This is a genomic window from Mesorhizobium sp. CA5 (assembly GCF_020165105.1).
Classification (GTDB): Bacteria; Pseudomonadota; Alphaproteobacteria; order Rhizobiales; family Rhizobiaceae; genus Mesorhizobium.
On the sequence record NZ_JAIUHJ010000030.1, the window covers coordinates 1 to 54966 of the forward strand.

At 64.5% G+C, this 54966-nt stretch carries 57 protein-coding genes (1 of these 57 only partly in view); 15 read left to right on the forward strand and 42 right to left on the reverse strand.

All coding sequences use genetic code 11. From position 1 onward, the window contains the following. Positions 1-73: 73 nt before the first annotated feature. On the reverse strand, positions 74-670 hold the full coding sequence (locus LB529_RS26970) for a L,D-transpeptidase (protein WP_224601926.1): 597 nt from the start codon (positions 668-670) through the stop codon (positions 74-76). 84 nt (positions 671-754) lie between these two features. Here LB529_RS26970 and LB529_RS26975 point away from each other — a divergent pair, with 84 nt between their 5' ends. Together LB529_RS26975 and LB529_RS26980 are read left to right on the forward strand one after the other, a co-directional pair. Beyond that, a complete protein-coding gene (locus LB529_RS26975) occupies positions 755-1438 on the forward strand; it encodes a response regulator transcription factor (protein WP_095769573.1) in 684 nt (227 codons plus the stop codon). Positions 1439-1704: 266 nt separating this feature from the next. Further along, positions 1705-2160: a Crp/Fnr family transcriptional regulator gene (locus tag LB529_RS26980; RefSeq protein ID WP_224601924.1), complete on the forward strand. Its 456-nt coding sequence runs from the start codon at positions 1705-1707 to the stop codon at positions 2158-2160. Between the two features lie 275 nt (positions 2161-2435). Here LB529_RS26980 and xth read toward each other — a convergent pair whose 3' ends face one another. From xth to tesB, 7 genes are all read right to left on the reverse strand, one after another. Further along, positions 2436-3242, reverse strand: a complete 807-nt coding sequence (gene xth / locus LB529_RS26985) for an exodeoxyribonuclease III (protein WP_224601922.1) — start codon at positions 3240-3242, stop codon at positions 2436-2438. A gap of 225 nt (positions 3243-3467) precedes the next feature. Continuing rightward, positions 3468-4136, reverse strand: coding sequence for an outer-membrane lipoprotein carrier protein LolA (locus tag LB529_RS26990; protein ID WP_140846382.1), 669 nt, complete (start codon positions 4134-4136; stop codon positions 3468-3470). A 285-nt stretch (positions 4137-4421) separates the two neighbouring features. Continuing rightward, positions 4422-7100 carry a DNA translocase FtsK gene (locus LB529_RS26995; RefSeq protein WP_224601920.1) on the reverse strand — a complete coding sequence of 893 codons (2679 nt, stop codon included), beginning with the start codon at positions 7098-7100 and terminating at the stop codon, positions 4422-4424. Between the two features lie 224 nt (positions 7101-7324). Next, entirely contained in the window at positions 7325-7603 is a 279-nt protein-coding gene (locus LB529_RS27000) for a hypothetical protein (RefSeq protein ID WP_140698272.1), read from the reverse strand. A 265-nt stretch (positions 7604-7868) separates the two neighbouring features. Beyond that, positions 7869-9152, reverse strand: coding sequence for an ammonium transporter (locus LB529_RS27005; RefSeq protein WP_318011953.1), 1284 nt, complete (start codon positions 9150-9152; stop codon positions 7869-7871). A 94-nt stretch (positions 9153-9246) separates the two neighbouring features. Continuing rightward, complete coding sequence (locus tag LB529_RS27010) at positions 9247-9585, reverse strand: P-II family nitrogen regulator (protein ID WP_006327120.1); 339 nt, start codon at positions 9583-9585, stop codon at positions 9247-9249. 247 nt (positions 9586-9832) lie between these two features. Continuing rightward, positions 9833-10696: an acyl-CoA thioesterase II gene (gene tesB, locus LB529_RS27015; protein WP_095769566.1), complete on the reverse strand. Its 864-nt coding sequence runs from the start codon at positions 10694-10696 to the stop codon at positions 9833-9835. A gap of 103 nt (positions 10697-10799) precedes the next feature. Between tesB and LB529_RS27020 the strand changes: the two genes are divergently transcribed. After that, positions 10800-12077: a ubiquinone biosynthesis hydroxylase gene (locus LB529_RS27020; protein WP_224602389.1), complete on the forward strand. Its 1278-nt coding sequence runs from the start codon at positions 10800-10802 to the stop codon at positions 12075-12077. Between the two features lie 395 nt (positions 12078-12472). Here LB529_RS27020 and LB529_RS27025 read toward each other — a convergent pair whose 3' ends face one another. From LB529_RS27025 to LB529_RS27035, 3 genes are all read right to left on the reverse strand, one after another. Next, on the reverse strand, positions 12473-13003 hold the full coding sequence (locus tag LB529_RS27025; protein ID WP_224547093.1) for a hypothetical protein: 531 nt from the start codon (positions 13001-13003) through the stop codon (positions 12473-12475). A gap of 141 nt (positions 13004-13144) precedes the next feature. Then, entirely contained in the window at positions 13145-13501 is a 357-nt protein-coding gene (locus tag LB529_RS27030; RefSeq protein ID WP_095769565.1) for a YciI family protein, read from the reverse strand. Next, a complete protein-coding gene (locus tag LB529_RS27035; protein WP_224712791.1) occupies positions 13498-13824 on the reverse strand; it encodes a hypothetical protein in 327 nt (108 codons plus the stop codon). Before LB529_RS27035 ends, LB529_RS27030 begins: the two co-directional genes overlap by 4 nt. Before the next feature lie 105 nt (positions 13825-13929). Between LB529_RS27035 and LB529_RS27040 the strand changes: the two genes are divergently transcribed. Beyond that, positions 13930-14355, forward strand: coding sequence for an OsmC family protein (locus LB529_RS27040; protein WP_224532148.1), 426 nt, complete (start codon positions 13930-13932; stop codon positions 14353-14355). A gap of 216 nt (positions 14356-14571) precedes the next feature. On the opposite strand, the gene LB529_RS27045 is transcribed toward LB529_RS27040, so the two are convergent. The 7 genes from LB529_RS27045 to LB529_RS27075 form a co-directional block, all read right to left on the reverse strand. Continuing rightward, the gene (locus tag LB529_RS27045) at positions 14572-15204 is read right to left on the reverse strand and encodes a YceH family protein (protein WP_224532147.1); all 633 of its coding nucleotides are present in this window, start codon (positions 15202-15204) and stop codon (positions 14572-14574) included. A gap of 228 nt (positions 15205-15432) precedes the next feature. After that, a complete protein-coding gene (locus LB529_RS27050; protein WP_224532146.1) occupies positions 15433-16212 on the reverse strand; it encodes a succinate dehydrogenase iron-sulfur subunit in 780 nt (259 codons plus the stop codon). Further along, on the reverse strand, positions 16212-16646 hold the full coding sequence (locus LB529_RS27055) for a DUF3052 family protein (RefSeq protein WP_095769560.1): 435 nt from the start codon (positions 16644-16646) through the stop codon (positions 16212-16214). The genes LB529_RS27050 and LB529_RS27055 overlap by 1 nt, the downstream gene beginning before the upstream one ends. Before the next feature lie 2 nt (positions 16647-16648). Then, positions 16649-18484: a succinate dehydrogenase flavoprotein subunit gene (sdhA, locus tag LB529_RS27060; RefSeq protein ID WP_224601905.1), complete on the reverse strand. Its 1836-nt coding sequence runs from the start codon at positions 18482-18484 to the stop codon at positions 16649-16651. Between the two features lie 4 nt (positions 18485-18488). Next, positions 18489-18884, reverse strand: a complete 396-nt coding sequence (sdhD, locus tag LB529_RS27065) for a succinate dehydrogenase, hydrophobic membrane anchor protein (protein ID WP_224712792.1) — start codon at positions 18882-18884, stop codon at positions 18489-18491. Beyond that, complete coding sequence (sdhC, locus tag LB529_RS27070; RefSeq protein WP_140545485.1) at positions 18884-19306, reverse strand: succinate dehydrogenase, cytochrome b556 subunit; 423 nt, start codon at positions 19304-19306, stop codon at positions 18884-18886. Before sdhC ends, sdhD begins: the two co-directional genes overlap by 1 nt. A 292-nt stretch (positions 19307-19598) precedes the next feature. Beyond that, positions 19599-20126 (reverse strand): hypothetical protein, encoded by a 528-nt coding sequence (locus LB529_RS27075; RefSeq protein ID WP_224712793.1) that lies wholly within the window; start codon positions 20124-20126, stop codon positions 19599-19601. A gap of 360 nt (positions 20127-20486) precedes the next feature. On the opposite strand from LB529_RS27075, the gene LB529_RS27080 reads away from it, so the two are divergent. Continuing rightward, a complete protein-coding gene (locus tag LB529_RS27080) occupies positions 20487-20840 on the forward strand; it encodes a hypothetical protein (RefSeq protein ID WP_224712794.1) in 354 nt (117 codons plus the stop codon). 306 nt (positions 20841-21146) lie between these two features. Here the strand turns inward: LB529_RS27080 and LB529_RS27085 are convergent, their stop codons facing one another. Next, on the reverse strand, positions 21147-22343 hold the full coding sequence (locus LB529_RS27085; RefSeq protein ID WP_224712795.1) for a sensor domain-containing diguanylate cyclase: 1197 nt from the start codon (positions 22341-22343) through the stop codon (positions 21147-21149). 160 nt (positions 22344-22503) lie between these two features. Here LB529_RS27085 and LB529_RS27090 point away from each other — a divergent pair, with 160 nt between their 5' ends. Beyond that, positions 22504-22809 (forward strand): hypothetical protein, encoded by a 306-nt coding sequence (locus LB529_RS27090; RefSeq protein WP_095769553.1) that lies wholly within the window; start codon positions 22504-22506, stop codon positions 22807-22809. 63 nt (positions 22810-22872) lie between these two features. On the opposite strand, the gene leuC is transcribed toward LB529_RS27090, so the two are convergent. The 5 genes from leuC to rplS all read right to left on the reverse strand — a co-directional run bounded on the left by leuC (position 22873) and on the right by rplS (position 28085). Beyond that, a complete protein-coding gene (gene leuC / locus LB529_RS27095) occupies positions 22873-24282 on the reverse strand; it encodes a 3-isopropylmalate dehydratase large subunit (protein ID WP_224601896.1) in 1410 nt (469 codons plus the stop codon). Between the two features lie 395 nt (positions 24283-24677). Further along, positions 24678-25328: a class I SAM-dependent DNA methyltransferase gene (locus LB529_RS27100; RefSeq protein WP_224712796.1), complete on the reverse strand. Its 651-nt coding sequence runs from the start codon at positions 25326-25328 to the stop codon at positions 24678-24680. 116 nt (positions 25329-25444) lie between these two features. After that, complete coding sequence (locus tag LB529_RS27105) at positions 25445-26254, reverse strand: amino acid ABC transporter permease (RefSeq protein WP_224712797.1); 810 nt, start codon at positions 26252-26254, stop codon at positions 25445-25447. 261 nt (positions 26255-26515) lie between these two features. After that, the gene (locus LB529_RS27110; protein ID WP_224712798.1) at positions 26516-27313 is read right to left on the reverse strand and encodes a transporter substrate-binding domain-containing protein; all 798 of its coding nucleotides are present in this window, start codon (positions 27311-27313) and stop codon (positions 26516-26518) included. Between the two features lie 250 nt (positions 27314-27563). After that, complete coding sequence (rplS, locus tag LB529_RS27115) at positions 27564-28085, reverse strand: 50S ribosomal protein L19 (RefSeq protein WP_095769549.1); 522 nt, start codon at positions 28083-28085, stop codon at positions 27564-27566. 344 nt (positions 28086-28429) lie between these two features. On the opposite strand from rplS, the gene LB529_RS27120 reads away from it, so the two are divergent. Beyond that, the gene (locus LB529_RS27120; RefSeq protein ID WP_224712799.1) at positions 28430-29182 is read left to right on the forward strand and encodes a sulfite exporter TauE/SafE family protein; all 753 of its coding nucleotides are present in this window, start codon (positions 28430-28432) and stop codon (positions 29180-29182) included. Here the strand turns inward: LB529_RS27120 and trmD are convergent. Next, entirely contained in the window at positions 29164-29862 is a 699-nt protein-coding gene (gene trmD / locus LB529_RS27125) for a tRNA (guanosine(37)-N1)-methyltransferase TrmD (protein WP_224712800.1), read from the reverse strand. The two genes, LB529_RS27120 and trmD, sit on opposite strands and share 19 nt — an antisense overlap. Further along, positions 29859-30458: a ribosome maturation factor RimM gene (gene rimM / locus LB529_RS27130; RefSeq protein WP_224712801.1), complete on the reverse strand. Its 600-nt coding sequence runs from the start codon at positions 30456-30458 to the stop codon at positions 29859-29861. Before rimM ends, trmD begins: the two co-directional genes overlap by 4 nt. 112 nt (positions 30459-30570) lie before the next feature. On the opposite strand from rimM, the gene LB529_RS27135 reads away from it, so the two are divergent. Then, the gene (locus LB529_RS27135; RefSeq protein WP_095769545.1) at positions 30571-31509 is read left to right on the forward strand and encodes a tyrosine recombinase XerC; all 939 of its coding nucleotides are present in this window, start codon (positions 30571-30573) and stop codon (positions 31507-31509) included. Between the two features lie 370 nt (positions 31510-31879). After that, entirely contained in the window at positions 31880-32944 is a 1065-nt protein-coding gene (locus tag LB529_RS27140; protein WP_224633942.1) for a TraB/GumN family protein, read from the forward strand. 694 nt (positions 32945-33638) lie between these two features. Here LB529_RS27140 and lpdA read toward each other — a convergent pair. The 16 genes from lpdA to LB529_RS27220 all read right to left on the reverse strand — a co-directional run bounded on the left by lpdA (position 33639) and on the right by LB529_RS27220 (position 49157). Further along, positions 33639-35045, reverse strand: a complete 1407-nt coding sequence (gene lpdA, locus LB529_RS27145; RefSeq protein WP_224712802.1) for a dihydrolipoyl dehydrogenase — start codon at positions 35043-35045, stop codon at positions 33639-33641. A gap of 23 nt (positions 35046-35068) precedes the next feature. Beyond that, entirely contained in the window at positions 35069-35824 is a 756-nt protein-coding gene (locus LB529_RS27150) for an SDR family oxidoreductase (RefSeq protein WP_224712803.1), read from the reverse strand. Then, positions 35821-36297, reverse strand: a complete 477-nt coding sequence (locus LB529_RS27155) for a hypothetical protein (protein WP_411962588.1) — start codon at positions 36295-36297, stop codon at positions 35821-35823. Before LB529_RS27155 ends, LB529_RS27150 begins: the two co-directional genes overlap by 4 nt. Positions 36298-36326: 29 nt before the next feature. Then, the gene (locus LB529_RS27160) at positions 36327-37031 is read right to left on the reverse strand and encodes a DUF4241 domain-containing protein (protein WP_224630544.1); all 705 of its coding nucleotides are present in this window, start codon (positions 37029-37031) and stop codon (positions 36327-36329) included. Between the two features lie 16 nt (positions 37032-37047). Continuing rightward, positions 37048-38328: a 2-oxoglutarate dehydrogenase complex dihydrolipoyllysine-residue succinyltransferase gene (gene odhB / locus LB529_RS27165; protein ID WP_224712805.1), complete on the reverse strand. Its 1281-nt coding sequence runs from the start codon at positions 38326-38328 to the stop codon at positions 37048-37050. Between the two features lie 62 nt (positions 38329-38390). After that, a complete protein-coding gene (locus LB529_RS27170; protein WP_224712806.1) occupies positions 38391-41378 on the reverse strand; it encodes a 2-oxoglutarate dehydrogenase E1 component in 2988 nt (995 codons plus the stop codon). 136 nt (positions 41379-41514) lie between these two features. Next, positions 41515-42417 carry a succinate--CoA ligase subunit alpha gene (sucD, locus tag LB529_RS27175; RefSeq protein WP_095769537.1) on the reverse strand — a complete coding sequence of 301 codons (903 nt, stop codon included), beginning with the start codon at positions 42415-42417 and terminating at the stop codon, positions 41515-41517. 27 nt (positions 42418-42444) lie between these two features. Continuing rightward, positions 42445-42861 (reverse strand): PIN domain-containing protein, encoded by a 417-nt coding sequence (locus LB529_RS27180; RefSeq protein ID WP_224712807.1) that lies wholly within the window; start codon positions 42859-42861, stop codon positions 42445-42447. Further along, complete coding sequence (locus LB529_RS27185) at positions 42788-43084, reverse strand: hypothetical protein (RefSeq protein WP_224712808.1); 297 nt, start codon at positions 43082-43084, stop codon at positions 42788-42790. Before LB529_RS27185 ends, LB529_RS27180 begins: the two co-directional genes overlap by 74 nt. Positions 43085-43161: 77 nt before the next feature. Next, positions 43162-43659, reverse strand: a complete 498-nt coding sequence (locus LB529_RS27190; RefSeq protein ID WP_224601864.1) for a DUF1579 family protein — start codon at positions 43657-43659, stop codon at positions 43162-43164. A gap of 3 nt (positions 43660-43662) precedes the next feature. Next, a complete protein-coding gene (locus LB529_RS27195; RefSeq protein ID WP_140846349.1) occupies positions 43663-44034 on the reverse strand; it encodes a cupin domain-containing protein in 372 nt (123 codons plus the stop codon). 4 nt (positions 44035-44038) lie between these two features. After that, positions 44039-45232 carry an ADP-forming succinate--CoA ligase subunit beta gene (sucC, locus tag LB529_RS27200; RefSeq protein WP_224712809.1) on the reverse strand — a complete coding sequence of 398 codons (1194 nt, stop codon included), beginning with the start codon at positions 45230-45232 and terminating at the stop codon, positions 44039-44041. Between the two features lie 27 nt (positions 45233-45259). Next, complete coding sequence (gene mdh, locus LB529_RS27205) at positions 45260-46228, reverse strand: malate dehydrogenase (RefSeq protein ID WP_095769532.1); 969 nt, start codon at positions 46226-46228, stop codon at positions 45260-45262. Positions 46229-46521: 293 nt separating this feature from the next. Continuing rightward, complete coding sequence (gene zapE, locus LB529_RS27210; RefSeq protein ID WP_224712810.1) at positions 46522-47718, reverse strand: cell division protein ZapE; 1197 nt, start codon at positions 47716-47718, stop codon at positions 46522-46524. A 264-nt stretch (positions 47719-47982) separates the two neighbouring features. Next, the gene (locus tag LB529_RS27215) at positions 47983-48522 is read right to left on the reverse strand and encodes a protease inhibitor Inh/omp19 family protein (protein WP_140846345.1); all 540 of its coding nucleotides are present in this window, start codon (positions 48520-48522) and stop codon (positions 47983-47985) included. A gap of 197 nt (positions 48523-48719) precedes the next feature. After that, positions 48720-49157 (reverse strand): VOC family protein, encoded by a 438-nt coding sequence (locus LB529_RS27220; RefSeq protein ID WP_224601857.1) that lies wholly within the window; start codon positions 49155-49157, stop codon positions 48720-48722. 127 nt (positions 49158-49284) lie between these two features. On the opposite strand from LB529_RS27220, the gene LB529_RS27225 reads away from it, so the two are divergent. The 6 genes from LB529_RS27225 to LB529_RS27250 form a co-directional block, all read left to right on the forward strand. Then, positions 49285-50322, forward strand: coding sequence for an MBL fold metallo-hydrolase (locus LB529_RS27225; protein WP_224712811.1), 1038 nt, complete (start codon positions 49285-49287; stop codon positions 50320-50322). 30 nt (positions 50323-50352) lie between these two features. Beyond that, on the forward strand, positions 50353-50514 hold the full coding sequence (locus LB529_RS27230; RefSeq protein WP_031195454.1) for a DUF1328 family protein: 162 nt from the start codon (positions 50353-50355) through the stop codon (positions 50512-50514). A 181-nt stretch (positions 50515-50695) separates the two neighbouring features. Next, complete coding sequence (dapF, locus tag LB529_RS27235; RefSeq protein ID WP_224549490.1) at positions 50696-51580, forward strand: diaminopimelate epimerase; 885 nt, start codon at positions 50696-50698, stop codon at positions 51578-51580. After that, the gene (gene mtaB, locus LB529_RS27240; protein WP_224712812.1) at positions 51580-52908 is read left to right on the forward strand and encodes a tRNA (N(6)-L-threonylcarbamoyladenosine(37)-C(2))-methylthiotransferase MtaB; all 1329 of its coding nucleotides are present in this window, start codon (positions 51580-51582) and stop codon (positions 52906-52908) included. The genes dapF and mtaB overlap by 1 nt, the downstream gene beginning before the upstream one ends. A gap of 14 nt (positions 52909-52922) precedes the next feature. Then, positions 52923-54548: a signal recognition particle-docking protein FtsY gene (ftsY, locus tag LB529_RS27245; protein WP_224712813.1), complete on the forward strand. Its 1626-nt coding sequence runs from the start codon at positions 52923-52925 to the stop codon at positions 54546-54548. 62 nt (positions 54549-54610) lie between these two features. Further along, positions 54611-54966: the 5' portion of a septation protein A gene (locus tag LB529_RS27250; protein WP_140846339.1), read on the forward strand. 301 nt of this gene lie beyond the right edge of the window; 356 of the gene's 657 nt are visible here — the first part of the coding sequence; the start codon lies at positions 54611-54613; the stop codon falls past the right edge of the window.

Genomic DNA, 54966 nt, shown 5'->3' on the forward strand with positions numbered 1-54966 from the left:
TGCCTACTGCCTACTGCCTACTGCCTACTGCCTACTGCCTACTGCCTACTGCCTACTGCCTACTGCCTACTGCCTACCTCACCACCTTCACCATCGTCCTGTCCGACAGCAACGGAAGCAGCCTCGCCATGGTCCGCGCCGTCACCGCCACGCAGCCTTGCGTCGGCGTGAAGCCCGGCCGGGCCAGATGGAAGAAGATCGCGCTGCCGCGCCCGCGCCGGCGCGGTGCGATGTTCCAGTCGAGCACCAGGCAGACATCGTAAAGCCGATCGTCGCGCTTCATCCGCTCATGGCTGGCGCCATAGGGGATCTTGACCGGGCGATTGTAGTTGCGGTCGTCCGGCACCTCGCACCAGCCGAGATCCGGACCAATCGGCGTCATCGGCAGCCTCGTCCTGCGCCCGCCCGCGAAATGATCGCCCCGGAAATAGCCTGACAGGATGCGCATCGACGCCAACGGCGTCGCGCCGTCCCCTTCATGCTTGTTGGCGGAGATGCCGCCGCGCCCCAAAGCGCAGGGAAACACCGTTTTGCCGGCTTGCAGGAAGCCTTGCGCGGGGTTGCCGGGGCGCGCGCGCACCACCAAAACGCTCAAGCCCTTCGGCAAAAATGCGCCCGACGCATTGCGCGCACGTTTTTTCTTGTATGATTGGGTCACGGAACAAATCACTGTGATCGGCTGTTGCGCCGGTGAGCTTCCGCATAAATGGGGGGAGGTCAACTGAATATTCTTTTTAAAACAACGGATTGATCCATGACATCACGTACCATTCTGATCGTTGATGACGACGACGACTTGCGAGCCACCCTGGTTGAGCAGCTGGCGCTCTACGAAGAATTCGACGTCCAGCAAGAAGCGACCGCCGCAAAAGGCGTTGCCGCGGCGCGCAGCGGCGTCGTCGACCTGCTCATCATGGATGTCGGCCTGCCCGACATGGATGGCCGCGAGGCGGTGAAGATCCTGCGCAAGGGCGGCTACAAGGCGCCGATCATCATGCTGACCGGCCACGACACCGATTCCGACACGATCCTGGGTCTCGAGGCCGGCGCCAACGACTATGTGACCAAACCTTTCCGCTTTGCCGTGCTGCTCGCGCGCATCCGCGCCCAGCTTCGCCAGCATGAGCAGAGCGAGGATGCCACCTTCTCCGTCGGCCCTTATACGTTCAAGCCCAGCCAGAAGCTGCTGATCGATCCGCGCGGCGCCAAGGTGCGGCTGACCGAGAAGGAAGCCTCGATCATCAAATACCTCTACCGCGCCGACCAGAAGGTGGTGACGCGCGACGTTCTTTTGGAAGAGGTCTGGGGCTACAATTCCGGCGTCACCACGCACACGCTGGAGACCCATGTCTACCGGTTGCGCCAGAAGATCGAGCGCGATCCTTCCAATGCCGAAATTCTTGTGACAGAAAGCGGCGGCTACAAGCTGGTTCCTTAAACATTTCATGATCAAGAGCAATTCCAGGAAAAGTGTGAAACGGTTGGGCTCGGCGGCTTCGCCGAGGACGACCGTCCGGAATTGCGTCGAAACAAACATTTAGGGCGGTCGGGCGGGACCGCTTCGGGTACGATCCTGGTGCTGGAGGGTGATGGGGTCGGCTCGTTGCACGCATCGCATGATGCACGGTGGAGCGTTTCGCGAGCCCAGGAGGGCGCGCCGCTCCAAAGGAGGGACTGGACTGACCGCTCGGGGACACAGCTAGGATGGCGCTGGATGACGACATCCGCATTCTGTCAAGCGTGAAGCTTTTCCAGGGCTTCACGCAGGAACAGCTGCGCCTGCTCGCCTTCGGCGCCGAGACCACCGTGCTGCAGGCCGACCATAAGCTGTACCGCGAGGACGATGTCGCCGATTCTGCTTATATCGTGGTCAGCGGTTTGATCGCGCTCTATCGGGAGCTGGGCGGCGAACGCGTCCCGATCGGTACGGCAGGCCCAGGCACCATGCTGAGCGAACTGGCGCTGATCGCCGATACCAACCGGCTGACCAGCGCCTCGGCCGCGGTCGACTCGGAAGTGATCCGATTGAGCCGCAAGATGTTCCACCGAATCCTGGAAGAATATCCGGAGATCGCGGTGCTGTTGCATGACCGCATCCTGGAGGAATTCCAGCAGATGATCGCCCGTATCGAGGAGCTGGCGCCCAGGTTTACGGAATAGAAGCGCCGGCCAGAAAGCGCCTTCGTCATTCTAGGGCGGAGCAAGAAGCGAAGCGACGCGCGCAGACCCTGGAATCCATTCCGTGACGTTGACGCTTCGCCGCGTTGCAGAATGAGGTTTCTGGGCGAAGCGGCCTGCCCAAGGCTTCTTTGCATCGTTGCATCCTTCGGCACCGGTAACGGAATGGATCCTAGGGTCTGCGCGCCGCTACGCGGCGCTCCGCCCTAGGATGACGAACGCGAAGGTTTGCGTCTCTTAGCCGCCGACGTCGAACCTCAATCCAATTCAAACTTCGCAATCACCGGCACATGGTCGGACGGCTTCTCCCAGCCGCGCGCCGCCTGCAGGATCTCGTAGCCGGCGAAAGCCGGCACCAGGTTGGCGGATGACCAGACATGATCGAGGCGGCGGCCGCGGTTCGAGGCCTGCCAGTCTTTCGCGCGGTAGCTCCACCAGGTGTAGAGTTTCTGCTCGGCCGGCACATTGAGCCGCATCAGGTCGATCCAGCCGCCGGTCTTGCGCATCGCCTCGAAATTTGTCGTCTCGACCGGCGTGTGGCTGACGACGTTGAGCAATTGCTTGTGCGACCAGACGTCGTGCTCCTGCGGTGCGATGTTCAGGTCTCCGACCAGGATCGAGGCGGACGTTTCGTCCCCGCTCGCCGGTACGGAGTTCATCTCGTAGACGAAATCGAGCTTGTGCCTGAATTTGCGGTTGATCTCCGGATCCGGCTCGTCGCCGCCGGCCGGCACGTAGAAATTATGCACCAGCACCGACTTGCCGCCCGCCTGCACCCTGACCGAAAGATGCCGGCTGTCGTCGATCTCGCAGAACCGTCGCTTCTCGACCAGCTCGATCGGGCGGCGAGCGACCGTGGCGACGCCATGATAGCCCTTCTGGCCGTGGAACAGGATGTGCTCGTAGCCCGCCTTGCGGAAGGCTTTTTCCGGGAACAGCTCGTCGGGAACCTTGGTTTCCTGCAGGCAGAGCACATCGGGCGCGTGCTCCTTCAGGAGCCGCTCGACGATCGGCATGCGCAAGCGCACGGAGTTGATGTTCCAGGTGGCGATGGTGAAGGGCATTCAGGCGGGTCCGGCAAGAGATCGCCGATCTAGTGCCAGCCGCGCGCGGTAAAGACAAGCCGGACTATGCCCTTCGCCAGGTTGTAGGTTCGCTGAGATTCAGGTCAGGACGAGCCGAGAATGGTGGCTTCCGAGAACCGGAGCGGAGCGTACTTGAAGTACGTGAGCACCGGAAGCGCAGGAAGCCGCCATTCGCAGGCCGGCCTCACCTGAATATCTGCGGACCTACCTGGTCTTGGTATTGAGCTCTCTGTTCGCCGTATAGTCGATCGCGAAAGTGTCGGCCGGGAAGTTGCCGCCTTCCTTGACGTTGAAGATCATCACCGTCGTGTCTTTCCCTTGAGCGTCGGTGATCGTCCACTGGCGCAGCTCGTAGGTCTTCGGATCGAACATCATGGTGATCGTCGCATTGCCGAACACCGACTTGTCGGAAAGCTTGATGGTGGTGAGGTCGTCTTCTTCCTTGACGGCCTTGACGCGCCCGCCGGAGAGGTCGATCCGGTCGTCGAGCAGCAATTTCAGCGGCGTCTTCGACAGTGGGTAGAGGTCGGAGGTGTTGAGCTTCTTATTGAGGATCACCACCGACTTGCCGTCAGAGATGACGCGGAAGTTCGAGGAGCCGTCATAGTTGAAGCGGATCTTGCCCGGACGCTCGAGGAAGAACTTGCCGCCAGTCTGCTCGCCTTTCGGCCCGAACTGGACGAACTCGCCGCTCATCGACTTCACCGAGGAGAAATGGTCGGCGATCTTCTGCGCCGCCGGCGGCACGGCGGCCTGCGCGGCGGCCATGAGCTGATAGCCCGGCACGAGATTGAGAGCGGCGGCACCGCCAAGCATCAGGCCGAGGCCAAGGACCTGGCGGCGGGTGAGGGCGAATTCGGTCTGGGTCTTCATGCCGGTCACTTTCTGTGATTCGTGTCGCCGCAGTTTCTGGACTCCCACTGGGGCCTAAGTTTGGCGGGTAGGCGAGAGCCCGCATTGAACGCGCCAGACGATTTCCGGTTGCCTGCTGACCCGGATCGGTGTCTCGCCGCGCCAGGGTTTGTCGAGATTCAGGTCAGGCCGAGTCGAAAATGGTGGTTTCCGACAACCGGAGCGGAGCGTACTTTTCGTACGTGAGCACCGGAAGCGCAGGAAGCCGCCATTTGCAGGCCGGCCTCACCTGAATATCGATAAGCCCTAGAATTTGTCCTCTTCTGTCGGCACCAGGATCTCACGTTTGCCGGCGTGATTGGCCGGGCCGACAATGCCTTCCTTCTCCATCTTCTCGATGATCGAGGCGGCGCGGTTATAGCCGATGCCGAGCCGGCGCTGGATGTAGCTGGTCGAGGCCTTGCCGTCGCGCAGCACCACCGCCACCGCCTGGTCGTACGGGTCGTCGGAATCCTCGAAATTGCCGCCGCCGCCGCCGCCGGAGCCGCCCTTGCCCGACGGACCGTCCTCGTCGTCCTCCTCGTCGTCCTCGGTGATGGCGTCGAGATATTCCGGCACGCCCTGCAGCTTCAGATGCCCGACGACCTTCTCGACCTCGTCGTCCGAGACGAACGGGCCGTGGACGCGCTGGATGCGCCCGCCGCCTGCCATGTAGAGCATGTCGCCCATGCCGAGCAGCTGCTCGGCGCCCTGCTCGCCAAGAATGGTGCGGCTGTCGATCTTCGACGTCACCTGGAAGGAGATGCGGGTCGGGAAATTGGCCTTGATGGTGCCGGTGATGACGTCGACCGACGGGCGCTGCGTCGCCATGATGACATGGATGCCGGCGGCGCGCGCCATCTGCGCCAGGCGCTGCACCGCGCCTTCGATGTCCTTGCCGGCCACCATCATCAGGTCGGCCATCTCGTCGATGATGACCACGATATAGGGCATCGGCTCGAGATCGAGGTCCTCGGTCTCGTAGATCGCCTCGCCGGTCTGGCGGTCGAAGCCGGTCTGTACGGTGCGAGAGATCTTTTCGCCCTTCTTCTCCGCCTGCTGGACGCGCGCGTTGAACCCGTCGATGTTGCGCACGCCGACCTTGGACATCTTGCGATAGCGGTCCTCCATCTCGCGCACTGTCCATTTCAGCGCGACGACCGCCTTCTTCGGATCGGTGACGACCGGCGTCAGAAGATGCGGGATGCCGTCATAGACCGAGAGTTCCAGCATCTTCGGATCGATCATGATCAGCCGGCATTCCTGCGGCGTCAGCCGGTACAGCAGCGACAGGATCATGGTGTTGATGGCGACCGATTTGCCCGAGCCGGTGGTGCCGGCGACCAGCACGTGCGGCATCTTGGCGATGTCGACGATGACGGCCTCGCCGTTGATCGTCTTGCCGAGCGCCAGCGCCAGCTTGGCCTTGGTCGTCTCGAAATCGCGGCTGGCCATGATCTCTCTGAGATAGACCGTCTCGCGCTTGGCATTGGGCAGCTCGATACCGATGGCGTTGCGTCCCGGAACGACGGCGACGCGGCAGGCGATCGCGCTCATCGAGCGGGCGATGTCGTCGGAAAGGCCGATGACGCGCGAGGACTTGATGCCGGGCGCCGGCTCGAGCTCGTAAAGCGTGACGACCGGGCCGGGTCGCACATGGATGATCTCGCCCTTGACGCCGAAATCTTCCAGCACGCCTTCGAGCAGGCGCGCGTTCTGCTCCAGCGCGTCCTTCGACAGGCTTGGATCCTTGGCGATGTTCTTCGGCTCGGACAGGAAATGCAGCGACGGCATCTCGAACGTGTCGGAACCAATCAGCGAGGTCTGCGCCTCGCGCTGGACGCGGGCGCCCGGCACGGGTCGCGCCGCCGGCGCCGCGACGCGGGTCGCGGCATCGGAGCGGAAATTTTGTACTCTGGCGCCCGGCGCGGCGCGGCGCGGGGTGGGCGCCTCGTCGTCGAAATCGTCGAGGTCGGCGTCTTCGTCCTCCTCGTCGCCGAAAATGTCTTCATCGACCGGATCGACCGAAACGCTGCGGTCATTGACCATGGCGGCGAAGAATTCCGGCTCGACGCGGGCGCGGCCGCCGGGGCTCATGCGGGCCTCGGCGAACTCGGCCGATTCGACCCGCTCGGCCGCGCGCCGCCAGGCGCTTGCCTTGGGTTCCATCGGCGGTTCGAACTCGTCGCGCTCGCGCCTGCGCCGCTCGGCGCGGCGGTGCAGGAAGGCGCGGAACGACAGCCACCAATGGGTGATGGCGCCGAGCGCAAGTATCCCCTCGTCGCCCTCGTCCTCATCCTCGTCGAACAGCATCTCGTCCTGCTCGCGCGGATCGGGCCGGGCAGCGCGCTCCGTGACGGCAAAGCCGTTCTTGCGCGCGATCAGCGCCGAGCCATAGGCGAACAGCCACAACATCGGCGCGGCGAGGATGACCGCTATGATGCTGGCGAACAGGCCTTTCGGATAACCGCCGACCGCGATGCCCGGGATTTTCAGAACCATGTCGCCGAACACGCCGCCGAGGCCGGTGGGCAGCGGCCAGGTGTTTGGCGGCGTCACGCAGCCGGCGATGGCTGCGGCGGTGAGCGCAAAGCCGAACCATGCGAAGCCGCGCTTCGGCAATTTGTCGACGCCGCGCGCGGAAAACAGAAGGAAGCCCCAGATCACCGCCGGCACCAGCCCCGCGACGGCGGCAAGGCCGAAGAACTGCATGGCGAGGTCGGAGAACACCGCGCCTGCATAGCCCATGGCGTTGGTGACGACGTTGCTGGTGGCGTGCGAGAAGCTCGGATCGGCGACATTCCATGTGGCTAGAGCGGCAATGCCGAAGGCGGTGAACAAGAACAGCCCCGCGCCGACCAGCCGCCCGACCTGACGCCGCGCGAATGCCTGGATGCCGTGCCCCGTATCGGTCAGCGCGAGCGGTGCTGAAGCGCCTGAACGCATGCTCTTCCCCGTGATCGTTGCCTGGCCGGGCGCATGGCGCATTCCGGCAGATTCGAACGCCAGACTATCGGGGGGAAGGTTAAGGCCGCATTAACCATGGGCCTTTACCCGCATGGCGCGGAGACCATGGCGCGGAAACAAAGATGGCAGGCCTCGCGGCCCGCCACCTCCCTGTCTTCAAACGCCGATAGGATCAGGCCCTTCCGGGACCTGACCTTCCACGATCACTTGTTGGCGCCGCCATAGGCCATGAGATTGGCGCAGAATTCGGCGTGAGGCTTGCTCATCGCCGCGTCCTGGCATTCCTTCATCATCATGTCCTGCTTGTCCTTCGGCATCGAAGCCCAGGCCGCCTTGAAGTCGGCTTCCGGCTTCATGGTCTTCATGCTGGAGTCGGTGAAGAACGGGGCCATGTTGGACGGCTCATCGAGAGCACCGGCGAGTGCAACGCCGCTGATCATCGAAAGAGCCATTGCTCCCAGGACGATGTTCTTGATGTTCATCAGGTGGTTTCCTTCCCTCTTGTTCTGGGGGACGCCTTGATGACGCCCGCTATCCCAGTACGGAATCTGACGGGCTGATGTTTCATGCCGGCGGATCAAGTGAATGTGATCGAAACGGCTTGGATCATCGCCCGACAAAAAGGAGGCCCGGAAGGGTGTTCCGGGCCTCAAGGCGTGAGCCCCTTTCGAGAGCGTCACGACGGGATCTTGGGAGGAATTCCGGGCCGGCGGGAGGAGGATCCGCCGGCCCTTGGCGAAGTCTGCCTTACGGCACAACTTCGCCGTGCTGGGTGACGTCGAGGCCTTCGACCTCTTCCTGGGTCGACGGACGCAGGCCGACCAGAGCCTTGACGATGTAGAGGATCACGAAGGTGGCGATCGCCGTCCACAGGATGGTGAAGGCGATGCCGTAGAGCTGCTTGCCGACCGAGGCGTCCTTGCCGAGGGCATTGATCGCCGGATCTGCCAGCGCGCCGGTGAGCAGCGCGCCGACGATGCCGCCGACGCCGTGGACGCCGAAGGCATCGAGCGAGTCGTCATAGCCGAACGCATGCTTGAGCTTGACCGCCGAGAGGTAGCAAACCACGCCGGCGATGATGCCGATGATGAAGGCGCCGGTCGGGTTGACGAAGCCGGAAGCCGGCGTCACCGCGACGAGGCCGGCGACGGCGCCCGAGATGATGCCGAGCACCGAAGGCTTCTTGGCGACGACCCATTCGGCAAACATCCAGGCCAGCGCCGCGGCGGCGGTGGCGACCTGCGTGTTCATCATCGCCGCGCCCGCAAGGCCGTCGGCAGCCAGTTCCGAACCGGCGTTGAAGCCGAACCAACCGACCCACAGCAGCGACGCGCCGATCACCGAATAAACGAGGTTGTGGGGCGCCATGTTGGTGGTGCCGTAGCCCTCGCGCTTGCCGAGCACCAGCGCGCAGACCAGGCCCGCGACACCAGCGTTGATATGGACGACCGTGCCGCCGGCGAAGTCGAGCACGCCGGCCGAACCGAGGAAGCCGCCGCCCCACACCCAATGCGCGATCGGCGCGTAGACGAAGACCAGCCACAGGCCCATGAAGATCAACAGCGCCGAGAACTTCATGCGCTCGGCAAAGGCGCCGGCGATCAGAGCCGGCGTGATGATGGCGAAGGTCATCTGGAACATCGAGAAGACGAATTCAGGAATGTTCGCCACGCCCGGCGCCCAAAGCGTCGAGACGGTGATGCCGTGATGGAAGAATTTCGAGAAGCCGCCGAGATAGGCGTTCGTGGCGCCGCCGTCGGAGAAGGCGAGCGAATAGCCGAACATGAACCACAGCACCGTCACCAGGCAGGTGATGGCGAAGCTCTGCATAATGGTGGCGAGCACGTTCTTCTTGCGCACCATGCCGCCGTAGAACAGCGCCAGGCCGGGAATCGTCATCATCAGCACCAGCGCCGTCGAAGTCAGCATCCAGGCGGTGTTGCCGGTGTCGAGCGCCGGCGCCGGCGCGGCGGGCGCCGCGGCAGTAGCTGCCGGGGCGGCCTCCTGCGCGATGGCGGCGACGGTGCTCATGGCCACGAGCGCGAGCGAAGCGGCCGCGCGTCCCGTCGTCTTCAAGGTGGAAGGAATATTCATTGAACTCTCCGTTGGAATGGATGGTCGCCGCTTAGAGCGCGTCGGTGTCTGTTTCGCCGGTGCGGATGCGTACCGCCTGATCGATGCCGAAGACGAAGATCTTGCCGTCGCCGATCTGACCGGTCTTGGCGGCCGCAGTGATGGCTTCGACGGCCTTGTCGACCATGTCGGCGCCGACCGCGACCTCGATCTTGATCTTGGGCAGGAAGCTGACCGCGTATTCCGCGCCGCGATAGATTTCGGTATGGCCCTTCTGACGCCCGTAGCCTTTGACCTCGGTGACGGTCAGGCCCTGGATGCCGACGGCGGTTAGCGCTTCGCGCACCTCGTCGAGCTTGAACGGCTTGATGATTGCCATCACGATTTTCATAAGGTTTCACCCTTTGCTGTTGCGGTCCCCCGCGTTTGCACACCTTCACCGATCCCGAGGAGCCGGAGAGTGCCCGACAGGATTCAAGCTCCGTGCCAATTGCCGAAGCAGGGTGTTAACCTGTTGTAAACAAAGAGAATGGGCGATCGGTGCACATCATTCGCGCACGGGCATGGCAGCATGCCTGCTTATAAAATAGGCAAAAAATCGAAAATGCACGTATTCCAGGCAGTAGCCTGAAGCCGGCTCAGCGTTTCAGCCGGATCAGGCCTTCCTGGGCGACCGAGGCGATTAGCGTCCCATCCCGCGCGAACAGCGAGCCGCGAGTGAAGCCGCGCGACCCTTGCGTCGACGGGCTGTCCTGATTGTAGAGGATCCAGTCGTCCAGCGAATGGCTGCGGTGGAACCACATTGCGTGGTCGAGGCTGGCGGCCTGGATGTCGCGGTCGAAGATGGCGCGGCCATGCGCGAAGGTCGAGGTGTCGAGCAGCGTCATGTCCGAAAGATAGGCAAGCACGGCCGCCTGAATGGCGCGGTCTTCCGGCACCGGGCCGGTGGTGCGGATCCAGATGTTCTGCTGCGGCTCCAGTTTCTCGCGGCTCGTGTAGTGCTTCAGCATCACCGGCTTCATCTCGATCGGCCGGTCGCGCTCCCAGTAGCGCCTGATGCCTTCCGGCACCGCCTCGCCGAACTTGCCGAGCAGCTCGCGTTGTGTGAGCAGCGTGTCGGGCGCCGGCACGTCGCGCGGCATCGGCAGCTGATGCTCGAGCCCGACCTCGTCCTGCTGGAAGGACGCCTCCAGCGAGAAGATCGCCTGGCCATGCTGGATCGCCACCACCCGGCGCGTGGTGAAGGAGCCGCCGTCGCGGATGCGGTCGACCTCGTAGACGATCGGCAGCTTGGTATCGCCCGGCCGCATGAAATAGCCGTGCAGCGAATGCACGTGGCGTTCGGGCTCCACCGTGCGCTGGGCGGCCACCAGCGCCTGGGCGATGGTCTGGCCGCCGAAGACGCGCTGCCAGTCGACCTTGGGGCTGCGACCACGATACAGATTGTGTTCGAGCTGCTCGAGGTCGAGAATGTCGAGAAGCTCGTCCATGGCCGCGGTCATGTTTGAAATCCTTCAAGGATGTGCCATGGCCGGTTTCGGACAGGACGTGCAGGCAGTCAAGGCCGCAAACGGCAGCCGGCTGGAGCCGCGAAAGGATGATGCCATGGTCGACCGCAAGCCGAATGGAGCAGAGGCGAACGGGAGCCGCGAGGCGCCGCTCGACGTGCTCATCGCCGGCGCCGGCTATGTCGGCCTCACCGCCGCCGTGTCGCTGAAGCAGGCGCGCCCTAGCCTCGCCATTGCCATCGTCGATGCCGCCCCCGCCGGCGTCTGGCAGAAAGATGGCCGCGCCTCGGCCATTGCCGCGGCCGCCAGCCGCATGCTGGAACAGCTCGGCGTCTGGGAAGAGATCGCGCCGGAAACGCAAGCGATCACCGAGATGATCATCACCGATTCGCGCGCCGCCGACCCGGTGCGTCCGGTGTTTTTGACCTTCGACGGCGAGGTGGCGCCTGGCGAGCCATTCGCCCACATGGTGGCCAACCGCGACCTGAACGGCGCGCTGCGCCGCCGCGCCGAAAAGCTCGGCATCGACATCATCGAAGGCATGGCGGTCAGCGCCTTCGACACCAATGGCGCCGGCATCACCGTGCATCTGGCCGACGGCGCGACGCTCAAGGCGCGGCTGCTGGTCGCCGCCGACGGCGTCAATTCGAAGCTGCGCGACATGGCCGGCATCAAGACGGTCAAATGGGAATACGGCCAGTCCGGCATCGTCTGCACGGTTGCGCATGAGCGCCCGCACAACGGCCGCGCCGAGGAGCATTTCCTCCCCGCCGGCCCCTTCGCAACGCTGCCGCTGAAGCCGGACAAGGACGGCACCAACCGCTCGTCGATCGTCTGGGTGGAGCGCACGCAAGATGCCAAGGCGCTGGTCGAGGGCGACGAGTTCGTCTTCGAGCACGATCTGGAGCAGCGCTTCGGCCTGAAGCTCGGCGAAATAAGAGTTGCCGACAAGCCGCGCGCCTGGCCGCTCGGCCTGACCCTCGCCCGCGCCTTCGTCGCACCGCGCTTCGCGCTCGCCGGCGATGCCGCGCACGGCATCCACCCGATCGCCGGCCAAGGCCTCAATCTCGGCTTCAAGGACGTGGCGGCGCTCGCCGAAGTGGTGGTCGAGGCCGACCGGCTCGGCCAGGACATCGGCGCCCTCGACGTGCTCGAGCGCTACCAGCAATGGCGCCGCTTCGACACGCTGCAGATGGGCATCACCACCGACGTCTTGAACCGTCTCTTCTCCAACGACATCGGCCCGCTGCGCCAGGTCCGCGACATCGGGCTGGGGCTGGTGGAACGCATGCCGAGGCTGAAGGAGTTCTTCATCCGTCAGGCCTCGGGCCTCTCCGGCGACACGCCGAGGCTGCTGAAGGGCGAGGCGATCTGAACGCCTTACTGGCCGAAGCCTAGACGACGGTCGTCATCCACGGGCGGAGCGGGAGCGAAGCGGACGCGAAGACCCGAGGATCCATTCCGTGACTTTAATCGCAGGTGCTGCGGAGCAGAATTCTGCACCGCTGCAACGCTTACAGCTCACGGAATGGATTTCTATGGTCTGCGCCGCGTCGCTTCGCTCCTTGCTCCGCCATAGAATGACGAGACGAGAGGCGTTTCGGCCAATCACGAAGTCAGGCGATCTGATCGCCTTGCGGCGCCGTGGCAAGTTCAGGTCAGGCCGAGTCGAAAATGATGGCTTCCGAGAACCGGAGCGGAGCGTACTTGAAGGACGTGAGTACCGGAAGCGCAGGAAGCCACCATTTGCAGGCCGGCTTCACCTGAATTCTAGTTCACCTCGAAGCCCAGCTTCTGCCGCAATCTCAGCATCCGCTGGTCGGCGATCCTGAGGCTCTGCCCGCCGCCTTGCGCGACGCGGTTCAGCATCCTGAGCAGGTCGTCCCGCTCATGCGGATCGAGGCGCTCGCGCAGGAACGGCGCCAGCTTGTCGATGACGATCGTCGTGTCGTCGATCTGCGCGGCGGCCCATTTGCCGTAGACGACCGCCTCGTCGGTCTTCTTCTGGCTGTCCGCGATCTGCGCGATCACCTCGCGAATGACCGCCTCGCGCTGCGGCAGGACCGGACCGTGCTCCGCGACGATCGCGGTGATCAGCGTCGCCGCCGCCACCACCGGATCGTCGATCGCCGTCAGCGGTGAGAGCGCGGCCTGATTGCGCAATTTCTTGCGACGAATGTTGCCCTGGACACGGCCGACGACATCGGCGACCTCGCGCGCGGCGTCGCTCATATATTTCAGCCGGTACCACCAGATGGCGGCCGCTCCGAGCAGGCCGAGGATGGCGATCAGGAAAGGCATGCCGAATTCCCCCGAAATCGCGGCGACGATAAAAGAAGCGCGGCATCGCTTCAACACGCAACGGTTGCGTCCGTGAAGAAACCCTGAAGATGTATCCTAAGAGACAACTTCAACCGGCGCCGCGCCCATGCTGACCGGCGGCTATGAGCCCGGCACGTTGTAGATCGCCCTGATTTCGACCGTACCGAGCTCCGCCAACGGGATCTTGGCCGCGATGTCGAGCGCCTCGGCAAGGTCCGCCGCCTCGACCATGACGAAGCCCAGCAATTGCTCCTTGGTCTCGGCGAAGGGGCCGTCGGTCACCAGCACCTTGCCCTTGCGCCGCCGGAGCGATTTCGACGTCTTCACCGACTGGAGCGCCTGCGCAATGACCAGCTTGCCTTGCCGGTCGAGCTCCCGATCATAGCCGAGCGAGTCGGCATCGAGCTTGGCCATGCGCTCGGGGGTCAGCGCGTAGAGGTCCTTTTCCTCGCCATAGACCAGCAGCACATATTTCATTTCGAGCTTCCTTTCGTCGATAAATTATAGAAGGCAACGGCGTCGGTTTTGCCTGCCGTCGCCGCATGGTCGAGCAGGCATATCGCGACGCCGATGATGGCGATGGCCGCCGCCAGCCGGCCGAAGCCAAGCGCCGGCGGATCGAGCCAGAACTCTTCAAGTAGCCTCCCTTTTCGCTCGGGCTTTCCCCAGACCGCAAGAAACAGATTGTCCATCTTAACCTCCATCGGCCGGGAGTGGCCGCCCGCAGGACGGTCGGGCAGACGGGAAGTCGACATTTTTGCATGCTCTTTTTTTGAGAATTTTCGAAGCGCCTCGCGCAAGCACAATCATGCCGGGTCCTGGATGGTCTTCCGCCGCGCCCGCGCTATAGTTCCTGGGAACGTCGGCGCCCGCCGGCGCAAACCCCGACAAGGCAGGAGGATTCCATGGACCGCACCGCAAACGCCGTCTGGAAAGGCAATCTGAAGGAAGGCAACGGCACGCTGGACACCCAGAGCGGCACCTTGAAGGGCACGCCCTATTCGTTCAAGGCGCGTTTCGAGGACGAGAGCGGCAAATCCGGCACCAATCCGGAAGAGCTGATCGCCGCCGCGCATGCCGGCTGCTACGCCATGCAGCTGTCGCACTTCCTGGCCGAAAACGGCACGCCGGCCGCCGAGCTCGACGCCAAGGCGGTGGTGACGCTGGTGCCCGGCACCGGCATCACCGGCAGCGCCATCACCCTGGTCGGCAAGGTGCCGGGCATCGACGCGGCGAAGTTCAAGGAACTGGCCGAGAAGGCCAAGGCCGAATGCCCGGTGTCGAAGGCGCTGGGAGCGATCAATGTGTCGTTGGATGCCAGGCTGGCGTAACGGCGCCTTCTAGCCGCCGGCAGGCATTCCTTCGCCCCCCTCTCTCCCCTGCCGGGCATCTCCCCCTCAAGGTGGGAGATCAGATGTCGCGTCGGCTTTCGCCAATCGCCGACGGTGAAAGAAGGGCGCCGGCGCCGGAACTGCTAATCTCCCCCCTTGAGGGGGAGATGTCCGGCAGGACAGAGGGGGGCGGCTCGCGCCAGCCTTTCCAGTGAGCTAACCGCCCAGTGCCTCGATCTTGGCGCGCAACCCAGCGATCTCTTCCTCCAGCGCCTTGACCCGCGCCTCGAGGTCGGTGTCCGAAGATGTCGCCGCCGGCTGCCAGGGCGCCGCCGCCACCGCTGCCGCTTCCACCGGACCACTCAGCAGATGCACATAGCGCTCCTCGCGCTGGCCGGGCGCGCGTTCGAGCAGCTGGATCAGCGGCGGCCGGCGGCCGATCATCAGGTCGAGATTGCCGCGCAGCTCCTCAATCGAAGCAAAGCGCGCCATGCGCTCCGAACGCGCGAGCAATTCATGCGCCGTCTGCGCGCCGCGCAACAGCAGCAGCCCGATTACCGCGATCTGCGGCGTGGTCAGCGAAAAGCGCTGCGCCATCAGATGCTCGTAGCGCTCGACGCGCGAAGCGAAGGCCTGGCGCACGAGGCCTTTCTGTTCGAGCGTGCTCAAGGCCCGCCGGACCTCCGTCAGCTCCAGCGCCATCACCGGCTCGCGCGCCGTCTTCTGGTTGGCGGCGGCGTGCGCGCCGTTGAGCGTCAGTGGATAGACGTCCGGCGTCAGCTCCTTCTTCTCAATCAGGGAACCGAGGACTCGGGCTTCGGTGGGAGAGAGGACGGGGAGATCGGTCATGGGTTGCCTATCCTTTCTGACGCTGGCTGGACAGCGCCCCCCTCTGTCCTGCCGGACATCTCCCCCACATGGGGGGAGATTAGCAGCTTCGCCGGCGGCGCCTCATCCTTCAACCTTGGAGATTGGCGAAAGCCGCGGTGACAGCCAATCTCCCCACCTGTGGGGGAGATGTCCGGCAGGACAGAGGGGGGCGCGAAGGATCGCCACCTGCGAGTAAGGCCGCGAGAACTATACCCTTCTCTCCACCATCATCTTCTTGATCTCGGCGATCGCCTTGGCGGGATTGAGCCCCTTCGGGCAGGCCTGCGCGCAGTTCATGATGGTGTGGCAGCGATAGAGCCGGAACGGGTCTTCGAGATTGTCGAGCCGCTCGCCCGTCGCCTCGTCGCGGCTGTCGATCAGCCAGCGGTACGCTTGCAGCAGCGTGGCCGGGCCGAGATAACGGTCGCCGTTCCACCAGTAGCTCGGGCAGGAGGTCGAGCAGCAGGCGCACAGGATGCATTCGTAAAGCCCGTCGAGTTTCTCGCGGTCCTCATGGCTCTGCAGCCATTCCTTGGCGGGCGTCGGCGAGACCGTCTTCAGCCACGGCTCGATCGAGGCGTGCTGGGCGTAGAAATTGGTGAGGTCCGGCACCAGGTCCTTGATCACCGGCATGTGCGGCAGCGGATAGATCTTCACCGCGCCGGAAATGTCCTCGACGCCCTTGGTGCAGGCCAGCGTGTTAGAGCCGTCGATGTTCATGGCGCAGGAGCCGCAAATGCCTTCGCGGCAGGAACGGCGCAGCGTCAGCGTCGGATCGATCTTGTTCTTGATCCACAACAGCGCGTCGAGAACCATCGGCCCGCAATCGTCCATGTCGACGAAATAGGTGTCCATGCGCGGATTCGCGTCATCGTCCGGCGACCAGCGGTAGATGCGGTATTCGCGCAGTTTGGTCGCGCCTTCCGGCTTCGGCCAGGTCTTGCCTTGCTGGACCTTCGAGTTCCTGGGAAGCGTGAGTTCGACCATTACCTGCGGTCCTTTCGGATGACGAGCTTCAGCCCGGACCAGATTTCGTTCACAGCGGCGACCTTGACGTCGACTAGGTCGCGCTTCAGCGCCTCCGACCGGATGACGTCCTCGGTGACGTCGGTCGGCACTTTCGATGCCTTCTTCGGCCAGGAGACCCAGACCATGCCGTCGCGCTTGATCGCCGTCTCGATGCCGGCCAGGCCGTCCTCGACCTCGGCGCGCTGCCGGGTGAAGGCGTGCACGGCATCGTATTTCCGGCTGCCCGAGATCGCCGACCACTCGGCGAGCCTGTCGACGCCGGCAAAGGACACCGCCTCGGTCAGCGCATCGAGCTCCGGCGGCAGCGCGATGAAAGCGGCGACCATGCCGTCCCTGAGGCCAAGCTTGGCCGGGAGCGGCGTGCCGGAATATCCCGTGGTCGCTTGCGCCATGGTCAATACACCCGCGCCTTCGGCGCGATCTTGGCCAGGCTGATGCCGCCGTCCTTTTCAGCCAGCAGCGGCTCGGTATGCACCGGCCTGTAGGTCAGCGTCACCTTGCCGTCCTCGCTCAGATGGGCCAGCGTATGCTTGCGCCAGTTGGCGTCGTCGCGCGCCGAGAAATCCTCGCGCGCATGCGCGCCGCGGCTCTCCTTGCGCGCCTCGGCGCCGTAGACCGTGGTGATGGCGTTGGCCATCAGGTTTTCCAGCTCCAGCGTCTCGACGAGGTCGGAATTCCAGATCATCGAGCGGTCGGTGACCTTGATGTCCTTGAGCTCGCCCCAGAGTTCCGAAATGCGCCTGCAGCCGTTCTCCAGCGATTCCTGCGTGCGGAATACGGCGGCGTCTTCCTGCATGGCGCGCTGCATCTTCTCGCGCAGCACGGCCGTCGGCGTCGAGCCGTTGGCATGGCGCAGCCTGTCGAAGCGCTCCATGATCTTCTCGACCGAGGCCGCGTTGGGCGACGGGATCGCCGACTTGCGGTCGATCACATGGCCGGCGCGGATCGCCGCCGCGCGGCCGAACACGACGAGGTCGATCAGCGAGTTGGAGCCGAGCCGGTTGGCGCCGTGCACCGAGGCGCAGCCGGCCTCGCCGACCGCCATCAGGCCGGGCGACACGCGGTCCGGATTGTCGAAGGTCGGATTGAGCGCCTCGCCCCAGTAATTGGTCGGCACGCCGCCCATATTATAGTGCACCGTCGGCAGCACCGGGATCGGCTCCTTGGTGAGGTCGACGCCGGCGAAGATCTTGGCCGACTCGGAAATACCCGGCAGCCGCTCGTGCAGCACCGCCGGGTCAAGATGGTCGAGATGCAGGAAGATGTGGTCCTTGTTCTTGCCGACGCCGCGGCCCTCGCGGATCTCCAGCGTCATGCAGCGCGAGACGACGTCGCGCGAGGCGAGGTCCTTGGCCGACGGCGCGTAGCGCTCCATGAAGCGCTCGCCCTCGGAATTGACGAGATAGCCGCCTTCGCCGCGCGCGCCCTCGGTGATTAGGCAGCCGGCGCCGTAGATGCCGGTCGGATGGAACTGCACGAACTCCATATCCTGCAACGGCAGCCCGGCTCTGGCCGCCATGCCGCCGCCGTCGCCGGTGCAGGTATGCGCCGAGGTGGCGGAGAAATAGGTCCGCCCATAGCCGCCGGTCGCCAGCACCACCATCTTGGCCGAGAAGCGATGGATTGTGCCGTCGTCGAGGTTCCAGGCCACGACGCCGGTGCAGGTGCCGTCCGGTTCCATGATCAGGTCGAGCGCGAAATATTCGATGAAGAACTGCGCGTTGTTCTTCAGCGATTGGCCGTAGAGCGTGTGCAGGATGGCGTGGCCGGTGCGGTCGGCGGCCGCACAGGTGCGCTGCACCGGCGGACCGTCGCCATAGTTCATCATATGGCCGCCGAACGGCCGCTGGTAGATCTTGCCCTCTTCGGTGCGTGAGAACGGCACGCCATAATGCTCGAGCTCGTAGACGGCGGCCGGCGCCTCGCGCACCATGTATTCCATGGCGTCGACATCGCCCAGCCAGTCCGAGCCCTTGACGGTGTCATACATGTGCCACTGCCAGGAGTCCGGCCCCATGTTTGACAGCGAGGCGGCGATGCCGCCCTGCGCGGCGACGGTGTGCGAGCGCGTCGGGAACACTTTGGTGATGCAGGCGGTGCGCAGCCCCTGCTCGGCCATGCCGAGCGTGGCGCGCAGGCCGGCGCCGCCGGCGCCAACGATGACGACGTCGAATTTGTGGTCGACAAAGGTATAGGCGGAAGCCGTGCTGGCTGTATTTGCGTTGGCCAAGACGTCAGCCTCCGAATGCGAGTTTGAGCAGGGCAAACAGCGAAGCGACGCCGACTGCCACGCAGAAGAAGGTGTTGAGAGCGAGCAGCGCCAGCCTCATGCCCTCGCCATGCACGTAATCCTCGATGATCACCTGCATGCCGATGCGCATGTGGTAAAGCGGCGAGATCAGCACCAGCCCGAGCATGACCACCACGAACGGGTTCGCAAGCGCCGCCCGCACATCCGCGTAGTCATGGCCGTTGACCGCGATCAGGAAGCCGACGAAGAACAGGATGAGCGGTATGTTTGCGATCGCCGTCAGCCGCTGGCGCCAGAAATGCTGCGTGCCCTCGCGCGCCGAGCCCAGGCCCCGCACTCTCGCCAACGGCGTGCGCATGTCCGAATTGTCCGCGCTCATCACAAAGCCCCCCGCGCCATGTAGCCGGCGATCCAGATCAGCAGCGTCAGCACGATCGAGCCGGCGAGCGTCGCCCAGGCGATCCTGGACGCGGTGTGTTTTTCCAGTCCCGCGCCGGTGTCCCAGACGAGGTGGCGCAGCCCGCCCAGCATGTGGTGCATCAGCGCCCAGGTGTAGCCGAAGAGAACCAGCCGGCCGAGCCAGGAGCCGAAGGCCCAGTTGACCCAGTCGAATGCGGCCTGCGAGCTCGAAGCGGCAATCAGCCAGGCCGCCACCAGCAGCGTCCCGAAATAGAGCGCGCCGCCGGTGATGCGATGGATGATCGACATCGTCATCGTGATCGGCGGCCGGTAGATCGTCAGATGCGGCGAGAGCGGCCGTTCACGTCTGGCAACTGCGCGGGTGGCTGGTGATTTGCTCATGGCTCCCCCAGTTCGGCATCCTGAATGCCGCGATGGGAATGCGGCGTTTGCCGCCCCATTTATGGCATCGGACAGCCGGTTTCTAATGCTCTTTTTGCACCGCGTCAAAGCCGGAAAATCGTTTTGGAAACATCATTTAGTCTGACAAATTGAGGGCCGCGCGCTTCAATCGATTAGCGGCTGTTTCGAAGCCGGCGCAGCGTTCGCTGCAGCGCAGCAATCAGATGACCGATGCGGCGGCCGGGCGCGTCGGGATCCGGGCGGGCCGGCCTCTCCCGAATATGGTCGCACCTCAGCGCCTGCAAGTCTGCGGGGTGGATCCCCTCTTCATCACCAGCGCCTCGCGTCCGTCGATCACGATTGCGTCATGGGTCGCTGCTTCCTGGTAGCGGCTGCTCTGGTTGGCGGGCGAGGCCGCGAACTCTTCGGCCGTGCCATCGGGCCGCATGACGCGCAATGCGTTGCCCAGATTCTGGATGGTGATCATGCCGCCATTGCCGCATCTGTAGGTGGCCGTGCCGACGCCGGAACGCGGCACGGTAAGGTCGGTGACGATCCTGGTTGCGGGCGCAGGCGTTGCAGGCGCCTTCGCCCTCGCAGGTACTGGCGCCGTTGTGGCTGCCGGGGCCGTTGCAGGTATGGCGGGCGTTGCAGCTGCCGGCGTCGTCGCGGGTGCGACGGATTGCGGGGGAGGAGCAGGCGAGGCGGCGGGCGCCGCGGCATTCGCCGCCTTCGGCGCGCCGTCCTGCGGCACGCAGGCCGCAGCCGCAAGAAGCAGCGGGATGGTGATCGACACCCGAACCATGTGCCCAAAGCTCATGCGCTGCCCTTTCGTGTGCGGCACGCTACAGCAATTCCAGGAAAAGTGTGAACGGTTGGGTTGGGCGCTTTCGCCCTAGCCTTCCGTCAGGAATTGCGTCGAAACAAAGAGAGAGGCGGTTGCCTTTCCGTGAAACGGTGGACCGCTGTAGCCACGCGGCGCCGCAAGATCAAGTTGACCCGGAGTCAGCCCTGCGCCAGGCCGCCCCGCCGCCGGGAAAGCCCGCCCTCGAAATTAACCATGTTCCTTAAGAAGCGACGCCGAAAACCTCCCGCCTCTTAACAAAGGTTAAGAAAGGGTTAATTTCCGATTCGAACCGGAATCAGGCGCGATCCGTCGCGCCGGTCAAGGGAGAGCGACATGCGTTCGAATTCAGTGCGGGCAGGCGTTACCGCCGCGGCGTTCGCGGGGCTGGTGACGGCAATCGCCGCGCCGGCGGAAGCCGGCTTGCGCCACCATGACCGTGTCTATGCCGATTCCTTCGGCAATCTCGTCATCGACAGCGCCGCCGGCTACAAGCGGATCATCGTCGGCGAGGGCAAGCTCGCGAAAGAACTTTCCCAATACACCGGCGGCCAGCCGGATGTGATCTATGACGATGCGGACGAGGCTGGCGCGCCCGGCTGCTACCAGCCGCCGGTGCTGGTCAAGGGCCGCTCCTATATGTACGGGCTTTCCGACGGCGAGATGCCCAATCTCAATCCTTGCCGCTGAAGATCGTCGCGTTTGGCGCCGCCACAGCCTGACACGCGTAGGCAATCGCGGCCGGCAAGGCCCGGCCTGTCGTCATTCTAGGGCGAAGCAAGGAGCGGAGCGACGCGCGCAGACCCTAGAATCCATGCCGTTCCATTAAGGCGTTGGGGCGGTTACGGAATTTGCGCCGCAGCATTCTACGACGGAGGTAACGGCATGGATCCTCGGGTCAAGCCCGAGGATGACGAAATTGCAGGAGCTTCGGGCAATCGCGAACGTTGCGATCGCCTTCTGGACTAGCAGGGGGTTGCGCCGGGCCTGGATGTATCAGCCGACGGCGAGCGGCTCGGCAGCGAAGGCGGTTTCAGGTCTCTCATAGGAAAGCCGCACGCTGTCGCGGCCGTTCTTCTTGGCTTTGTAGAGCGCCTCGTCGGCGCGCCGCATTAACGGCATCAGCCCTTCCCTGCCGGTGCGGGCGGCAACGCCGAAGCTTGCGGTGACCCTCGTGTCGGGCGGCAGGCCCTCGATCGCGCCGGCCGAATAGAAGGAACGGATCGCTTCGGCGAAGAGCCTTGCCGACGCCAGGTCGCTCAGCGGCAAAAGCACGGCGAACTCTTCGCCGCCGATGCGGCCGGCGGCCCCGCGCGCGCCGGTGGCGGAACGCAGCTTGGCGGCGAAGTCGGCGATCACCCGGTCGCCGGCCTCATGCCCATGCTGGTCGTTCAGCGCCTTGAAGTGATCGAGATCGGCAAGCACCAGCGCGACGGGAAAGCCGGCCTTGCCGCATTGATCAAGCAAGAGGGTCGCCCTCTCCTCGAAGCCGCGGCGGTTGAGGATGCCGGAGAGCGGGTCGGTATGGGTCTCGGCCTTCAATGTCTTCATCACGTCGAGCGCCGCAGCCGTAAACAGGCTAAGCGCGATCAACAGCGACAACAGCGCGTGCGAAAGCAGCGCTGTCGTCCAGTAGGACGAGCCGTAGAAGCCGTCATAGCTGGGGAACGGCCCGTGCGCGATGACGACGACCAGCGTGCGGGCGATGAAGTTCAGCCCCGAAAACAGCGACAGCACGAGCAGGATTTTCTCGGTCGGACCGTTGTGGCGCACCGTTCTCAGCTCGGCGCCGACCAGCAGGCTGAGCGCGCCGAAGCCGAAATTCATGACAAGCACGCGCCAAGTGAGGTCCGGCTGGACGAACATGAACCAGATGAAGGCGGCGAGCCCGCCGCCGGTCACGATGCCGATCCCGACATAGGGCACGCGCCGCCCGTAGCGCGCTATGATCGCGCTGGAGAGGCAGCAGGCCGCGATCGTGAAGCAGATGTTGGAAAAGAGCTTGGTCAGCGCCACGCCGATCGGAAGCGTGAAATATTGCAGCAGGAAACCCGGCGCCGACAGGCAGTAGCTCGCGCCGAGCACAGCCAGATACGGTCGATGGCGCTGATAGGACCACAGCACGAGGAACGCAGCGCCGAGCGCCAGCGCTATCGTCGGATTGAGCAGCGCTATGAGCAGACCGGTGTCCAAAAGACTGCGACTTTTCCCAACTTACCCAACGGGAGATACTAGGACGCAAGCCCAAACAAGCGGTTAAGTCTCGATAGATACATCGCATGCCACGCGGAACCGGCCTGCCGGAGCGGCGTTGTCCGGCCAGACAGGAGACGCCAGACGGGAGACGATCGAGATGGCGGGCACGATCACTTTGACGAACCACGATGAAATCCGCTCCTGGGCGGCGGCGCGCGCCGGCTTCCCGGCCATCGTCGACGTCTCGCCCGAGGCGGGAACGCAGCCCATGCTGCGGCTGGTTTTCGGGCAGCAGGCCTATGAAGACACCGACCGCCCGGAGCGTCCGATCAACAGCGGCGGCTACGAACTCGTGGAGTGGGACGAGTGGTTCAGGATTTTCGACGAGCGGCAGCTGGCCTTGGTCGTCGCCGCCGACGAGCCCGGCCGGCGCGAGGAGTTTCACGAGATCATTCGCAGATAGATCGCTGAACGCAAAAGGCCCGGACGTCCTGTCCGGGCCTTTGTTGAGAGACGCGGCCGGCTGTTACTTCCAGTCGCGGATGTCGACGAAGTGGCCGGCGATCGCCGCCGCCGCCGCCATTGCCGGCGATACCAGGTGGGTACGGCCCTTGAAGCCCTGCCGGCCCTCGAAATTGCGATTCGAGGTCGAGGCGCAGCGTTCATGCGGCTTCAGCCGGTCGTCGTTCATGGCCAGGCACATCGAGCAGCCCGGTTCGCGCCAGTCGAAGCCGGCGGCGACGAAGATCTTGTCGAGGCCCTCGGCCTCCGCCTGTTCCTTGACCAGGCCCGAACCCGGCACGATCATGGCATTGACGCGCGGGTTGACCTTCTTGCCCTCGACCACTTTGGCTGCGGCGCGCAAGTCCTCGATGCGGCCGTTGGTGCAGGAGCCGATGAAGACGCGGTCGAGCTCGATGTCGGTGATCTTGGTTCCGGGCGTCAGCCCCATATAGTCGAGCGCGCGGATCTTCGACGTGCGCTTGTTCTCGTCCGCAATCTCTTGCGGATCGGGCACAGTGCCCTGCACCGAGACGACGTCCTCGGGCGAAGAACCCCAGGAGACGATCGGCGGCAGCTTCTGCGCGTCGAGCACCACGACCTTGTCGAAATGCGCGCCTTCGTCGGACTGCAGGGTCTTCCAATAGGCGAGCGCCGCATCCCAGGCGGCGCCCTTCGGGGCGCGCGGCTTGTCCTTGACATAGGCGAAGGTCGTCTCGTCCGGCGCGATCAGGCCGGCGCGGGCGCCGCCTTCGATCGACATGTTGCAGATCGTCATGCGGCCTTCCATCGACAGCGAGCGGATCGCTTCGCCGGCATATTCAATGACGTAGCCGGTGCCGCCGGCGGTGCCGATCTCGCCGATGATGGCGAGGATGATGTCCTTGGCGGTGACGCCTTCCGGCAGCTGGCCGTCGACGCGCACCAGCATGTTCTTGGCCTTGCGCTGGATCAGCGTTTGCGTCGCCAGCACATGCTCGACCTCGGACGTGCCGATGCCATGCGCAAGCGCGCCGAACGCGCCATGCGTGGAGGTATGGCTGTCGCCGCAGACGATGGTCATGCCGGGCAGCGTGAAGCCTTGCTCGGGCCCGATGATGTGGACGATGCCCTGGCGGATATCGTTCTCGGAATAATAATCGATGCCGAAATCCTTGGCATTCCTGGCGAGCGCCTCGACCTGGATGCGGCTTTCCTCGTTCTTGATGCCGAACTTGCGCTCGGGCGAGGTCGGCACGTTGTGGTCGACCACGGCCAGCGTCTTTTCCGGATGCCGGACTTTTCTGCCGCTCATGCGCAGGCCTTCGAAGGCCTGCGGGCTGGTGACCTCGTGCACGAGGTGGCGGTCGATATAGAGCAGGCAGGTGCCGTCGTCCTGGCGGTCGACCGTGTGGTCGTCGAAGATCTTGTCGTAGAGGGTGCGCGGTGCGCTCATGTGCGTAAATCCGTCGATATGAGAATGGGAAAAGGACGCCGGCAATCCGGCGCGACGACTGCGATCGGTCGGTTCAGCGAAGTCGGCTGGTGAGCGCGCCACAGACCCGCGCGGAAAATCGCGACGGCAGGCGCTTTCTGTCCTGCAGCACGAAACCTTTATAGGCCGGATCGCTGAAAAGCTTTTCCATGGCGCGGTAGATAGCAATGTTTTGGCTTTTCGGCAATCAGCACGACTTCCCCTTCTCCCCTTGTGGGAGAAGGTGGATCGGCGCGTAGCGCCGAGACGGATGAGGGGTGTTCCAGCGAATTGGGGCGTCGGCGTTCCCTGGAGCACCGCTCATCCGGCCGCTTCGCGGCCACTTCTCCCACAAGGGGAGAAGGGGAAGGCTGCGCTCACAGCACCTCGAACACAAACGTCTTCACCAGCGCGTCCGGATCGCCGATGGCATAGCAGCGGAACCACGGACTTTCCTCGACCAGGCGCCATTTCCTCGCCTCTGCCAGCTCGTCGAACACTGCCTGGAAGCCACCGCTCTCGAAAACCTGGTCGCGCACGGTGAAGATGGCGTGGCCGCCGCTCTTGGTGATGCGCACCAGCTCATGCAGGCCGGAAGCCGGCGCGTGGCCGATGGTGAAGACGCCGGTCGAGAAGAAGGCGCGGAAATGCCGGTCGGGCCAGGGCAGCGGGCCCCCGAGCATCGCCTTCTTCAGCTCGCTATAGGCCGGTTTGCTTCCGGCCTGGCGGCTGCCGGCGATCTTCAGCATGTCGTCGGAGAGGTCGAGCCCGGCGATGTCGCCGTAGCCCAGAGCCTTCAGCGACGGCCCCGACAGGCCCGTGCCGCAGCCGGCGTCGAGCAGCGGACCTTCGCCCGCCGGCACGTGCCGCGCCACCCAGGCGGCGATGAGGAAAGGCAGAAGGTAGCCCAGCGAGGCGGTCTCGCTGTCGTAGGTCGCCGCCCAGTCGGCATAGGCCTTTGCGAGCCCTTCCGGCGAGTCGGCCGAATAGACGGAATCCAGCGCCGCATTGGCCTTGTCGAAATTCATGGGCGTCTCCTCCGCCGGATGCACATGACCCAAGCTAGAGCAACTCCAGGAAAAGTGGGAACCGGTTTTCCGTCCGGAATTGCGTCAAACAAAGAGGTAGCGGACTTTCCAGCCGGCTATTCCTGATACTGGCGACGTAGCCGCTGTTCCAGCGCCCGCAGTGCCAGCGACAGGCCGACGGTGAGGATCAGGTAGATATAGGCGACGATCGAATAGGTCTCGAAGAAGCGGAAGGAGCCCGCGGCATAGACCTTGCCCATCTGGGTGATGTCGGCGACGCCGAGCACCGAGACCAGCGAGGAATCCTTGACCATGGCGACGAAGTCGTTGCCGAGCGGCGGCAGGATGGTGCGGATCGCCTGCGGGAAGACGATCAGCCGGAAGCGCTGGACTCGGCTGAGCCCGAGCGCCTTGGCCGCCTCGATCTGGCCCTTCTCGACCGATTGGATGCCGGCGCGGAACACTTCCGAGATGAAGGCCGAGTAGCCGATGGTCAAAGCCATGATGGCGCGCCAGAGCAGCGAGACGTCGCGCACCAGCAGCTCGCCGATCAGGCCGGCGCCCTGCAGCGGCGCGGTCAGCGCATTCCAGGCGGCGACGAAGGCCGGCGCGCCAGCAAAGGCGATCCAGAACAACAGCACCAGGATCGGCACGCCGCGGATGATCTCGACATAGAAGCGCGCGGTCTGGCGCAGCCACTGCGATCCCGACAGCGCCATCAGCGCGATGCCGAGCCCGAAGGCGGAGGCTAAAGCGAAAGCGACCGCAGTGACGAAGATGGTGATGCCGATGCCCTTGGCGACGGTGGCGAAGACTTGCGCATAGAGGTCGCTGGAGGCGATGGCGACAGCGGCGGCCAGTGCCAGAACGAGGGCGGCCGCCAGCCACCAGGGGAATTCGGCTTTGGAGGTGGACGCGGGTGGCATCAGGCGATGCCATCGCAGCTATTTTTGCGATGGCAGCGCTCTACGAGACCCCTCTCTGTCCTGCCGGACATCTCCCCCTCAAGGGGGGAGATTGGCAGCTTCGGCCTCACCGCCCAGCCTACAGCGTTGGAGATTAGCGAAAGCCGGCGCGACATCCAATCTCCCCCCTTGAGGGGGAGATGGCCGGCAGGGCAGAGAGGGGGGACTTGGCGCAAGGTGAGCGCAATTTCCTGCAAACTCACTGCGCGCAACAAGACGAGTTCACTGCCCCATCTTGTAATCGAGGAACCACTTCTTGTTGAGCTTGTCGAACGTGCCGTCGGCCTTGAGCGCGGCGATGGCGGCATTGACTGGCTTCACCAGGTCCGAGCCCTTCGGGAAGATGAACCCGAAATCCTCGGTGCCGAGCGGTCCGCCGATCAGCTTGAGCTTGCCTTCGGAGGCATCGACATAGCCCTGGCCGGCGGTGCCGTCGGTGAGCACCATGTCGACGTCGCCCGATTTCAGCGCCTGCACGGTTGCCCCAAAGGTCTCGAACAGCTTTATGCGCGGGTTCTGCTCATTGCCGTCGAGCACGCTGTAGACGGCGGTGTAGAAGGGCGTGGTACCGGGCTGGGCGCCGATCAGCCCGTCCTTGAAGGCGGCGAAGCTCTTGGCGTCGGTGAAGCGGCTTTCGTCGCCGCGCACCAGCATGAACTGCTCCGAGCGCATATAGGGATCGGAAAAGTCGACCTTCTCCTTGCGGTCGTCCTTGATGGTGATGCCGGTCATGCCGATGTTGTACTGGTTGTCGGAGACCGCCTGGATCATCGCGTCCCAGGAGGTGCTCTGGTATTCGACCTTGAAGTTCAGCCGCTTGGCGATCTCGTCCATCGCGTCATATTCCCAGCCGATCTGCTTGCCGGTCTTCTTGTCGATGAACTGCAGCGGCGGATAGGCGTTTTCCGTCACCACCACGACCTTCCTGCCGCCGAGATCGGGTAGGGTATCGGCGAGCGCCGCGACAGGCGCGAGAAGCCAGGCCACCATGGCGGCCAGCAGCAGTTTCGACTTGGTCATGACAAACTCCCCGAAGATGATTGGCCGCGCGATGTTCACGCGCCAAGAGAAAATCCGGCGCCGACTTTAGCTTGCCGCATGCGCCTTGCAAGCCGCTCCGCACTGCCGCGGCGCGTGAACGCGCAATCCAGTGCTCTTCAAGGATGGTTTCGAAACGCGAAGGCTTCGATCAAATTCCGCACGCTTGCGACAGCTGCACAACGAAAAAGGCGGCCGAAGCCGCCTTTCCGAAACCTGTCTCGCAAAAACCTTATTCGGCCGAAGCGGCCTCGGCGGCAGCCTTCTTCTCGGCGGCTTCCTTGGCGGCCGTCTCAGCGGCCAGCGCCTGGGCGGCGGCGACCTTTTCGGCCTCGATGCGGGCGCGCTCGGCGTTCAGCGCGTCGCGCTCTTCATCGTTCAGCTTGCGGGCGCGCACGCCGGTATTTTCCGAAATGCGGGCCGACTTGCCGCGACGGTCGCGCAGATAATAGAGCTTGGCGCGGCGAACCTTGCCGCGGCGCACGATCTCGACACCCTCGACCATCGGCGAGTAGACCGGGAAAACGCGCTCCACGCCTTCGCCGTAGGAAATCTTGCGTACGGTGAAATTCTCCTGGAAGCCCGAGCCGGCGCGGGCGATGACGACGCCCTCATAGGCCTGGACGCGGGTGCGGGTGCCTTCGGTGACGCGCACCTGGACGCGCACGGTGTCGCCCGGCTGGAATTCGGGCAGCTTGCGCTTGGCTTCGATCTTGGCGGCCTGTTCGGCCTCGAGCTGACGGATGAGATCCATCTCAAATATCCACTTCTTGTTCTTCCGACAGTCAGAGCGTCCTCAACTCGCCTTGCAGTTCCAATGACCGCTCGGCTATGCCCTTTGTCGAAACATCGGGCAGGGACGGCTACACCGCACTTGTTGACGGGCCCGAAAGATCGTTCTTCCGGTTCGGGCGGGCACATACAGCCATTTTGCCGCTTTGTCACGCCCTAATGCATGTCGCCCGGAAGTGTGCGCGGTTCCGGCACCACGACATGCACCAAGACAAGGGCTTTGAGGCATATTTTTGCGCCCATGGCCCACACTTACTGCGGCCGTGCCGGGTTGCGCGCGGCTCGCAAGCTTCCTAAGCGGGGAAAATGACTTTCTTCGATGCCGCCTTGCTCTTTCTCTCAGGCTTTGTCTCCGGCGCGGTCAATGCCGTCGCCGGCGGCGGCACCTTCGTCACCTTCGGCGCCATGACGCTGGTCGGCCTGCCGCCGATTGTCGCCAATGCCACCTCCTCGGTGACGCAGTTTCCCGGCTATATCACCTCGACGCTAGCCTATCTCGACGACATCAGGCATTTCTGGCGCCAGGCGCTGTTGCTCTGCGTCATCTCCGCCTTGGGCGCACTGGCCGGCTCGCTCATCCTGCTTGCGCTCTCCAATCCATCTTTCCGCGCCCTGGTGCCCTGGCTGCTGATCGCCGCCACCGCGCTGTTCGCCGCCGGGCCGTGGCTGAAACCGGCGCCCAAGCCCGGCGCCGAAGCCAAGGTCGGCTCATTCGCCGGATCGCTCGCTCAGTTCGCGACCTCCGTCTATGGCGGCTTCTTCGGCGCCGGCATGGGCGTCATGATGCTGGCGACGCTCGGCCTGACGCAGGCCGGCGACTACCACCGGCTCAACGCGCTGAAGAACATGCTGGCCGTGGTCATCGCGGCCATCGCCATCCTGGTCTTCGTTTCGGGCGGCGTCGTCGCCTGGCCGCAGGCGATCGTCATGATCCCGGGCGGCGCGCTCGGCGGCTATGCCGGCGTCTGGATCGCCAAGCGCGTGCCGCAAAATCTCGTGCGCGGCTTCGTCGTCGCCGTCGGCCTGTTCCTGGCCTTTTATTATTTCACCAAGGGCTGAGCGCGCAGCAAATCTGGCCGCCGCTCCCGTGTCAGCTTCTCGGCCTCCGCGCGCCGCCATTCGGCAATCTTCTTGTGGTTGCCGGAAATCAGCACGTCGGGAATCGACCTGCCTTCGAACTCCTGCGGCCGCGTGTAGTGCGGATGCTCTAGCAGCCCGTTCTCGAAACTTTCTTCCTCGCCGGACACCGCATTGCCCATGACGCCCGGCAGTAGCCGCACCACGGCATCGAGCAGCACAAGTGCTGCCGGCTCGCCGCCCGACAGGATGAAATCGCCGATCGAGACCTCTTCCAGTTCTCGCGCCTCGATCAGCCGCTGGTCGACACCTTCGAAGCGGCCGCACAGGACGACCACGCCCGGCCCGGCGGCGAGCTCGCGCACACGCGCCTGGGTCAGCGGTTTGCCGCGCGGGCTCATCAGCAGCCTTGGGCGCTCGTCGCCCGGCGGCGAGGCATGGTCGATGGCCTTGGCCAGCACGTCGGCGCGCATCACCATGCCGGCGCCGCCGCCGGCCGGCGTGTCGTCGACGGTGCGGTGCTTGTCGGTGGCGAAATCGCGGATCTGGATCGCTTCGAGCGACCAAGTTCCGACTTCCAGCGCGCGGCCGGCCAGCGACAGGCCGAGTGCGCCCGGAAACATCTCCGGATAGAGCGTCAGCACCGAGGCGGCAAAGCTCACCGATTGCCCCCGGCATCCTTCGGTCCGCGCGGCCGACCCTTTGGATCGAATCCGACATCCCTGGGCGCTTCGTCGCCTTCTTCGTCTTCGACCAGCCCCGCCGCCTGAGGGTTGACCTCGACGAAACCGTCGGCGATCGAGACATGCGGCACCGCGGCCTGCGTGAACGGGATCAGCACGCCCTTGCGACCGGCAAGCGTGACGTCGAGTATGTCGCCGCCACCAAAATTATGCACGGCGACGACCCTGCCGATGACGCCCGTATCATCCCTGACATCGAGGCCGATGAGATCGGCGTGATAGAACTCGTCCTCCTCGCCGTCGTCGGGCAGCACCGAGCGGTCGACGAAAAGCTCGGTGCCGGCCAGCGCCTCGGCGGCGTTGCGGTCACCGACGCCCTTGAAGCGCACGACCACCACAGTCCCGGCAGGTCTGATATCGGTGATCTGGAAGGCGCGGCCGTCCCTGGCATAAAGCGGGCCGTAATCGGCCAGCGCCAGCGGGTCTCCGGTGAAGGTTTTCACCCGCAATTCGCCCTTGATGCCGTGCGCGGCACCGATCACGGCCATCTGTACGGGGTTTTCGAGCTTCGGCATCGGTGGCGCTTCCTTTGCCCTGCTCTAATCCCCTCAAGCCGTCATTTCAATGACGGCCTCTTCACCGCTTCCTAACCCGCACGTCCGAAACTGCCAAAAACGGAAAAAGCCCATGCAGGAATTCCTCATCCCGGCAAAACCCGACCTTCAGGCGGCCCGCGAGACCTGGCTGAAAACGCTGGCGCATGAGCGCCGCCTGTCGCCGGAGACGGTCGAGGCCTATGAGCGCGACACCCGCCAGTTCCTGCACTTCTTGACCGGCCATTGCGGCGGCGCGCCGGGTATCTCCGACATCGCGGACCTGCGGCCGGCCGATCTGCGCGGCTTCCTCGCTGCGCGGCGCAATGAAGGCGCTGGCGCCCGCACGCTGGGGCGCGGCCTTGCCGGCATCCGCTCGCTGCTGCGCTTTCTCGAAAAACGCGGGATGGTCAACGCGGCAGGCGCCGCAGCCCTGCGCGCGCCGCGCCAGCCGAAATCGCTGCCCAAGCCGCTGACGGCAAGCGACGCCAGGCAGGTCGTGGCGATGGAGGGCCAACTGGCGGAAGAGCCGTGGATCGCCGCACGCAACGCCGCCGTGCTGACGCTGCTCTACGGCTCCGGCCTGCGCATCTCCGAGGCGCTGGGCCTGACCGGCGCCGACCTCGCAACGGAAGCCGACAGTGTGCTGCGCGTCACCGGCAAGGGCGGCAAGACGCGGCTGGTGCCGGTGCTGCCGGTGGCCCGCAAGGCGGTTGCCGAATACCGCCGGCTCTGCCCTTTCCATATTGGTCCCGACGGCCCGCTGTTCCGTGGCGCCCGTGGCGGCCCGCTCAACCCAGCCATCGTCCAGCGCGAGATGGCGAAGCTGCGCTCGGCGCTCAACCTGCCCGACACCGCGACGCCGCATGCCTTGCGGCATTCCTTCGCCACTCATCTGCTCGGCCGCGGCGGCGACCTGCGCACCATCCAGGAACTGCTCGGCCACGCCAGCCTGTCGACCACCCAGATCTACACCGGCGTCGACACCGCGAGGCTGCTCGACATCTACGAGAAGGCGCATCCAAGGGCGTGATCGCTTCTGAGGCCATTCGGAGCCCTCCGAACTCGTCATTCTAGGGCGAAGCAAGGAGCGGAGCGACGCGCGCAGACCCTGGAATCCCATGCCGTGCACTAGGCCGTGGGGTGCAACGGTGCAGAATTCTGGGCCGCAGCGGCGCTTTGAAGGCACGGCATGGATCCTCGGGTCTGCGCGCGTCGCTTCGCTCCTTGCTCCGCCCGTGGATGACGACGTGATGGGCGTTTCCGCTAACCACCAAGGCGCGCCATGTCCATACGCGTCGCCAACCCGCAGAACGTCTACGCCGCAAACCAGAACCGACCGAAGACAATTTCCCCGATCCGATTAACCGTTTTGCCGCTTTTCGGCGCTAAGATGCTTCTTCATGAAACGCGTCATCGCCATCGCCGACCGCGCGGCCCTGGTCTCGTTGAAGCTGCTTGCAGCGCTCAACCTGCTGTTCTTCTTGTCTTTCCTGGCCGTCCTGCTGCTTGCCGGCCGGGCGCTTGCCGCAGCGCCCAATTGCGCCGGCGCCGATCTGTTGACGGCGCTGGAGAAGAACGATCCCGCCGCCTTCAAGAAGGTCGAGACCGAGGCCGCGGCCGTACCCAACGGCAAGGGCCTGCTGTGGAAGCTGGAGAAGCCCGGAGAAAAACCGTCCTATCTGTTCGGCACCATGCACATGACCGATACGCGCGTCACGACGCTGCCGGCCGCAGCGCAGAAAGCCTATGACGGCGCCGGCACAATCGTCATTGAAACCACCGACGCAATGGACAAGGCCAAGATGATGGCCGCGATGGCCAGCGAACCCGGCCTGATGATGTTCACCGACAACACCACCCTGTCGTCGCTCTTGTCGCCGGACGACGCGGCGGCGCTGGACAAGGGGCTCGACGCGCGCGGCATCCCGCCGGCGACGGTCGCCAAGATGAAGCCGTGGATCCTGTCGGCGATGATGGCGTTGCCGGCCTGCGAGGTGGCGCGCCAGAGCGCCGGCGAACCCGTGCTGGACGTCAAGCTTGCCTCGGACGCCAAGGCTTCGGGAAAGGACGTCGAAGGGCTCGAAACCGCCGTTGATCAATTGCGCGCCATGGCTTCGCTGCCGATCGAATTCCACATGAAGAGCCTGGTCGAGACGATGAAGCTCGGCGACAAGGTGAACGACGTCAACGAGACGATGATCGTGCTCTACCAGCGTGGCGAGGTCGGCATGTTCTGGCCGCTGTTCCGCGCCGTGCTGCCGGAGACGGCGGACGACAAGGCCGGCTATGCCGCCTTCGAGCAGACCATGATCACCAGCCGCAACAAGGTGATGGCGGCGCATGCCGGGCCGATTCTGGCCAAGGGCAACGTCTTCATGGCCGTCGGCGCCATGCATCTGCCCGGTCCGGAAGGACTGGTCGAGGATTTTCGCAAGGCAGGGTATAGTGTTACCGCCGTCAACTGAGTCGTCTGGCGGCTGGCGGACCTGAAAACGCCGGTTTTTCAGCGCTTTCCGTCCGTTCGCGTGAAACCCGATGCGGGCTCAGCGCGTTGATGGCTGTTATTTTGATGACTTTCATCCAAGGAGGACACGTTTCATGGCGAACCCTAACGATCCCTACACCCCTTCGAGCACGCCTCCCCCAACGCGCGGCGGTGGTGGCGGCAGCGGGTGGCTGATCGCCCTTGTCGTCATTATCCTGGCCGTGGTTGCGTATTATGTCTTTGGCAGAAGCGGCGGCGAGCATGCGCCCGCCCCGGCTGAGCCGCCGGCGGCCAGCACGCCGGCTCCGGCGCCTGCAACGCCTGCCCCAGCCCCTGAGCCAACTCCGGCGCCTACCCCGGCTCCCGCGCCAACTCCGGCGCCTGCGCCCGCGCCGACCCCTGCGCCGGCTCCGGCACCTGCGCCGGCTCAGTAACCGGGCTGCAGCTTGACGACAAACGGCCCGCCGATGGGCGGGCCGTTTTGGTTGGGGGCAACTACGGCGGCCTTCGTCATACCCGGGCTTGACCCGGGTATCCATGCCGCGACTAGCGCAACAGCGCAAAATTCTGCAACTGTCGCAATGCCTTAGCGTCACGGCATGATCCTGGGGTCTACGCGCGTCGCTTCGCTCCTTGCTTCGCCCTAGGGCCGAAGCGATGGCGCTGGTGCGCAGCTAAATATGAATCGGCTTGAGGAACGTCGCCAGCGCCGCTTCCTTCACCGCTTCCGACATCGTCGGATGCGCGTGGCAGGTCCGCGCCAGGTCTTCCGAGGAGCCGCCGAACTCCATCAGCACCGCCGCCTCGTGGATCATCTCGCCGGCGCCGAAGCCGACGATGTGGACGCCGAGCACGCGGTCGCTTTGTTGGTCGGCCAGGATCTTCACGAAGCCGTCAGTGTGCAGCATGGCGCGCGCGCGGCCATTGGCGCTGAACGGGAATTTCCCGGCCTTGTAGTCGATGCCGGCCTTCTTCAGCTCTTCCTCGGTCTTGCCGACCGAAGCGATTTCCGGGCTGGTGTAGACGACGCTCGGGATGACGTCGTAGTTCACATGGCCGGCCTGGCCGGCGATCGTCTCGGCCACCGCGACGCCTTCGTCCTCGGCCTTGTGCGCCAGCATCGGCCCGGCAATGACGTCGCCGATGGCATAAATGCCGGGTACATTGGTCCTGAGATGCCCGTCGGTCTTGACGCGGCCGCGCTCGTCGACCTCGACGCCGGCTTCCTTCAGCCCCAGGCTGTCGGCATAGGGGCGCCGCCCGGTGGCGACCAGCACGACATCCGCCTCGATGGTTTCGGCCGCGCCGCCCTTGACCGGCTCGAAGGTGACGCTGGCGCCCTTCTTGACCTTGGCGACGCCGGTGACCTTGGCGCCGAGCTTGAACTCGAAACCCTGCTTGGAGAGCAGCCGCTGGAACTGCTTCGACACCTCGCCGTCCATGCCGCCGAGAATGTTGTCGAGGAACTCGACGACCGTGACCTTGGCGCCGAGCCTGGCCCACACCGAGCCGAGCTCCAGCCCGATGACGCCGCCGCCGACGACGACGAGGCTGGCGGGCACCTTGGCCAGCGACAGCGCGCCGGTGGAGGAGACGATCGCCTTCTCGTCGAAATCGACCTTGACGCCCGGAATGCCGGCGACATCCGAGCCGGTGGCGATGACGATGTTCTTGGTCTCGATTTCCTCGACCTTGCCGTCCTCGCCGGTCACCGAAACCTTGCCGGCGGAAACCACCTTGCCGGTGCCGCGAAAGGAATCGATCTTGTTCTTCTTGAACAGAAAGGCAACGCCGTTGACGTTGGACGCGACCGTCGCGTCCTTATGCGCCATCATCTTCTTCAGATTGAGCTTCGGCGACGGCAGCTCGATGCCGAGCGTATCGAAAGCATGGCCGGCCTCGGCGAACATCTCGGAAGCATAGAGCAATGCCTTCGAGGGAATGCAGCCGATGTTGAGGCAGGTGCCGCCGAAGGTGGCGTTCTTCTCGACCACCGCCGTCTTCAGCCCGAGCTGCGCCGCCTTGATGGCGCAGACATAGCCGCCCGGTCCCGATCCGATGATTACGACGTCATAAGCCATGATGGTTCCTTCTGGTCTGGCCCTTAGCGGCCGCCGCTCACATTCAGGATCGCGCCCGTTATATAGGAGGCAGCATCCGACAAAAGATAGAGAACCGCGCTGGCGACTTCGTCGGCCGTTCCCGCGCGTTTCATCGGCAGCAAATCCTGCAGCCGCGCCACGCGATCGGGCTGGCCGCCCGAGGCATGGATTTCGGTCTCGGTGATGCCGGGGCTGACCGCGTTGACGCGAATGCCTTCGAGCACCACCTCACGCGCCAGACCGATGGTCATGGTGTCGATCGCGCCCTTGGAGGCGGCATAGTCGACATATTCGCCGGGCGAGCCCAGCCTAGCCGCCGCCGAGGACAAGTTGACGATGGCGCCGCCCTGGCCGCCATGTCGCGTCGACATGCGCTTGACCGCTTCGCGGGCGCAGAGAAAGGAGCCGACGACATTGATGTGCATCATGCGCTCCAGCCGCGCCGCGCTCATCTCGTCGACCCGCGCCTTGACGTCGACGATGCCGGCATTGTTGACGAAGGCGTCGAGCCGGCCGAAGGCCCGGTCGACGGCTTCAAACATCGCCAGGACATCGGCCTCGTTCCCGACATCGCCTCTGACCGCGAAAGCATCGCCGCCACCGGCTTTAAGCCCGGCGACCAGCGTGTCCGCCGCCGACTGATTGGAGACGTAATTGACCGCCACGCGGTAGCCGGCCTGGCTCGCCTGCCGGCAGATGGCGGCGCCGATGCCGCGGCTGCCGCCAGTGACCAGCAGCGTCTTTCTGTGCGCGCTCATTCCTGGCAGCCTTTCAGCACGAAAATGTCCCATGGCACCTTGGAGAAGCCGGCCGGGCCATAGGCGGCCGACATCTCCAGCGACGCTCCGAGATCGGGAAAGATCAGGCTTTTCGGCGCGTCGGCGCCTTCGGCCGGCAAGAGGCCGACGCCGCCCCTTTCATCGGCGCTGTAGATCACGCCTTCCCAGACCGTGCAGGCGGCAAGCTCCTCGCCGGTGACGTCGCCGGTCGGGCATTTGTACATCAGCGAGCCATGCGGCCGCGCGGCGCTGCCTTCAGTCCACATCGCGATGCCGTCGAGCACGACATTGTTGTCGAGGATCATGCGGAAAGCGTTGGTGATCGTCGCCGAGCTGCCGGCCGGGGTGAAGTCGATCTCAGCGCCGCTCTGCGCCTCGCCATAGACGGCAAGCTGGATCGGGCAGGCGGCATGGGCGCTGGAAGCCGACAACAAAACCGCCGATCTAGCCATCCACCGGATTATGGGTGAGGCAAGTATCCTCATCGATCGGCCTCGTTACGGCCATCGGCGTTTTCGAGCACTTCGAAGTCGGTCATCAGGAGCAGTGGTTCGCCGGATGCGTCCAACCCCCAGAAAGACCGATACGCGCCGTCGCCATAGCCAGTGTCGAACATGGCTACATTGATCGGGTTGCCTTCAATCGGACTGTCGATACAAAACCTGTCGATAGTGCACGCGACGTCGGCGAGATAGTCGTCAAGTTCCTCTTGGTCAGACATTATCGTCAGGAACGACTTGTCCATAAACGACGCAACCGCGTCATCAACGATAAATTCAAACTCATAGCCCGATGGGCGGTCTCGAGCAAAGGTGGCCAATTCCCAACGCACCGGCAAGCCAGAGCCGAAACGCAATGCCGCCACGGCAATCTTGGTCCGAACCTGAAGCAATATGACCGGGTAGCGCCCCGGCTTTACCTTGCGGCTAAATGGCGGCCGTCCCAGTCCGGTGATGAGCGGGTCGCAGGCAACGATTTCGCCGGTGGGCAATTCAAGCTCACCGATCGTGGTGACGGTGATCTTCCGTTCCGCCATCTCGGCAGAGCTGAGAGCGAAGACGCCGAGGTTGCTGCTGATCTCGGAGGCCTCCCAATCGGCGGGCGAAGCGACCACGGGCAAGTCGGAGAAAAGCCAGACGCGTCCACGCCGAAGGAATCGGCGTAAGGCATCTGACCAGCCGCTCATTGCGGATCAGCTCCGATCACAGATCGAGCACCAGCCGCTCGGGATCCTCCAGGCTTTCCTTGACACGCACCAGGAAGGTCACGGCTTCCTTGCCGTCGACGATGCGGTGGTCGTAGCTGAGCGCCAGATACATCATCGGGCGGATGACGATCTGCCCGCCGACTACCACCGGCCGCTCCTGGATCTTATGCATGCCGAGAATGCCCGACTGCGGCGCATTCAGGATCGGCGTCGACATCAGCGACCCGTAAACACCACCGTTGGAAATCGTAAACGTCCCGCCTTGCATATCCGCCACCGACAGCTTGCCGTCGCGCGCTGCGAGGCCCAGGCGGCCGATCTCCTTCTCGATCTCGGCGATGGACATCTGGTCGGCATCGCGCACCACCGGCACCACCAGCCCCTTGTCGGTGCCGACGGCAACGCCGACATGGGCGAAGTTCTTGTAGATGATGTCGGTGCCGTCGATCTCGGCATTGACCGCCGGGATCTCCTTCAGCGCATGCGTCACAGCCTTGGTGAAGAAGCCCATGAAGCCGAGCTTCACGCCATGCTTCTTCTCGAACACGTCCTTGTATTTGGCCCTCAGCGCCATCACCGCGCTCATATCCACCTCGTTGAAGGTGGTGAGCATGGCGGCGGTCGACTGCGCCTCCTTCAGGCGGCGCGCGATGGTCTGGCGCAGCTTGGTCATGCGCACGCGCTCCTCGCGCAGCGCATCCTCGGCGGTGGACGGCGCGCGGGCCGCGACGGGCGCCGGAGCGGCCTTCGGCGTCTCGGCCGGCTGGGAAGGGGCGCCCTTGGCGATGGCGTCGAGCACATCGCCCTTCAGCACCTGGCCGCGCTTGCCGGAACCGGACAGCTGGTCGACCGAGAGATTGTGTTCCGCGATCAGTTTGGCCGCGGCCGGCGCCGGCGGCATGGTGCGCGGCTCGACCGGACCGGCGTCGCCGGCCATCTTGGCGGTTTCGGCCGCGGCCTGCTTGGTGGTGGACGCGGCGTCCGGGCTGGAAGCCTGCGCCACCGCCTGCGGCTTGGTCGCGGGCGCGGCAGCCGCGCCGCCGGCCGAAATCGAGCCGAGCAGCGCCCCGACATTGACCGTCTCGCCTTCCTTGACGCTGATCTCGGCCAGCGTTCCGGCACCCGCGGCGGGCACTTCCACCGTTACCTTGTCGGTTTCGAGCTCGACCAGGGGCTCGTCGGCGGCGATCGCGTCGCCGACCTTCTTGAACCACTTGCCGACAGTCGCCTCGGTGACGGATTCGCCGAGAGTGGGGACGCGGATTTCGGTAGCCATTGTGCCTGTCCGTTGTCTTCTTGAGGTCTGTTTCGTCCGGTCTGCTTACCCGCCCAGCGCCCTTATTCGCCGAGAGCGTCGTCGAGCAGCGCGGCCAGCTGGCTGAGATGCTTCGACATCAACCCTGTCGCCGGCGAAGCCGAGGCCGGCCTTCCGGTGTAGCGCACCCGTTGATGCTTGGCGTCGATATGCGCCAGCACCCATTCGAGATAGGGATCGATGAACGACCAGGCGCCCATGTTCTTGGGCTCTTCCTGGCACCACACCATCTCGGCGTTGCGGAAGCGTGACAGCTCGGTGATCAGTGCCTTGGCCGGGAATGGATAGAGCTGTTCGACGCGCAGCAGGTAGATGTCATTGATGCCGCGCTTCTCGCGCTCCTCGTAGAGGTCGTAATAGACCTTGCCCGAGCACAGCACGACGCGGCGGATCTTGGAGTCCTTCACCAGCTTGATCGGCTGGTCGGCCAAGAGCTGCGCATCGTCCCAAAGCAGTCGGTGGAACGAGCTTTCGCCCGACATCTCCGGCAGCGTCGACACCGCCCGCTTGTGGCGCAGCAGCGACTTCGGTGTCATCAGGATCAGCGGCTTGCGGAAGTCGCGCTTCAGCTGCCGGCGCAGGATATGGAAATAGTTGGCCGGCGTGGTGACGTTGGCGACCTGCATATTGTCTTCCGCGCAGAGCTGCAGGAAGCGCTCCAGCCGCGCCGACGAGTGCTCCGGCCCCTGGCCCTCATAGCCATGCGGCAGCAGGCATACGAGACCCGACATGCGGAGCCACTTGCGCTCGCCCGACGAGATGAACTGGTCGAACACGACCTGGGCGCCGTTGGCGAAGTCGCCGAACTGCGCCTCCCAGAGCGTCAGCGCCTTGGGCTCGGCCAGGCTGTAGCCGTATTCGAAGCCGAGCACCGCCTCTTCCGAGAGCATCGAGTTGATGACCTCGTAGCCGGCCTGCGCCGCCGAGAGATTGTTGAGCGGAATGTAGCGGGTCTCGTCGCGCTGGTCGTAAAGCACCGAATGGCGCTGCGAGAAGGTGCCGCGTTCCGAATCCTGGCCGGAAAGCCGGATCGGATTGCCGTCGAGCAGGATGGCGCCGAAAGCCAGCGCCTCGGCCGTCGACCAATCGATGCCTTCGCCCGACTCGATCGCCTGGCGGCGGTTTTCGAGGAAGCGCAGGATGGTCTTGTGCGCCTCGAAGTCCTTCGGCACCTCGGTCAGCTTCTTGCCGATCTCCTTCAGCGTGCGCACCGGCACGGCGGTCTTGCCGCGCCGCTGTTCGTCCTGGTTGTCGGCGGTGCGAAGGCCCGACCACGCGCCGTCCAGCCAGTCGGCCTTGTTGGGCTTGTAGTGCTGGCCGACTTCCCATTCGGCTTCCAGATGCGCGCGCCAGTCGGCCCGCATCTTGTCGACTTCGGCCTGGGTGACGTGGCCTTCGGCGATCAGCCGGTCGGCATAGATCTGCACCACCGTCTTATGGCTGCGGATGTTGCGGTACATGATCGGCTGGGTGAAGGACGGTTCATCGCCCTCATTGTGGCCGAAGCGGCGGTAGCAGAACATGTCCACCACCACCGGCTTGTGGAACTTCATGCGGAATTCGGTCGCAACCTTCGCGGCATGCACCACCGCTTCCGGATCGTCGCCATTGACGTGGAAGATCGGCGCCTCGATCATCTTGGCCACATCGGACGGATAGGGCGAGGAGCGCGAGAAGCGCGGATTGGTGGTGAAACCGATCTGGTTGTTGATGATGAAATGCAACGTGCCGGCGACGCGATGCCCGCGCAGGCCCGACAGGCCGAGGATTTCCGCGATCACGCCCTGGCCGGCAAAGGCGGCGTCGCCGTGCAAAAGCAGCGGCATGACCTTGGCGCGCTCAGACAGCGGCACGATCTCGCCGCGCTCACGGCCGGACAACTGATCCTGCTTGGCGCGCGCCTTGCCCATCACGACAGGGTCGACGATTTCCAGATGCGAGGGATTGGCCGTCAGCGACAGGTGCACCTTGTTGCCGTCGAACTCGCGGTCCGACGAGGCGCCGAGGTGATACTTGACGTCGCCCGAGCCTTCGACTTCGTCGGGAGCCGCCGAGCCGCCCTTGAATTCGTGGAAGATGGCGCGGTGCGGCTTGGCCATTACCTGGGAGAGCACGTTGAGGCGGCCGCGATGCGCCATGCCGAGCACGATTTCCTTCAGGCCGAGCTGGCCGCCGCGCTTGACGATCTGTTCCAGCGCCGGGATCAGCGACTCGCTGCCATCGAGGCCGAAACGCTTGGTGCCCTTGTACTTGACGTCGATATATTGCTCGAAGCCCTCGGCCTCGACCAGCTTCGACAGGATCGCCTTCTTGCCGGTGGCGGTGAAGGTGATCTCCTTGTCGGCGCCTTCGATGCGCGCCTGGATCCAGGCCTTCTCTTCCGGGTCGGAGATGTGCATGAACTCGACGCCGAGCGTCGAGCAATAGGTGCGGGTCAGGATATCCAGCATCTGCCGGATGGTGCCGAATTCGAGCCCAAGCACGTTGTCGAGAAAGATCGGTCGGTCGTAATCGGCTTCGGTGAAGCCATAATTCTCCGGCGACAGCTCGTTATAGTCCTCGAGCGGCTTGGCGATGCCGAGCGGGTCGAGATTGGCGTGCAGGTGGCCGCGCATGCGGTAGGCGCGGATCATCATGATGGCGCGCACGGAATCGCGCGTCGCCTGGTGCACGTCGGCGTCGGAAAGCACCGCGCCGTTGACGACGGCTTTTTCCTTGACCTTCTTTTCGATCGCCTTTTCGACCAGACCCCAATTGCCGTCGAGCGCCGAGACCAGCTCGCCATTGGCCTGCAGCGGCCAGGAAGGCTTCGCCCAGGACGCGCCCTTGGCGTTCTTGCGGACATCGCCCGCGTCATCCTTCAGCGCCGCGAAGAAATCCTGCCACTCCGGATCGACGGAGGCGGGATTGTCCTCATAGGCCGCATAGAGCGCGTCGATGTAATCGGCATTGCCGCCATAGAGGAATGAGGTGAGCGAGAATTGGTCGTTGGCCTGATCTTGTCTTGCCATTTTCGTCTGCGGAGCCTGGCTCCGTCTCCTTTTTGGAGCGAATAGTGAGTAGCGAATAGCGAGTAGGGACTGCCCGGATCGCGCTGCTACTCTGTTTTTCCTATTCGCTATTCGCTACTCACTATTCGCTACTCACTTAACCCTTGATCGCCTCGACCAGCGTCGTGCCGAGCCGCGCCGGCGACGGTGACACCTTGATGCCGGCCGATTCCATCGCCGCGATCTTGTCTTCCGCGCCGCCCTTGCCGCCGGAGATCACCGCGCCCGCGTGGCCCATGGTGCGGCCGGCCGGCGCCGTGCGCCCGGCGATGAAGCCCGCCATCGGTTTCTTGCGGCCGCGCTTGGCTTCGTCCTTGAGGAACTGCGCGGCGTCTTCCTCGGCCGAGCCGCCGATCTCGCCGATCATGATGATCGACTTGGTCTCGTCGTCGGCGAGGAACATCTCCAGCACGTCGATGAATTCGGTGCCCTTGACCGGGTCGCCGCCGATGCCCACCGCTGTGGTCTGGCCGAGGCCGACATTGGTGGTCTGGAAGACTGCCTCATAGGTAAGCGTTCCCGAGCGCGAAACAACGCCGACCGAGCCCTTGCGGAAGATGTTGCCGGGCATGATGCCGATCTTGCATTCGTCGGGCGTCAGCACGCCCGGGCAGTTCGGGCCGATCAGCCGCGAGGTGGAGCGGTCGAGCCGCGCCTTGACCTTGACCATGTCCATCACAGGAATGCCTTCGGTGATGCAGACGATGAGCGGGATCTCGGCCTCGATCGCCTCGATGATGGCTTCGCCGGCTCCCGCAGGCGGCACGTAGATGACGGAAGCGTTGGCGCCGGTCTTTGCCTTGCCTTCGGCGACGGTGGCGAAGATCGGCAGGGTCTCGCCCTTGGAACCGGTCCAGGTCTCGCCGCCCTTCTTCGGATGGATGCCGCCCACCATCTTGGTGCCGTGATAGGCCAGCGCCTGCTCGGTGTGGAACGTGCCGGTCTTGCCGGTCAGGCCTTGGACCAGCACCTTGGTGTTCTTGTCGACGAGAATGGACATGGGTGGGAACGCCTCTGAATTCAGCGATTACAAGAAAGGATTGACGGCCCGGACCGAGCCATAGACCTGGTTGTGGTTGAGATCCTCGGTGTAGAAAATCGGCGCGCCGGCCCGTTCCGCGGCTGCAAGCAATGCCGCGTCGTAATATTTGAGTTGATAGCGACGCGCGAGATGAAGCCCCGCGATGACATAGGCCTGATCGACCGGGACAAAAGGAAGCGTACCGAGAAAGACCAGCCATTGGTCGACCACAGCATCGGCCGAGACCGACTTCCGCCTTGCCACATTGGCGAACTCTGCCAAGGTCTGGCCAGAGACGCCGAACACGGTCCCGAGGACAAGGCCTTGCGCGATATCGTGGCGGCGAGGATCACTCGTCCTCTCCGAAGCCGCGTACAGGAGGACGTTCGAGTCGAGAAAGCATTCTATCCTCTCGTTCGGCATAGATCTCGTCCCGGTTCCATTTGTATGCAGGGCCTAGATCGAGCGGCGATTCTTTCATCAACCTGCGCATGCCTTCCCGCGCCCAGGCGATCCGGTCTTCCTGCTCGACCTCATGCGCGAGCAGCGTGCGAATAAGGGCATTGAGCGTCGTCTGGCGACGCCCAGCGAGGCTGCGCGCCTTTTCAAGGAGGGCCTCGTCAATGGCCAAGGTGACGTTCTTCATTGTCCGTCTCCACATAAATACACAGGTACAATATGTGTGATTATGTGTGGCCCTTCAACCGTCCTGATCTCCATCGCTCAGCCTTCCTTCATCTCGGAAGGCGGAACGCGCCGGTAGAGGCCGCTCACCATGTCTTGCCATGCATCGCTGCCGGCGGGCTTGAACTGAAGTTTCATGCGGTAGGCGTCAGCGCCGTCAAAGCTGTACGCCATGCGCGCGGCGCCGCGCGGCGACGACCGTTCCAGCATCAGCTCGTTGCCGTTCCACCTGCCGGTAGCCGGCGACATCGGCACGAACCCCATCGAGTCGAACTGATGCATGGTGACGAGGCCGCTCTGCTGGTCGAAGCCGAACACATTATGCGCGCCGAACGAGACGGTGCCGTCGCGGCGCTGGCGATAGCGCTGCACCACGAACAAGCCGCCGAACTCAGCCTCGGCCTGCAGTTCTGACGTTGCCGTGCCGGCATCGGTCCATTGCGTGGCCGCGACCTCTTCCTCGCCGCGCCACGCGCCGACCAGCGCCTGCAGGCGTTGGTGACCGTCAGAGAGGGAAGAGAAGGGTGACGCGTTCATGGCTCAGAGCCGCTTCAGGTCGGTGACGGTGAGGTCACTCCGGGCGTTGCCGGTGTTCAAGGTCGTCGCCGGCTCGAACATCAGCACCACCGGCTCCTTCGTCAGCGAACGCGGCCGGTGCTCGACGCCGCGCGGCACGACGATGAAATCGCCCTCGCCAAGCTCGACCGGCCCGTCGCGGAAATCGATGGCGATCCTGCCGCGCAGCACCAGGAAGGCCTCGTCCTCATTGTCATGCGCATGCCAGTCGAAAACCTCGCCGAACTTGGCGACCTTGGCCTGGGCATCGTTGACGTCGCCGGCGATATGCGGATCGAAGACCTTGGTGATCGTCCGATCTGCCGCCTCGACCAGGTTTATCTTGCGCGGAGGCATCCGCTTAGCCCTTCACCGCCGCCACGATCTTCTTGGCCGCGTCGTCGAGGTCGTCGGCCGAGACGACGTTGAGGCCGCTGTCGTTGATGATCTTCTTGCCGAGCTCGGCGTTGGTGCCTTCCAGGCGCACCACCAGCGGCACCTTGAGGCCCACTTCCTTGACCGCGGCGATCACGCCCTCGGCGATGACGTCGCATTTCATGATGCCGCCGAAGATGTTGATCAGGATGCCTTCGACCGCAGGGTCCTTGGTGATGATCTTGAACGCCGCCGTGACCTTTTCCTTGGAGGCGCCGCCGCCGACGTCGAGGAAGTTAGCCGGCTCAGCACCATAGAGCTTGATGATGTCCGTCGTCGCCATGGCAAGGCCGGCGCCGTTGACCATGCAGCCGATATTGCCGTCGAGCGCGACATAGGCGAGGTCGTATTTCGACGCCTCGATCTCCTTCTCGTCCTCTTCGGTGGTGTCGCGCAATTCCATCACGTCCGGATGGCGGAACAGCGCGTTGTTGTCGAACGACACCTTGGCGTCGAGCACACGCAGATGCCCGTCCTTCATGACGATCAGCGGGTTGACCTCGAGCAGGCTCATGTCCTTCTCGACAAAGGCCTTGTAGAGGATCGGGAACAGCGTGCCGCCGTCCTTCGCCGCATCGCCGTCGAGCTTCAGCGCGGCATTGAGCTTCTTCACGTCGTCGGCGCTCACGCCCTTTTCCGGATCGATGGCAACGGTGACGATCTTTTCCGGCGTGTCGTGCGCGACCGTCTCGATGTCCATGCCGCCCTCGGTCGAGACGACGAAGGCGATGCGGCCGACCGAGCGGTCGACCAGGATCGACAGATAGAGCTCGCGCTCGATGTCGGCGCCGTCCTCGATATAGAGGCGGTTGACCTGCTTGCCGGCAGGTCCCGTCTGCTTGGTGACCAGCGTGTGGCCGAGCATCTCGTTGGCATTGGCGACGACTTCCGCCGCCGACTTCGCCAGCCGCACGCCGCCCTTGGCGTCGGGGCCGAGCTCCTTGAACTTGCCCTTGCCGCGGCCGCCGGCATGGATCTGGCTCTTCACGACATAGAGTGGACCGGGCAGCGCTTCTGCCGCCGCTTCCGCCTCGCCGGCTTTGAACACCGGAACGCCGCTTGCGACCGGCGCGCCAAACGTCTTCAGCAGCGCCTTGGCCTGATACTCATGGATGTTCATGCGCGTGGTCTCCGGGGGAAGGACGTTTTATTTGCCGGCGAGGTGCGGGGCGATCTTGGTGCAGGCCTCGGTGAGGCCCTGCACGGCCGCCACCGAATTGTCGAACATCTTCTGCTCAGCCTTGGAGAGATCGATCTCGATGACGCGCTCGACGCCGCCGGCGCCGATCACCACCGGGACGCCGACATAGGTATTCTTCACGCCATACTGGCCCGAGAGATGCGCGGCGCAGGGCAGCACGCGCTTCTTGTCCTTGAGATAGGATTCGGCCATCGCGATCGCGGAAGCCGCCGGCGCGTAATAGGCCGAGCCGGTCTTCAACAGGCCGACGATTTCGGCGCCGCCATCGCGGGTGCGCTGCACGATCTGGTCGAGCTTCTCCTTTGAGGTCCAGCCCATCTTGACGAGGTCGGGCAGCGGGATGCCCGAGACGGTCGAATAGCGGATCATCGGCACCATGGAATCGCCGTGGCCGCCGAGCACAAAGGCGGTGACGTCCTCGACCGAGACTTTGAACTCTTCGGCCAGGAAATAGCGGAAACGCGCGCTGTCGAGCACACCGGCCATGCCGACGACATGGCTGGTCGGCAGGCCGGAGAACTTCTGCAGCGCCCACACCATGGCGTCGAGCGGGTTGGTGATGCAGATGACGAAGGCCTTCGGCGCATATTTCTTGAGGCCGGCGCCAACCTGTTCCATCACCTTCAGGTTGATGCCAAGAAGGTCGTCGCGGCTCATGCCGGGCTTGCGCGGCACGCCGGCGGTGACGATGCAGACATCCGCGCCCTCGATGCCGGCATAGTCGTTGACGCCGGTCAGCCGGGAATCGAAGCCGTCGACCGGCGAAGACTGCGCGATGTCGAGACCCTTGCCCTGCGGAATGCCCTCGGCGATATCGAACAGCACCACGTCGCCGAGATCCTTGAGGCCGATCATATGGGCGAGCGTGCCGCCGATCATGCCCGAGCCGATGAGCGCTATCTTGTTGCGTGCCATGTGAGGATGTTTTCCTTTGTCTGTGACGAAGTCGTGACGGGCCGGAGGGGCCGAAAGGATGCGGGAAACCGCGAGATTTGGCCGCACCGAATAACTCCGGCGCGCAAGAAATTCAAACGATTATTTTGAGCCTAACGTTTTCAATCGGTTAGATGCACTGGGAATTACGTAAACGTCAAAGTTTATGAGCCGACTGAGGAGAATTTACACAATGAACGTCGAAATCAGAAGGCTTCATCCGGGCGATGACGCGGTTGTGACTTAAGCAGGGCACCGCTGAACGAAATTCAGGCTTACGCCTGCCTCACCTCTGCAGCCGCCACCTCCTTTTTTCGCCGTTCCGCCCAGCCGTCCAGCCAGTCGCGGCTCTGCATCTCGACCAGGCGCGAGGCTGTACGCTCGAATTCGAACACTTCCGTGCCGCGCTTGGCCGTATAAAGCCGTTCGGGCGGCGCCGCCGCGCTCATCACCAGCCGCATGCGGTGGTCGTAGAGCGTGTCGATCAAAAGGATGAAGCGCTTGGCCTCGTTGCGCTTGCCTTCGCCCAGCACCGGCACATGGTCGATGAAAACGGTCGAGAAGCGGCCGGCGATCGCCAGATAGTCGCGCGCGCCGAGCGGCTTTTCGCAGAGGTCGGCAAAGGAAAAGCGCGCCGCGTCGCCGGCGGCGCGCGGCACGACGAGCTGGCGGCCTTTCAGCGTCAGCGTCACCTCGCCGATCGGCTGGCCATGCGTCATCGCCTTCCAGGCCTCGTCGAGCGCGCGCTCGGCTGCGGCGTCGTCCGGCGTGACATAGACCGGCTGGCGGTTGAGCTTTTCCTGCCGGTAATCCTTCTCGGCATTCAGCGTCATCACATGTGCATTGCGCTCGAGCAGCGAGATGAACGGCAGGAAGAGCTGGCGGTTCAGCCCGTCGCGATAAAGGTTCTCCGGCGCTACATTGGAGGTGGCGACCAGCACCACGCCGTTGGCGAACAGCGCCGAGAACAGGCGCGACAGGATCATCGCGTCGGCGATGTCGGTGACGGAGAATTCGTCGAAGCACAGCACCCAGGCTTCATCGGCGAGCGCCCGCGCCACCGGCGGGATCGGGTCGTCTTCCTTGACGTCGCCATTCTTGCGCGCCTGCCGGTGCTTCTGGATACGATCCTGCACATCGGCCATGAAGTCGTTGAAATGCACGCGGCGCTTGCGCCGGACCGGCAACAGCTCGAAGAACATGTCCATCAGCATGGTCTTGCCGCGACCGACGCCGCCATGGATGTAGAGGCCCTTGACCGGCTCGCGCGGCTGACGCTTGGCCGCGAACAGCCAGCCCAGTGCGCTCGATTTATGCGCCAGCCTTTTGGCCGAGATCTCGTCTATCAACCGGTCGAGCGCAGCGACGATCCGCTCCTGCGCCGGGTCGCGCTCGGCCGCGCCGCTTTGGACGAGATGCTCGTAGCGCTGCCTGACGGTGGCGTGGGTCTGGATACCGTCGCGCAGGTGCATGGGTCCGGTCTTTTGCATTCTTTTGCGCGGAACGCCTGAGGAAAGGCCAGGGTGTGTTGAGCTTCAGGTCAGGCCGAGTCGAAAATGGCGGGTTCCAAGAACCGGAGCGGAGCGTACTTGAAGTACGTGAGCACCGGTCTACGCCGGCCATAGCCTTAATTCAACTACCACGCCACTCCTAAGTGCTTCGGCCGGCGAAGGCCGGAAGCGCAGGAAACCGGCATTTGCAGGCCGGCCTCACCTGAACATCAGCACACCCTCGCGTTATCTTGTAAGCGAGATAGGTTGCCCGTTGGAAGTCTGGCCGTCGAACTTTTCGCCGCCGGAGGAATAGAGCCTGGCCAGCGTGCCGCCGTTCTCGTCGTAAAGCGTCAGCTGCTTGCCGGCCACATTCCACGACTTGATGCCGTCGATCGGCGCCGGGCAGTGCAGCGGACCGGCGCGGTAGCCGGCGCCGAACTTGGTCTGCGGCGTCGCCACCTTGCAGCTCTGCCCGGAGACATTGACGTTCCAGACGCCGGCGACGCTGGCCGCGGTGAGATCGGTGGCGCCGGCGGGCGCCGTGCCGTCCGGCGGCAGCGACGCGACCTGAGTGTTCTTCGGAGCGGTCGGAAATTGCGAGGGATCGGCGGCGCCGGGGGAAGCCGGCGGCGGCAGCTGATTCTGCGTCACCGTGCCGGAGGGTGCCGGGGTCAGCGGTGTCGGCTGCTGGTCGTCCATCGACGAGAAGCGCGAAGTCGAGCAGCCGCTCGCAACGAGCGCGGCCAGCGATACGGCCACAAGGCCGGTCCTTGAAAAATGCATTTACCACCTCCGTCGGATCTGGCCGGGGGGAGCCATCCGCGTAATCTCCGCTTCACCAAGACGGCGAAGGTGGCAGAATTTCAACCCGATATGGTTAAAATAGGGTTTTCGAAATGGCTGTTGCAAATTTATCGCAGCGGAGGGCCACAGTCGGGAAGCCGCCGCTGAAAACCTTGTAATCTATTGAAATATCAATATTAAATTCTGGTGCTCGGCACGAACACATAACCATCCGGGCCGACGATGTAGCATTCGCGCAAGCCATGCGGCTTGTCGATCGAGCCGGCCAGCACGATGTGGCCGAGCGCGGCCGCCTTTTTCTCGACCGAGTCCGGATCGGCGCCGTAAAGGCGCAGTTCGATACCGGCCCCGCGAGTCTCGGCGCCTGCGGTGACGCCGATCATCGGATTGTCCAGATAGGAATGATCGGCGTGCAGCATGAAGATCGAGCCCAACAGCTCGATCGCCGCGAAATCCTCGTCGCCATAGATGATCCGGGCGCCAAGCACGTCGCGGCAGAAAGCCTCCATCGCCGTCAGGTCGGTAACCAACAGGTTGATGCCGACTCCAGGCGGCAGCGAGCGGCCGAAATCCTCCGCCTTCATCCACGGTGTCTTGGTTCGCTTCATTACCATGACGATCACCCCTGTCTGCCGATCCTAGACGAGCCCGGCTTCGGCCATTGGCATTCGGCGGCAAAATGCTTGCGCCAGGCCGGCGCGTCCTTATCTCAGGAGACGACACAAGCGGGCGGGAGACAGAATGGCCGCAAGGAAAGGAACCGCCAACCGCTACTACAGCGGGCCGCCCAGCGATCATTTCGACGGCGCCCTGTTCTTCAATCCCGGCGGCAAGCCGCCCGGGAGCTTCACCGATCTTCTCAAATGGCAATTCGGCGGCAGGCGGGCGAAATGGCCGGCTTCGGTTCCGAGCCCGTTTCCCCCGGCGAAGCCGGATAGACGGGTGGAAGGCAGCGCGCTGAGACTCACCATGGTCGGCCATGCTTCGCTTCTCATCCAGACGGCGGGGTTGAATATCCTGACCGACCCGGTCTGGTCGGAGCGCGCCTCGCCTTTCGCCTTCGCCGGGCCGAAGAGGGTCAATGCGCCGGGGATTGCCTTTGCTGACCTGCCGCCGATCGACCTGGTCCTGATCAGCCACAATCACTACGACCATCTCGACCTCGCCACGCTGAAGCGGCTGAGGGAGAGACACGATCCGCTGGTGATCGCGCCGCTCGGCAATGACGCCATCATCGGCCGCGCGGCGCCCGGCATGCGGCTCAGCGTGCATGATTGGGGCGACAGGCTCGATGCCGGCACGGCCGCCATCCATGTCGAACCGGCGCATCACTGGTCGGCGCGCGGCGGGAGCGACCGCCGCATGGCGCTGTGGGCGGGCTTCGTCATCGAGACGATGGCCGGCAATATCTATTTCGCCGGCGACACCGGCTTCCATGACGGCATCAACTACCGGCTGATGGCGCAAAAGCATGGCGGCTTCCGCCTCGCCATCCTGCCGATCGGAGCCTATGAGCCGCACTGGTTCATGGCGCCGCAGCACCAGAATCCGCAGGAGGCCGTTCAGGGCATGAAGCTGTGCAACGCCGCCTTCGCCGCCGGCTGCCACTGGGGCACCTTCCACCTCACGGACGAGCCGGTCGATGAGCCGGCCCGGAAACTGGCCGAGGCTTTGGCCGCCGAAGACCTGCCGCCGGAGCGTTTCCGTGCCATGCGACCGGGAGAGCTGTGGGACGTGCCGGCCATCTACAAAGGAACCCAAACCGGCCAAACGCGTTGATCGGACGACGCAAACCGCTGGAGCTTCCCCATGATCAGGTGGATCATCATCCTTCTCATCATCGCCGCCGCCGCGAGCCTGCTCGGCATGCCGGCTTTGGCAGGCGCGGCCGCTACCGGCGCGCGCATCCTCATCGGCATCGTGCTGATCATCTTCCTGCTGATCGTGCTCGGCGTCTTCGCGGTAACATAAGCGCGACCACTTGGTCGTCGCTGGCGCGACCACTTGGTCGTCGCTGGCGCGACCACTTGGTCGTCGCTGCACGACCGGTCGCTGCGCGGCCTCTTCTTCGTCGCCGCCAGAGCCACGCCGGACTGGTAATTCCCGCCCGTTTCCGCCATATAGCGCCCAACGGATTGGAACGACCGGTTAGATGGCAAGCAGCGCCCCCTTCGCCAAGATGAACGGCATCGGCAACGAGATCATCGTTGCCGATATGCGCGGCCGCGCCGATAAGGTGACGGCGGCGGCCGCGATCGCCCTCAATGGCGACGCGGCGACGAAGTTCGACCAGATCATGGCGATCCACGACGCGAAGACGCCGGGCACGGCCTATTATATCGACATCCTGAACTCCGACGGTACCAGCGCGCAGGCCTGCGGCAACGGCATGCGCTGCGTCGTGCAGGCTTTGGCCGCCGAGACGGGCAACAAGAGCTTCACCTTCGAGACCCGCGCCGGCGTCCTGAATGCGCAGGAGCATGCGGACGGTCTTATTTCGGTCGACATGGGCAAGCCGCGTTTCGGCTGGCAGGAGATCCCGCTGGCGGAAGAATTCCGCGACACCCGCATGATCGAGCTGCAGATCGGGCCGATCGACGCCCCGGTGCTGCATTCGCCCTCGGCGGTGTCGATGGGCAACCCGCACGCGATCTTCTGGGTCGACAACGACGTCTGGTCTTATGAGCTGGACCGCTTCGGCCCGCTGCTTGAGAATCATCCGATCTTCCCCGAGCGCGCCAACATCACCATTGCCCAGGTGACTTCGCCCGAAACCATGATCATCCGTACCTGGGAGCGCGGCGCCGGCCTCACCAAGGCCTGCGGCTCGGCGGCTTGCGCCGCCGCGGTCGCGGCGGCCCGCACCAGGCGCACCGGCCGCAGCGTCTCGCTGCTCGCGCCCGGCGGCGGCGAGCTCAATGTCGAATGGCGCGACGACGATCACGTCATCCTGACAGGTGCCGCCGAATGGGAATTTTCCGGCAGCTTCGATCCCTCGACCGGCGCCTGGGCCCGCGACACCGAAAGCGCCGCCTGATGTCCGCCCTTCAAAAAGGCGTGGTATCCCAAGCCTCCACCACGACAGGTATCGACGTCGTCACCTTCGGCTGCCGGCTGAACACCTATGAATCCGAAGTGATGCGCCGCGAGGCCGAAAGCGCCGGCCTGGGCGAGCTCAATGGCGGCGCCTTCATCTTCAACACCTGCGCCGTCACCGCCGAAGCGGTGCGCCAGGCCAAGCAGGCGATCCGCAAGGCCCGCCGCGAGAACCCTTCAGCCCGCATCATCGTCACCGGCTGCGCGGCCCAGACCGAGCCGCAGAATTTCGCCGCAATGGACGAGGTGGACCTGGTGCTCGGCAATGAGGAGAAGCTCAAGGCCAACTCCTACCGCGCGCTGCCCGATTTCGGCGTCAACGACACCGAGAAGGCGCGCGTCAACGACATTTTTTCGGTGCGCGAGACGGCAAGCCACATGGTCGACGCCATCGAGGGCCGCGCGCGCGCCTTCGTGCAGGTGCAGAATGGCTGCGACCATCGCTGCACCTTCTGCATCATCCCTTACGGCCGCGGCAACTCGCGCTCCGTGCCGATGGGCGCGGTGGTCGAGCAGGTCAAGCGCCTCGCCGGCAACGGCTATGCCGAGATCGTGCTGACCGGCGTCGACATGACCAGCTTCGGCGCCGACCTGCCGGGCGCGCCAAAGCTGGGAAAGCTGGTGAAGACGATCCTGCGCCAGGTGCCCGACGTGAAGCGGCTAAGATTGTCCTCCATCGATTCCATCGAGGCCGACGACGACCTGCTTGACGCCATCGCCACTGAACAGAGGCTGATGCCGCATCTGCATCTGTCGCTGCAATCGGGCGACGACATGATCCTGAAGCGCATGAAGCGCCGGCATTTGCGCGACCAGTCGATCCGCTTCTGCGAGGATGTGCGCAAGCTGCGTCCCGGCATCGTCTTCGGCGCCGACATCATCGCCGGCTTTCCGACCGAGACCGAGGCGATGTTCGAGAATTCGGAGAAAATCGTCGAGGAATGCGGCCTGACGCATCTCCACGTCTTTCCGTTCTCGCCACGCGAAAGCACGCCGGCCGCGCGCATGCCGCAGGTCCGCCGTGAAGTGGTGAAGGCGCGCGCCGCCAGGCTGCGCGCCGCCGGCGAGGCCGCCTATCGCCATCATTTGTCGTCGCTCTCCGGCACACGGCAATCGATCCTGGTCGAGCGCGACGGGCTCGGCCGCACCGAAGGTTTTACGCTGGCCGCGATCGACGCCGGCGCGCCCGGCGAGATCGTCGATGCCATGGTCGCCGGCCATGACGGCACCCGGGTGATTGCGGCCCCGCTTGCCGCGCAAGCCGCCTGAGAACTGCGAGACGTATGGCTGGTTTCTTCAAGAAGATATTTTCGTTCGGCAGGAAAGAGGTCGTCGAGGAGCGCGTCGACGAAGCGCTGCCGCCGATCAAGTGGGACGCGCTGGACGCGCTGAAGCCGGAGACTGGGCCTCAACAGGTTCCCGAAGAGCCGAAGCCCGAGCCTGCTCCATCCATCCCGCCGGTGCCAGAGCCCACCATTCCCGCCGAGCCGGAACCGCTGCCGCAGCCTGAGCCGGAAGAAGAGCCGCAGCCGGCGCCCGAGAAGCCGGAGCCGCCGGCCCCCGAGGAAGTGCCGCCGGCAAAACCCGAGCCTCAACCTGCGCCGACGCCCGAACCTGCTCCGCAGGAAGTGCCCGCACCTGCGCCGACGCAACCTGACATCGAGCCTTCGCGTCCAGAACCGCTGCCTGAGCAGCCACCGGTCGAAGTGCCGACGCCGCCTGCCGAAGTCCCGGTCGAAACGCCAGTGCCCATCGAGGTGCCACCAGCGGCGCCGCCCTCTGTGGAACCATCCGCCGAAGCCGTAGCGGAAATCGCGCCTCCTATTCGACAGCCCGCGCCCGTCGAGCTGCAGCCGATCCATGCCGAGGTCGCACCGGAGCCGGAGGCTTTGCCGTCGCCGCCGACACCCGCGCCCTCTGCCGGCAAGGTAACGGTCTCAAAAAAGGTCGAGCAGAAGGCCGAGCCGGTGAAGGCGCCGGAGCCGGCGCCGCGGCGCTCCTGGTTCCAGCGCATGCGCGAAGGGCTTGCCCGCTCATCGCGCGAGCTTACCGGCAACATCGCCGGCGTCTTCACCAAGCGCAAATTGGACGAGGACACGCTGCAGGACCTGGAGGACGTGCTGATCCGCGCCGATCTTGGCCTGGAAACCGCGCTGCGCGTCACCGATTCGCTTGCCTCCAGCCGCTACGGCCGCGACGTCTCCGACGTCGAAGTCCGCGCCGTGATGGCGGCGGAGGTGGAGAAGGTGCTGGCGCCGGTCGCCAGGCCGCTCGAGCTCGACCTCAGCCACAAGCCGCATGTCGTCCTGGTCGTCGGCGTCAACGGCACCGGCAAGACCACCACCATCGGCAAGCTGGCCGCCAAGCTCACCGATGGCGGCCTCAAGGTGATGCTGGCCGCCGGCGACACGTTCCGCGCCGCCGCGATCGAGCAGCTCAAGATCTGGGGCGAGCGCACGAAATCGCCGGTCATCGCCTCCAAGCTCGGCGCCGATGCGGCGGGCCTCGCCTATGACGCCTTCGAGAAGGCGAAGGAGGCCGGCTCCGACGTGCTGATCATCGACACGGCCGGGCGCCTGCAGAACAAGACCGAGTTGATGGCCGAGCTGGAGAAGATCGTGCGCGTGCTGGGCAAGCTCGATCCCGAAGCGCCGCACACGGTGCTGCAGACGGTCGATGCCACCACCGGCCAGAACGCGCTGAACCAGGTCGAGATCTTCCGCAACGTCGCCGGCGTCAACGGCCTGGTGATGACCAAGCTGGACGGCACGGCGCGCGGCGGTATTCTGGTGGCGATCGCCGCCAAGCACCGGCTGCCGGTCTATTTCATCGGCGTCGGCGAGCAGGTCGACGACCTTGAACCCTTTTCCGCCAGCGAGTTCGCGAGAGCCATCGCCGGCGTGGCTTGAACAAGGCGCGATCCTGCAAGGCCGCCTGCTTTTCGGCCAGATCGTGCGTAAGAAGGACTTTTATGAACATCATCGAGCGCGACCCGTCCGATCCACGCCGCAAGCCGGTCAACCCCGGCTTGAAGTTCCTGCTCGAGCTTGGCCCTGGCCTGGTGTTCTTCTTCACCACCATTCGCGGCGAGTGGCTGGCCGAGAAATTCCCGGTGCTCGCCCATCTCGGCGAGCCGATCCTGATCGCCACCGCCTTCTTCATGGTCGCGACGGCGCTCTCGCTCGGCGTCTCCTGGCTGCTCACGCGCAGCCTGCCGCTGATGCCGCTGGTCTCGGCGATCGTCGTCTTCGTCTTCGGCGCGCTGGCGCTTTACCTGCAGGACAAGACCTTCGCCTTCATGAAGCCGACGATCATCAATTCGCTGTT

Bases quoted from the DNA above. Each gene is read 5' to 3' on its own strand.
- LB529_RS27010 (WP_006327120.1), bottom strand. From the start codon at position 9,585: ATGAAAATCGTGATGGCAATCATCAAGCCGTTCAAGCTCGACGAGGTG.
- LB529_RS27220 (WP_224601857.1), bottom strand. From the start codon at position 49,157: ATGGTAATGAAGCGAACCAAGACACCGTGGATGAAGGCGGAGGATTTC.
- LB529_RS27110 (WP_224712798.1), bottom strand. From the start codon at position 27,313: ATGACCAAGTCGAAACTGCTGCTGGCCGCCATGGTGGCCTGGCTTCTC.
- LB529_RS27020 (WP_224602389.1), top strand. From the start codon at position 10,800: ATGGTCGACCGCAAGCCGAATGGAGCAGAGGCGAACGGGAGCCGCGAG.
- rimM (WP_224712801.1), bottom strand. From the start codon at position 30,458: ATGCCGAAGCTCGAAAACCCCGTACAGATGGCCGTGATCGGTGCCGCG.
- sucD (WP_095769537.1), bottom strand. From the start codon at position 42,417: ATGTCCATTCTCGTCGACAAGAACACCAAGGTGCTGGTCCAAGGCCTG.
- LB529_RS27195 (WP_140846349.1), bottom strand. From the start codon at position 44,034: ATGCCTCCGCGCAAGATAAACCTGGTCGAGGCGGCAGATCGGACGATC.
- LB529_RS27225 (WP_224712811.1), top strand. From the start codon at position 49,285: ATGGCCGCAAGGAAAGGAACCGCCAACCGCTACTACAGCGGGCCGCCC.
- mdh (WP_095769532.1), bottom strand. From the start codon at position 46,228: ATGGCACGCAACAAGATAGCGCTCATCGGCTCGGGCATGATCGGCGGC.
- LB529_RS27000 (WP_140698272.1), bottom strand. From the start codon at position 7,603: ATGAACATCAAGAACATCGTCCTGGGAGCAATGGCTCTTTCGATGATC.
- LB529_RS27105 (WP_224712797.1), bottom strand. From the start codon at position 26,254: ATGCCACCCGCGTCCACCTCCAAAGCCGAATTCCCCTGGTGGCTGGCG.
- LB529_RS27090 (WP_095769553.1), top strand. From the start codon at position 22,504: ATGGCGGGCACGATCACTTTGACGAACCACGATGAAATCCGCTCCTGG.
- LB529_RS27190 (WP_224601864.1), bottom strand. From the start codon at position 43,659: ATGAACGCGTCACCCTTCTCTTCCCTCTCTGACGGTCACCAACGCCTG.
- LB529_RS26990 (WP_140846382.1), bottom strand. From the start codon at position 4,136: ATGAAGACCCAGACCGAATTCGCCCTCACCCGCCGCCAGGTCCTTGGC.
- LB529_RS27170 (WP_224712806.1), bottom strand. From the start codon at position 41,378: ATGGCAAGACAAGATCAGGCCAACGACCAATTCTCGCTCACCTCATTC.
- LB529_RS27155 (WP_411962588.1), bottom strand. From the start codon at position 36,297: ATGGCTAGATCGGCGGTTTTGTTGTCGGCTTCCAGCGCCCATGCCGCC.
- xth (WP_224601922.1), bottom strand. From the start codon at position 3,242: ATGCCCTTCACCATCGCCACCTGGAACATCAACTCCGTGCGCTTGCGC.
- LB529_RS27075 (WP_224712793.1), bottom strand. From the start codon at position 20,126: ATGAGCTTTGGGCACATGGTTCGGGTGTCGATCACCATCCCGCTGCTT.
- sdhC (WP_140545485.1), bottom strand. From the start codon at position 19,306: ATGAGCAAATCACCAGCCACCCGCGCAGTTGCCAGACGTGAACGGCCG.
- LB529_RS27050 (WP_224532146.1), bottom strand. From the start codon at position 16,212: ATGGTCGAACTCACGCTTCCCAGGAACTCGAAGGTCCAGCAAGGCAAG.
- lpdA (WP_224712802.1), bottom strand. From the start codon at position 35,045: ATGGCTTATGACGTCGTAATCATCGGATCGGGACCGGGCGGCTATGTC.
- LB529_RS27215 (WP_140846345.1), bottom strand. From the start codon at position 48,522: ATGCATTTTTCAAGGACCGGCCTTGTGGCCGTATCGCTGGCCGCGCTC.
- LB529_RS27150 (WP_224712803.1), bottom strand. From the start codon at position 35,824: ATGAGCGCGCACAGAAAGACGCTGCTGGTCACTGGCGGCAGCCGCGGC.
- LB529_RS26975 (WP_095769573.1), top strand. From the start codon at position 755: ATGACATCACGTACCATTCTGATCGTTGATGACGACGACGACTTGCGA.
- sucC (WP_224712809.1), bottom strand. From the start codon at position 45,232: ATGAACATCCATGAGTATCAGGCCAAGGCGCTGCTGAAGACGTTTGGC.
- rplS (WP_095769549.1), bottom strand. From the start codon at position 28,085: ATGGATCTCATCCGTCAGCTCGAGGCCGAACAGGCCGCCAAGATCGAA.
- LB529_RS27140 (WP_224633942.1), top strand. From the start codon at position 31,880: ATGAAACGCGTCATCGCCATCGCCGACCGCGCGGCCCTGGTCTCGTTG.
- tesB (WP_095769566.1), bottom strand. From the start codon at position 10,696: ATGACCGCGGCCATGGACGAGCTTCTCGACATTCTCGACCTCGAGCAG.
- LB529_RS27120 (WP_224712799.1), top strand. From the start codon at position 28,430: ATGACTTTCTTCGATGCCGCCTTGCTCTTTCTCTCAGGCTTTGTCTCC.
- LB529_RS27185 (WP_224712808.1), bottom strand. From the start codon at position 43,084: ATGAAGAACGTCACCTTGGCCATTGACGAGGCCCTCCTTGAAAAGGCG.
- LB529_RS27040 (WP_224532148.1), top strand. From the start codon at position 13,930: ATGGACCGCACCGCAAACGCCGTCTGGAAAGGCAATCTGAAGGAAGGC.
- sdhD (WP_224712792.1), bottom strand. From the start codon at position 18,884: ATGAGCGCGGACAATTCGGACATGCGCACGCCGTTGGCGAGAGTGCGG.
- LB529_RS27160 (WP_224630544.1), bottom strand. From the start codon at position 37,031: ATGAGCGGCTGGTCAGATGCCTTACGCCGATTCCTTCGGCGTGGACGC.
- leuC (WP_224601896.1), bottom strand. From the start codon at position 24,282: ATGAGCGCACCGCGCACCCTCTACGACAAGATCTTCGACGACCACACG.
- odhB (WP_224712805.1), bottom strand. From the start codon at position 38,328: ATGGCTACCGAAATCCGCGTCCCCACTCTCGGCGAATCCGTCACCGAG.
- LB529_RS27135 (WP_095769545.1), top strand. From the start codon at position 30,571: ATGCAGGAATTCCTCATCCCGGCAAAACCCGACCTTCAGGCGGCCCGC.
- LB529_RS27180 (WP_224712807.1), bottom strand. From the start codon at position 42,861: ATGCCGAACGAGAGGATAGAATGCTTTCTCGACTCGAACGTCCTCCTG.
- LB529_RS27005 (WP_318011953.1), bottom strand. From the start codon at position 9,152: ATGAGCACCGTCGCCGCCATCGCGCAGGAGGCCGCCCCGGCAGCTACT.
- LB529_RS27230 (WP_031195454.1), top strand. From the start codon at position 50,353: ATGATCAGGTGGATCATCATCCTTCTCATCATCGCCGCCGCCGCGAGC.
- LB529_RS27045 (WP_224532147.1), bottom strand. From the start codon at position 15,204: ATGACCGATCTCCCCGTCCTCTCTCCCACCGAAGCCCGAGTCCTCGGT.
- LB529_RS27055 (WP_095769560.1), bottom strand. From the start codon at position 16,646: ATGGCGCAAGCGACCACGGGATATTCCGGCACGCCGCTCCCGGCCAAG.
- dapF (WP_224549490.1), top strand. From the start codon at position 50,696: ATGGCAAGCAGCGCCCCCTTCGCCAAGATGAACGGCATCGGCAACGAG.
- LB529_RS27025 (WP_224547093.1), bottom strand. From the start codon at position 13,003: ATGCCTTTCCTGATCGCCATCCTCGGCCTGCTCGGAGCGGCCGCCATC.
- LB529_RS26980 (WP_224601924.1), top strand. From the start codon at position 1,705: ATGGCGCTGGATGACGACATCCGCATTCTGTCAAGCGTGAAGCTTTTC.
- LB529_RS26995 (WP_224601920.1), bottom strand. From the start codon at position 7,100: ATGCGTTCAGGCGCTTCAGCACCGCTCGCGCTGACCGATACGGGGCAC.
- LB529_RS27100 (WP_224712796.1), bottom strand. From the start codon at position 25,328: ATGAATTTCGACAAGGCCAATGCGGCGCTGGATTCCGTCTATTCGGCC.
- mtaB (WP_224712812.1), top strand. From the start codon at position 51,580: ATGTCCGCCCTTCAAAAAGGCGTGGTATCCCAAGCCTCCACCACGACA.
- LB529_RS27030 (WP_095769565.1), bottom strand. From the start codon at position 13,501: ATGAAATATGTGCTGCTGGTCTATGGCGAGGAAAAGGACCTCTACGCG.
- ftsY (WP_224712813.1), top strand. From the start codon at position 52,923: ATGGCTGGTTTCTTCAAGAAGATATTTTCGTTCGGCAGGAAAGAGGTC.
- zapE (WP_224712810.1), bottom strand. From the start codon at position 47,718: ATGCACCTGCGCGACGGTATCCAGACCCACGCCACCGTCAGGCAGCGC.
- LB529_RS27080 (WP_224712794.1), top strand. From the start codon at position 20,487: ATGCGTTCGAATTCAGTGCGGGCAGGCGTTACCGCCGCGGCGTTCGCG.